This is a genomic window from Isoptericola halotolerans (assembly GCF_003003075.1).
GTDB lineage: Bacteria > Actinomycetota > Actinomycetes > Actinomycetales > Cellulomonadaceae > Isoptericola > Isoptericola halotolerans_A.
The window spans coordinates 110,711-166,309 of the sequence record NZ_PVTX01000001.1; the positions used below are offsets into that span (position 1 = coordinate 110,711).

The 55,599-nt window shown below is 74.0% G+C and carries 55 protein-coding genes (2 of these 55 only partly in view); 27 read left to right on the plus strand and 28 right to left on the minus strand.

Annotation, left to right across the window (positions count from 1 at the left end; all coding sequences use genetic code 11):
* The 4 genes from BCL65_RS00550 to BCL65_RS00565 form a co-directional block, all read right to left on the minus strand.
* Positions 1-267 carry the 5' end (the start) of a ribonuclease J gene (locus BCL65_RS00550; RefSeq protein WP_106265112.1) on the minus strand. The gene continues 1,419 nt to the left of window position 1, outside the view, so only the first 267 of its 1,686 coding nucleotides appear in the window; its start codon is at positions 265-267; the stop codon falls past the left edge of the window.
* A gap of 109 nt (positions 268-376) precedes the next feature.
* Entirely contained in the window at positions 377-1,963 is a 1,587-nt protein-coding gene (locus BCL65_RS00555) for a SulP family inorganic anion transporter (RefSeq protein WP_181340686.1), read from the minus strand.
* A gap of 164 nt (positions 1,964-2,127) precedes the next feature.
* A complete protein-coding gene (locus BCL65_RS00560; protein ID WP_106264216.1) occupies positions 2,128-3,726 on the minus strand; it encodes a peptide chain release factor 3 in 1,599 nt (532 codons plus the stop codon).
* On the minus strand, positions 3,726-4,136 hold the full coding sequence (locus BCL65_RS00565) for a MerR family transcriptional regulator (RefSeq protein ID WP_106264217.1): 411 nt from the start codon (positions 4,134-4,136) through the stop codon (positions 3,726-3,728). Before BCL65_RS00565 ends, BCL65_RS00560 begins: the two co-directional genes overlap by 1 nt.
* A gap of 145 nt (positions 4,137-4,281) precedes the next feature.
* On the opposite strand from BCL65_RS00565, the gene BCL65_RS00570 reads away from it, so the two are divergent.
* The 5 genes from BCL65_RS00570 (at position 4,282) to BCL65_RS00590 (ending at position 8,928) form a co-directional block, all read left to right on the plus strand.
* Entirely contained in the window at positions 4,282-4,914 is a 633-nt protein-coding gene (locus tag BCL65_RS00570) for a pentapeptide repeat-containing protein (protein WP_165800043.1), read from the plus strand.
* Positions 4,904-5,857 (plus strand): alpha/beta hydrolase, encoded by a 954-nt coding sequence (locus tag BCL65_RS00575; RefSeq protein ID WP_125206558.1) that lies wholly within the window; start codon positions 4,904-4,906, stop codon positions 5,855-5,857. Before BCL65_RS00570 ends, BCL65_RS00575 begins: the two co-directional genes overlap by 11 nt.
* A 77-nt stretch (positions 5,858-5,934) precedes the next feature.
* On the plus strand, positions 5,935-6,612 hold the full coding sequence (locus BCL65_RS00580) for a response regulator transcription factor (protein WP_106265116.1): 678 nt from the start codon (positions 5,935-5,937) through the stop codon (positions 6,610-6,612).
* A 1-nt stretch (position 6,613) separates the two neighbouring features.
* Positions 6,614-7,972 carry a HAMP domain-containing sensor histidine kinase gene (locus tag BCL65_RS00585; RefSeq protein WP_106264220.1) on the plus strand — a complete coding sequence of 453 codons (1,359 nt, stop codon included), beginning with the start codon at positions 6,614-6,616 and terminating at the stop codon, positions 7,970-7,972.
* A complete protein-coding gene (locus BCL65_RS00590) occupies positions 7,969-8,928 on the plus strand; it encodes a TAXI family TRAP transporter solute-binding subunit (protein ID WP_165800042.1) in 960 nt (319 codons plus the stop codon). Before BCL65_RS00585 ends, BCL65_RS00590 begins: the two co-directional genes overlap by 4 nt.
* Positions 8,929-8,987: 59 nt before the next feature.
* On the opposite strand, the gene galE is transcribed toward BCL65_RS00590, so the two are convergent.
* Positions 8,988-10,121, minus strand: coding sequence for a UDP-glucose 4-epimerase GalE (galE, locus tag BCL65_RS00595; RefSeq protein ID WP_106264224.1), 1,134 nt, complete (start codon positions 10,119-10,121; stop codon positions 8,988-8,990).
* Positions 10,122-10,251: 130 nt separating this feature from the next.
* Between galE and BCL65_RS00600 the strand changes: the two genes are divergently transcribed.
* Positions 10,252-10,671: a phage holin family protein gene (locus tag BCL65_RS00600; protein ID WP_106264226.1), complete on the plus strand. Its 420-nt coding sequence runs from the start codon at positions 10,252-10,254 to the stop codon at positions 10,669-10,671.
* A gap of 15 nt (positions 10,672-10,686) precedes the next feature.
* Here BCL65_RS00600 and BCL65_RS00605 read toward each other — a convergent pair whose 3' ends face one another.
* Together BCL65_RS00605 and BCL65_RS00610 are read right to left on the minus strand one after the other, a co-directional pair.
* The gene (locus tag BCL65_RS00605; protein ID WP_106264227.1) at positions 10,687-11,382 is read right to left on the minus strand and encodes a GPR1/FUN34/YaaH family transporter; all 696 of its coding nucleotides are present in this window, start codon (positions 11,380-11,382) and stop codon (positions 10,687-10,689) included.
* 56 nt (positions 11,383-11,438) lie between these two features.
* Entirely contained in the window at positions 11,439-12,458 is a 1,020-nt protein-coding gene (locus BCL65_RS00610) for a LacI family DNA-binding transcriptional regulator (protein WP_308221148.1), read from the minus strand.
* A 159-nt stretch (positions 12,459-12,617) separates the two neighbouring features.
* On the opposite strand from BCL65_RS00610, the gene BCL65_RS00615 reads away from it, so the two are divergent.
* From BCL65_RS00615 to BCL65_RS00650, 8 genes are all read left to right on the plus strand, one after another.
* The gene (locus BCL65_RS00615; protein WP_106264231.1) at positions 12,618-13,541 is read left to right on the plus strand and encodes a carbohydrate ABC transporter permease; all 924 of its coding nucleotides are present in this window, start codon (positions 12,618-12,620) and stop codon (positions 13,539-13,541) included.
* 1 nt (position 13,542) lies between these two features.
* The gene (locus BCL65_RS00620) at positions 13,543-14,469 is read left to right on the plus strand and encodes a carbohydrate ABC transporter permease (RefSeq protein WP_106264233.1); all 927 of its coding nucleotides are present in this window, start codon (positions 13,543-13,545) and stop codon (positions 14,467-14,469) included.
* Between the two features lie 84 nt (positions 14,470-14,553).
* On the plus strand, positions 14,554-15,894 hold the full coding sequence (locus BCL65_RS00625) for an ABC transporter substrate-binding protein (protein WP_106264235.1): 1,341 nt from the start codon (positions 14,554-14,556) through the stop codon (positions 15,892-15,894).
* A 107-nt stretch (positions 15,895-16,001) separates the two neighbouring features.
* Positions 16,002-18,092 (plus strand): beta-galactosidase, encoded by a 2,091-nt coding sequence (locus BCL65_RS00630; protein WP_106264236.1) that lies wholly within the window; start codon positions 16,002-16,004, stop codon positions 18,090-18,092.
* Between the two features lie 74 nt (positions 18,093-18,166).
* Positions 18,167-21,493 (plus strand): RICIN domain-containing protein, encoded by a 3,327-nt coding sequence (locus BCL65_RS00635; protein WP_106286534.1) that lies wholly within the window; start codon positions 18,167-18,169, stop codon positions 21,491-21,493.
* A 139-nt stretch (positions 21,494-21,632) separates the two neighbouring features.
* Complete coding sequence (gene lhgO, locus BCL65_RS00640; RefSeq protein ID WP_106264238.1) at positions 21,633-22,829, plus strand: L-2-hydroxyglutarate oxidase; 1,197 nt, start codon at positions 21,633-21,635, stop codon at positions 22,827-22,829.
* Between the two features lie 72 nt (positions 22,830-22,901).
* Positions 22,902-23,930: an FUSC family protein gene (locus BCL65_RS00645; RefSeq protein ID WP_106264240.1), complete on the plus strand. Its 1,029-nt coding sequence runs from the start codon at positions 22,902-22,904 to the stop codon at positions 23,928-23,930.
* A gap of 32 nt (positions 23,931-23,962) precedes the next feature.
* Complete coding sequence (locus BCL65_RS00650) at positions 23,963-24,970, plus strand: LacI family DNA-binding transcriptional regulator (protein WP_106264241.1); 1,008 nt, start codon at positions 23,963-23,965, stop codon at positions 24,968-24,970.
* 58 nt (positions 24,971-25,028) lie between these two features.
* Here the strand turns inward: BCL65_RS00650 and BCL65_RS00655 are convergent, their stop codons facing one another.
* The 8 genes from BCL65_RS00655 to BCL65_RS00690 all read right to left on the minus strand — a co-directional run bounded on the left by BCL65_RS00655 (position 25,029) and on the right by BCL65_RS00690 (position 30,896).
* Entirely contained in the window at positions 25,029-25,943 is a 915-nt protein-coding gene (locus BCL65_RS00655) for a cation diffusion facilitator family transporter (RefSeq protein WP_106264243.1), read from the minus strand.
* Positions 25,943-26,629 carry a cation diffusion facilitator family transporter gene (locus BCL65_RS00660; RefSeq protein WP_106264244.1) on the minus strand — a complete coding sequence of 229 codons (687 nt, stop codon included), beginning with the start codon at positions 26,627-26,629 and terminating at the stop codon, positions 25,943-25,945. The genes BCL65_RS00655 and BCL65_RS00660 overlap by 1 nt, the downstream gene beginning before the upstream one ends.
* A complete protein-coding gene (locus BCL65_RS00665) occupies positions 26,626-26,994 on the minus strand; it encodes an ArsR/SmtB family transcription factor (RefSeq protein ID WP_106264246.1) in 369 nt (122 codons plus the stop codon). Before BCL65_RS00665 ends, BCL65_RS00660 begins: the two co-directional genes overlap by 4 nt.
* A 51-nt stretch (positions 26,995-27,045) precedes the next feature.
* Positions 27,046-27,939, minus strand: coding sequence for an alpha/beta hydrolase (locus BCL65_RS00670; RefSeq protein WP_106264248.1), 894 nt, complete (start codon positions 27,937-27,939; stop codon positions 27,046-27,048).
* A complete protein-coding gene (locus tag BCL65_RS00675; protein ID WP_106264250.1) occupies positions 27,936-28,502 on the minus strand; it encodes an RNA polymerase sigma factor in 567 nt (188 codons plus the stop codon). Before BCL65_RS00675 ends, BCL65_RS00670 begins: the two co-directional genes overlap by 4 nt.
* A gap of 130 nt (positions 28,503-28,632) precedes the next feature.
* Complete coding sequence (locus BCL65_RS00680) at positions 28,633-29,223, minus strand: ScbR family autoregulator-binding transcription factor (protein WP_165800041.1); 591 nt, start codon at positions 29,221-29,223, stop codon at positions 28,633-28,635.
* 193 nt (positions 29,224-29,416) lie between these two features.
* Entirely contained in the window at positions 29,417-30,223 is an 807-nt protein-coding gene (locus tag BCL65_RS00685) for a hypothetical protein (RefSeq protein WP_106264254.1), read from the minus strand.
* A 97-nt stretch (positions 30,224-30,320) separates the two neighbouring features.
* Positions 30,321-30,896, minus strand: a complete 576-nt coding sequence (locus tag BCL65_RS00690; protein WP_106264256.1) for a TetR/AcrR family transcriptional regulator — start codon at positions 30,894-30,896, stop codon at positions 30,321-30,323.
* 111 nt (positions 30,897-31,007) lie between these two features.
* Between BCL65_RS00690 and BCL65_RS00695 the strand changes: the two genes are divergently transcribed.
* On the plus strand, positions 31,008-31,850 hold the full coding sequence (locus BCL65_RS00695; RefSeq protein ID WP_106264258.1) for an alpha/beta fold hydrolase: 843 nt from the start codon (positions 31,008-31,010) through the stop codon (positions 31,848-31,850).
* Positions 31,851-31,873: 23 nt separating this feature from the next.
* Here BCL65_RS00695 and BCL65_RS00700 read toward each other — a convergent pair whose 3' ends face one another.
* Complete coding sequence (locus tag BCL65_RS00700; protein ID WP_181340687.1) at positions 31,874-32,530, minus strand: response regulator; 657 nt, start codon at positions 32,528-32,530, stop codon at positions 31,874-31,876.
* 97 nt (positions 32,531-32,627) lie between these two features.
* Here BCL65_RS00700 and BCL65_RS00705 point away from each other — a divergent pair, with 97 nt between their 5' ends.
* A complete protein-coding gene (locus BCL65_RS00705; RefSeq protein WP_106264262.1) occupies positions 32,628-33,359 on the plus strand; it encodes a CPBP family intramembrane glutamic endopeptidase in 732 nt (243 codons plus the stop codon).
* Between the two features lie 49 nt (positions 33,360-33,408).
* Here the strand turns inward: BCL65_RS00705 and BCL65_RS00710 are convergent, their stop codons facing one another.
* Positions 33,409-34,695 carry a sensor histidine kinase gene (locus BCL65_RS00710; RefSeq protein ID WP_243401094.1) on the minus strand — a complete coding sequence of 429 codons (1,287 nt, stop codon included), beginning with the start codon at positions 34,693-34,695 and terminating at the stop codon, positions 33,409-33,411.
* 225 nt (positions 34,696-34,920) lie between these two features.
* Between BCL65_RS00710 and BCL65_RS00715 the strand changes: the two genes are divergently transcribed.
* Both BCL65_RS00715 and BCL65_RS00720 read left to right on the plus strand, forming a co-directional pair.
* Positions 34,921-35,274, plus strand: a complete 354-nt coding sequence (locus BCL65_RS00715) for a hypothetical protein (protein WP_106264264.1) — start codon at positions 34,921-34,923, stop codon at positions 35,272-35,274.
* 83 nt (positions 35,275-35,357) lie between these two features.
* Positions 35,358-36,866: a multicopper oxidase family protein gene (locus tag BCL65_RS00720; protein ID WP_243401093.1), complete on the plus strand. Its 1,509-nt coding sequence runs from the start codon at positions 35,358-35,360 to the stop codon at positions 36,864-36,866.
* A 97-nt stretch (positions 36,867-36,963) separates the two neighbouring features.
* Here BCL65_RS00720 and BCL65_RS00725 read toward each other — a convergent pair whose 3' ends face one another.
* Positions 36,964-38,022: a 3-keto-disaccharide hydrolase gene (locus BCL65_RS00725; RefSeq protein ID WP_106264266.1), complete on the minus strand. Its 1,059-nt coding sequence runs from the start codon at positions 38,020-38,022 to the stop codon at positions 36,964-36,966.
* A gap of 180 nt (positions 38,023-38,202) precedes the next feature.
* Between BCL65_RS00725 and BCL65_RS00730 the strand changes: the two genes are divergently transcribed.
* Positions 38,203-39,285 carry a DNA polymerase IV gene (locus BCL65_RS00730; protein WP_106264267.1) on the plus strand — a complete coding sequence of 361 codons (1,083 nt, stop codon included), beginning with the start codon at positions 38,203-38,205 and terminating at the stop codon, positions 39,283-39,285.
* Here BCL65_RS00730 and BCL65_RS00735 read toward each other — a convergent pair.
* The 4 genes from BCL65_RS00735 to BCL65_RS00750 all read right to left on the minus strand — a co-directional run bounded on the left by BCL65_RS00735 (position 39,230) and on the right by BCL65_RS00750 (position 43,490).
* Positions 39,230-40,207, minus strand: coding sequence for a hypothetical protein (locus tag BCL65_RS00735; RefSeq protein WP_106264269.1), 978 nt, complete (start codon positions 40,205-40,207; stop codon positions 39,230-39,232). The genes BCL65_RS00730 and BCL65_RS00735 overlap by 56 nt on opposite strands.
* On the minus strand, positions 40,204-42,330 hold the full coding sequence (locus BCL65_RS00740; protein ID WP_106264271.1) for a hypothetical protein: 2,127 nt from the start codon (positions 42,328-42,330) through the stop codon (positions 40,204-40,206). The genes BCL65_RS00735 and BCL65_RS00740 overlap by 4 nt, the downstream gene beginning before the upstream one ends.
* A complete protein-coding gene (locus BCL65_RS00745) occupies positions 42,330-42,692 on the minus strand; it encodes a hypothetical protein (protein ID WP_106264273.1) in 363 nt (120 codons plus the stop codon). Before BCL65_RS00745 ends, BCL65_RS00740 begins: the two co-directional genes overlap by 1 nt.
* A gap of 84 nt (positions 42,693-42,776) precedes the next feature.
* Positions 42,777-43,490, minus strand: coding sequence for a hypothetical protein (locus BCL65_RS00750; protein WP_125206556.1), 714 nt, complete (start codon positions 43,488-43,490; stop codon positions 42,777-42,779).
* Positions 43,491-43,669: 179 nt separating this feature from the next.
* Between BCL65_RS00750 and BCL65_RS00755 the strand changes: the two genes are divergently transcribed.
* Together BCL65_RS00755 and BCL65_RS00760 are read left to right on the plus strand one after the other, a co-directional pair.
* On the plus strand, positions 43,670-44,158 hold the full coding sequence (locus tag BCL65_RS00755) for a hypothetical protein (protein ID WP_106264277.1): 489 nt from the start codon (positions 43,670-43,672) through the stop codon (positions 44,156-44,158).
* 35 nt (positions 44,159-44,193) lie between these two features.
* A complete protein-coding gene (locus tag BCL65_RS00760; protein ID WP_106264279.1) occupies positions 44,194-45,072 on the plus strand; it encodes an alpha/beta fold hydrolase in 879 nt (292 codons plus the stop codon).
* A 61-nt stretch (positions 45,073-45,133) separates the two neighbouring features.
* Here BCL65_RS00760 and BCL65_RS00765 read toward each other — a convergent pair whose 3' ends face one another.
* On the minus strand, positions 45,134-46,888 hold the full coding sequence (locus BCL65_RS00765) for a carbohydrate-binding module family 20 domain-containing protein (protein WP_106264280.1): 1,755 nt from the start codon (positions 46,886-46,888) through the stop codon (positions 45,134-45,136).
* A gap of 161 nt (positions 46,889-47,049) precedes the next feature.
* On the opposite strand from BCL65_RS00765, the gene BCL65_RS00770 reads away from it, so the two are divergent.
* Positions 47,050-47,958, plus strand: a complete 909-nt coding sequence (locus BCL65_RS00770; protein ID WP_106264282.1) for a ribokinase — start codon at positions 47,050-47,052, stop codon at positions 47,956-47,958.
* A gap of 3 nt (positions 47,959-47,961) precedes the next feature.
* Here the strand turns inward: BCL65_RS00770 and BCL65_RS00775 are convergent, their stop codons facing one another.
* Complete coding sequence (locus BCL65_RS00775) at positions 47,962-48,624, minus strand: PepSY domain-containing protein (protein ID WP_106264284.1); 663 nt, start codon at positions 48,622-48,624, stop codon at positions 47,962-47,964.
* 76 nt (positions 48,625-48,700) lie between these two features.
* Here BCL65_RS00775 and BCL65_RS00780 point away from each other — a divergent pair, with 76 nt between their 5' ends.
* The 3 genes from BCL65_RS00780 to BCL65_RS00790 all read left to right on the plus strand — a co-directional run bounded on the left by BCL65_RS00780 (position 48,701) and on the right by BCL65_RS00790 (position 51,379).
* Positions 48,701-49,585 carry an oxygenase MpaB family protein gene (locus tag BCL65_RS00780; protein ID WP_106264286.1) on the plus strand — a complete coding sequence of 295 codons (885 nt, stop codon included), beginning with the start codon at positions 48,701-48,703 and terminating at the stop codon, positions 49,583-49,585.
* A 160-nt stretch (positions 49,586-49,745) separates the two neighbouring features.
* The gene (locus BCL65_RS00785; RefSeq protein ID WP_125206555.1) at positions 49,746-50,219 is read left to right on the plus strand and encodes a DUF402 domain-containing protein; all 474 of its coding nucleotides are present in this window, start codon (positions 49,746-49,748) and stop codon (positions 50,217-50,219) included.
* A gap of 56 nt (positions 50,220-50,275) precedes the next feature.
* A complete protein-coding gene (locus tag BCL65_RS00790) occupies positions 50,276-51,379 on the plus strand; it encodes an AI-2E family transporter (RefSeq protein ID WP_106264290.1) in 1,104 nt (367 codons plus the stop codon).
* Between the two features lie 48 nt (positions 51,380-51,427).
* On the opposite strand, the gene BCL65_RS00795 is transcribed toward BCL65_RS00790, so the two are convergent.
* The gene (locus BCL65_RS00795) at positions 51,428-52,021 is read right to left on the minus strand and encodes a PepSY domain-containing protein (RefSeq protein ID WP_106264292.1); all 594 of its coding nucleotides are present in this window, start codon (positions 52,019-52,021) and stop codon (positions 51,428-51,430) included.
* 78 nt (positions 52,022-52,099) lie between these two features.
* Between BCL65_RS00795 and BCL65_RS00800 the strand changes: the two genes are divergently transcribed.
* Positions 52,100-52,858 carry a MerR family transcriptional regulator gene (locus tag BCL65_RS00800; RefSeq protein ID WP_106264294.1) on the plus strand — a complete coding sequence of 253 codons (759 nt, stop codon included), beginning with the start codon at positions 52,100-52,102 and terminating at the stop codon, positions 52,856-52,858.
* 27 nt (positions 52,859-52,885) lie between these two features.
* On the opposite strand, the gene BCL65_RS00805 is transcribed toward BCL65_RS00800, so the two are convergent.
* Positions 52,886-53,566: a hypothetical protein gene (locus BCL65_RS00805; protein ID WP_125206554.1), complete on the minus strand. Its 681-nt coding sequence runs from the start codon at positions 53,564-53,566 to the stop codon at positions 52,886-52,888.
* Positions 53,567-53,680: 114 nt separating this feature from the next.
* On the opposite strand from BCL65_RS00805, the gene BCL65_RS00810 reads away from it, so the two are divergent.
* Positions 53,681-54,106, plus strand: coding sequence for a hypothetical protein (locus BCL65_RS00810; RefSeq protein WP_106264298.1), 426 nt, complete (start codon positions 53,681-53,683; stop codon positions 54,104-54,106).
* A 114-nt stretch (positions 54,107-54,220) separates the two neighbouring features.
* On the opposite strand, the gene BCL65_RS00815 is transcribed toward BCL65_RS00810, so the two are convergent.
* Together BCL65_RS00815 and BCL65_RS00820 are read right to left on the minus strand one after the other, a co-directional pair.
* Entirely contained in the window at positions 54,221-55,150 is a 930-nt protein-coding gene (locus BCL65_RS00815; protein ID WP_106264300.1) for a hypothetical protein, read from the minus strand.
* Positions 55,147-55,599: the final stretch of an FAD-dependent oxidoreductase gene (locus BCL65_RS00820; RefSeq protein ID WP_243401092.1), read on the minus strand. It continues 543 nt past the right edge of the window; 453 of the gene's 996 nt are visible here — the last part of the coding sequence; the start codon falls outside the window, past its right edge — the gene reads right to left on this strand; its stop codon occupies positions 55,147-55,149. The genes BCL65_RS00815 and BCL65_RS00820 overlap by 4 nt, the downstream gene beginning before the upstream one ends.

The following is a 55,599-nucleotide window of genomic DNA, read 5'->3' on the forward strand; positions in this document are numbered from 1 at the left end:
GTGGTCCTCGTGCCCGTGGGTGAGGACGATCGCCTCGATGTCGTCGAGCCGGTCGAGGATGCTCGCGAAGTCCGGGAGGATGACGTCCACGCCGGGCTGGTGGTCCTCGGGGAAGAGGACGCCGCAGTCGACGACGAGCAGGCGGCCTGCCTGCTCGAAGACCGTCATGTTGCGGCCGATCTCCCCGATGCCGCCCAGCGGCGTGATGCGCAGGGCACCGCGCGGGAGTCGTGGTGGGCGTCCGAGGTCGCGGGGCGCAGTGTGCATGTCGTCCTTCCGCACGGTCATCCGTGTCGATGGTCCGGTCCTCCGCGTCGCGGCGTGCGCGCTGCGGCCGACCGGTGAGGTGCGGGCCCCTCGTGAGGGGCCCCTGAGATCAGTGTGCCCCGCCGAGCCGTCCGGCGAGCAGGTCCAGCCGCGCGGTGGTGTCCGCGTTGGCGCCGACGATCGTCACGCGCTTGCCCTTGGCCTCGTACTTGGTGCGTACGGCGTCGAGGCTGGCGACGGTGGAGGCGTCCCACACGTGTGCCTTGGTCATGTCGATGACGATCTCGTCCGGGTCGCCCGAGTAGTCGAACTGGTAGACCAGGTCGTTCGAGGAGGCGAAGAACAGCTCGCCCTCCACAGCGTAGGTGCGGACGGCGTCGTCGTCGCCTCCGGGTCCAGCGCTGTCGTCGAGGCGGGTCACGGTGGTGAAGTGTGCCACGCGGCGGGCGAAGAGCACCATCGCGACGACCACACCGACCAGGACGCCGTACGCCAGGTTGTGGGTCCAGACCGTGACGACCACCGTGGACAGCATGACGGCGGTCTCGGACCGGGGCATGCGACGCAGCGTGTCGGGCCGGACCGAGTGCCAGTCGAAGGTGCCGACGGCCACCATGATCATGACGGCGACCAGCGCGGCCATGGGGATGATCGCGACGACGTCGCCCAGGCCGACGACGAGGATCAGCAGGAACACGCCGGCCAGGAACGTGGAGATGCGGGTGCGGGCGCCCGAGGCCTTGACGTTGATCATGGTCTGGCCGATCATCGCGCAGCCGCCCATGCCGCCGAAGAACCCGGTGATGACGTTCGCCGCGCCCTGGCCCCAGGCCTCGCGGGTCTTGTTGGAGTGGGTGTCCGTGACGTCGTCGACCAGCTTGGCGGTCAGCAGCGACTCGAGGATGCCCACGAGCGCCATGGCCAGCGCGAACGGCGCGATGATCTGGAGCGTCTCGAGGTTGAGCGGCACGTCCGGGATCAGCAGGGACGGCAGGGACTCGGGCAGGTCGCCCTCGTCGCCGACGGTCGGGACGTTGATGACGGCGAGGACCGTCGCGGCGGTGAGCAGGACGATCGCCACGAGAGGCGCCGGGACGATCTTGGTCCACCGGGGCATCAGCACCATGACGACCAGGCCGACGACGACCAGCCCGTAGATCCACCAGCGGTTGTCGGCGTTCACCTTGTCGCCGAACAGGTGGGGGAGCTGGGAGGTGAAGATGAGGATCGCCAGCGCGTTGACGAAGCCGACCATCACCGAGCGCGGGATGAACCGCATGAGCTTGGCCACGCCGAGCACGCCGAGAGCCACCTGGAGGACGCCGGCCAGGATGACGGTGGCGATCAGGTAGTCGATGCCGTGGTCCCGCGCGACCGGGGCGATGACCAGGGCGACCGCACCCGTGGCGGCGGAGATCATGGCCGGCCGGCCGCCGAGGAACGCGATGGAGACGGCCATCGTGAAGGACGCGAACAGCCCGAGCCGCGGGTCGACGCCCGCGATGATCGAGAACGCGATCGCCTCGGGGATGAGTGCGAGGGCCACGACCAGGCCTGCGAGCACCTCGGTCTTGAGGATGCGGGGCGACCTCAGGGCCTTCAGCACGGAGTAGGTCTCGCCGGCCTCGGGCGCGCCGCTGACCGGCTGCGGCACGGGAGCGGGATCAGGCAGGGAGGGGCGGGCGTCGTTCGGCACGCAGCTTCCTTCGGGCTCGGTGGGCGCGCGCGCCCGCGGACCAGGTCGCGAGACCCGGTCGGGATGGACAAGACGGAGGCACGCGACGCTGCGTACGGAGAGTGTGGGGTGCTCGGCCCGCAGGGTCGGGGACGCGCGGGAGCCGGGCCGGGTCTGACTCTACCCTAACGTGAAGGCAGGTTTGGTGTCAGCGGGTCCAGGGCGATGTCCGGGTGCCCGCGCTCGAACGCACGGGCGTGCCACACGTCCCGCAGGAGGGCCAGCGTCGCGCCGTCCCGGCGGCGGGCGACCTCGGCGCCGGGGTAGGCCGCGACGGCGGCCGCGTGCGCGGGGTCGACGTAGCGGGCCACCGAGAGCGAGAGCGTCTCGAGGACCATCGGCGCCGAGAACTCGTGCTCCATGCGGAACGCGGCGACCTCGAACTGCAGGGGGCCCACGGCCGCCAGGACGGGGCTCGCGTCGCCGCGCAGGTCGGAGACGAGCACCTGGACGACGCCCTCCTGCTCGAGCTGCGACATGCCCTTGCGGAACTGCTTGGAACGGCCCGGGTCGGAGGACCGCGCGACGGCGAAGTGCTCCGGCTCGAACGCCGGCATCGGGGGGAACCGGACGGGCGGCCCGGACGGCTCGTGGACCGTGTCCCCGACGGCCAGCGCGCCGGCGTTGACCAGCCCGACGACGTCCCCGGGGTAGGCGTCCTCCACGGTCGACCGCTCCCGGCCGAACACCGACAGGGCGTACTTCGTCGCGAACGGCCGCCCGGAGGGCTCGTGCGTGACGTTCATGCCGCGCTCGAACCGTCCCGAGCACACCCGGATGTAGGCGACGTGGTCGCGGTGCTTCGGGTCCATGCCGGCCTGCATCTTGAAGACGAACCCGCTGAACGGCGCCTCGACGGGGCGGTCGCCGCCGTCGGCGGTCGGGCGGGCGCCGGGCGCCGGGGCCAGGTCGACCACGGCGTCGAGGAGCTGCCGCACGCCGATGTTGGCCAGCGCCGCCCCGAACAGCAGCGGCGTCGTCTCGCCGCTGCGGAACGTCGCGACGTCGACCGCGTCGAGGAGCTGTGCCCCCTCGACGGCCTCGGTGTAGTCGTCGTCGAGCTCGTCGGCCGCCCGCGACGCGTCGAGGGTCTCCTCCTCCGCGAGCGAGGCGCCACCCGGGGTCCGGCGGTACCTCGTCACGTGCCCGTCCTGCCGGTCGAGCAGGCCGAGGAACCGGCCCGCCTCGCCGACGGGCCACGTCACCGGGGTGGGCCGCAGGCCGATCCGTTCCTCGAGCTCGTCGCAGAGGTCGAGGACCTCGCGGCCGGGGCGGTCCCACTTGTTGACGAACGTGATGACCGGCACGCCGCGACGCCGGCAGACCTCGAAGAGCTTGAGGGTCTGCGGCTCCAGGCCCTTCGCGGAGTCCAGCAGCATGACGGCGGCGTCCACCGCGGTGAGCACGCGGTACGTGTCCTCGGAGAAGTCCGCGTGCCCCGGGGTGTCGAGCAGGTTGATCACCACGTCGCGGTAGACGAACTGCAGCGCGGCGGAGGTGATGGAGATGCCGCGCTTCTGCTCCATCTCGAGCCAGTCGGAGACGACGCCGGAACGGTTGCCCTTGCCGTGCACCGCGCCCGCCTCGTCGATGGCGCGGGCGTGCAGGGCGAGGGCCTCGGTGAGGGTCGACTTGCCGGCGTCGGGGTGCGAGATGACGGCGATGCTGCGGCGTCGGGCGGCCTCGGCCGCGACCGACGGGTTCTCGGTGGTGAGCGTGGTCATCACGACTCGGTCACCGCCCCGCGCCGGCTCAGCTCGCGGCGCAGGTCGCCGGCGAACTCCTCGGCGCTCTCGAGCTGGGCGCGCAGGCTCCGGCAGCGCTCCTCGGCCGCCGACTCGAACGCGGTGAGGCGCTCGAGCGTCGCCTCGCGGTTCGCCGCGTCGACGTCGTCGCGCTCCAGGTTGTCGAGGGTGGTCAGCAGGTCTCGCATCTCCTCGAGCGTGAAGTCGAGCGGCTTCATGCGCTTGACGACCATGAGCCGCGCGATGTCCGACTCGGTGTACAGCCGGAAGCCGCCGTGCGAGCGCGCGGACGGGATGACGAGGCCGACCTCCTCGTAGTAGCGGATCGTGCGCAGGGAGAGGCCGGTGCGTTCCGACACCTCGCCGATCTGCTTGTGGTCCTGACCCATGACTCTCCGTTCGACGTCCGTACCCTACCGTCGCGGGAGGGACGGACCGGCGCCCGTGCCTGTGATGCGTGCCGCTCCAGCGCGTCCGAGGGCACCACGTAGCCTGGGTGCCGTGCCGCCCCGTCCGAACCAACCCTCCCGGCCCGTGATCGACCCCGTCGTGCTCGCCGACCTGGTGGCGGGGAGCGCCGACGACCTCGCCCCGGCGGCGGACCTCGACGGCGTCCGGCTCACCGACGTCGATCTCGACCGGGTCGAGCTGCGCGGGGCCCGCGCCGACGGATCGCGTCTCGACGGGCTGCGCGCCCGGGAGGCCGACCTGCGCCACCTGACGCTCACCGAGGTCGTCCTGGCGCGCGTCGACGTCCCGGTCGTACAGGGCGTGCGGAGCCGGTGGCGGGACGTCGAGGTGCGGGACGCGCGCATCGGTTCGGCCGAGCTGTACGAGTCCACCTGGCAGTCCGTGCACCTCGTGGGCTGCAAGCTGGGCTTCGTCAACCTGCGCGGGGCCACCCTGCAGGACGTCCTCTTCACCGACTGCACCGTCGACGAGCTGGACCTGGTCCAGGCCCGGGCCACCCGGGTCGCGTTCGAGGGCACGCGGGTGCGCCGGCTGGACGTCCAGGCCTCCACCCTGCAGGACGTGGACCTGCGCGGTGCCGAGCTCACCGAGCTGGTCGGCACGGACGCCCTGCGCGGCACCACGATCAACGCGGCCCAGCTCGGCGAGCTCGCTCCGCTCCTGGCCGCCAACCTGGGGATCTCGGTTGTCGACTGACGCCGGCCGCCCCGGCCGTCACCCGTGGGTGGTCCGGGCCGTCGCCGCCGCCGGGCTCCTCGTGGTCGCCTGGGTCTGCGTGACGGCCTGGGGCGCCGTCGTGCACGGCCACCCCGCCTACGCGGTGCTCCTGGCGCTGACCGCGATGGTGAGCGTCGCCGTCGGCTGGCGCTCGTTCCGCCCCGCTGCGCCGCGGCGGGGATGGCGCCGGGTCGCGGGGGTGGTCCTGCTCGTCGCCGCGGCCGGGTGGATCGCCGTCGTCGGCTGGCTGCGACCGTTCGGCGCGGTGGAACCGGCGCTGGACGCGATGCGGTCCGACGGCGCGGTCACCGTCGCCGAGACGTCCACGCAGATCGTGCTGGCACCGACGGACGGCACGAGCGGGACGGGTGTGTTCTTCCAGCCCGGGGCGCGCGTCGACCCGCGCGCCTATGCCGCCGTGCTGCACCCGCTCGCGGAGGCCGGGCACACCGTCGTCGTGGCGAAGCAGCCGCTGGGCATCGCCTTCCTGGCCGTCGGGGCGCTCGACGACGCCCGGTCCGGGCACCCGCAGGTCGACAGGTGGGTGGTGGGCGGGCACTCGCTCGGCGGCACGGTCGCCGCGATGGAGGCGGACGAGGCCGACGACGACGCGAGCGCACCCGCCGTCGGGCTGCTGCTGTACGCCTCCTACCCGGCGGGCGACGTCAGGGGTTCCCTCACGGCCGCCGTCGAGTCCGTCTCCGGCACCCGGGACGGGCTCGCCACCCCGCCGAAGATCGAGGCGTCGCGCGCCGACCTGCCGCCCGACGCCGGGTTCACCGTCGTGGACGGCGCCTCCCACGCCCAGTTCGGCGACTACGGTCCGCAGCCCGGCGACGGCGTGCCGACCCTCTCCGACGACGCGGCGCGGGAGCGGATCGCGGCGGCGAGCGTGCGGTTCGTCGCAGGCCTGGCCGGCTGACGATCTCACCCGGCCCCGGGGCGCCCGCGTCCTGGCGTCATCTATCCGTCGCGCCCGTGCTCGGCTACGGTCGGACCGTGCAGCTGCTGGTCGTGGAGGACAACGAGCATGTCGCCGGTGCGCTCGTCTCCGTCCTGGGCAAGCACGGGTACGAGGCGATCCGGGCGGCCGACGGCGCGAGCGCGCTCGCGGCGCTGAGCCCGCGGACCGACCTCGTGCTGCTCGACCTGGCCCTGCCGGACATGGACGGGTTCGAGGTCTGCCGCCGGATCCGCAAGGTCTCCGACACCCCGATCATCATGGTGACCGCGCGCACCCAGCTCGAGTCGCGGGTGCGCGGCCTGGAGCTCGGCGCCGACGACTACGTGACCAAGCCGTACGACATCCGCGAGGTCCTCGCCCGCATCGACGCGGTGCTGCGCCGTGGCCGGTCCCGCGAGTGGGACGGCCGGGCCCACGTCGCCCAGATCGACGTCGGCGAGGTCCAGGTCGACCTCGCCGCCCGCGTGGTGCGCCGCACCGGCGGCGCCGTCGTCTCCCTGACCCGCAAGGAGTACGACCTCCTGGCGCTGCTGGTCCGGCACCGCGGCACGGCGCTCGCCCGCGAGCGCATCCTGCGCGAGGTGTGGGGTTCCAGCTGGAAGGGGCTCGGCCGCACCCTCGAGGTCCACGTCGCCTCCCTGCGCCGCAAGCTCGGCGAGCCCTCGGTGGTGGAGACGGTGCGCGGCGTGGGGTACCGGGTCGGGCAGCAGTGACGTGCGGAGCAGACTCGCCGCCGTCGTCTACGTGCCGCTCGCCCTGGTCATCCTGCTGCTCGGCATGCTCTACGCGTCGAGCGTGACGCGCGCCCACCAGCAGGAGGTCTTCCTGGACCGGTTGCGCGACACGAGCTACCTCGTCCTGCCGGCCCGCCAGGCGATCCTCGCCGACGACCCCTCCCTCGTCGCGGGCGACCTGGAGCGGTACCGGCAGGTGTACGGCATCGGGGCCGCCGTCGTCGACCAGGCCGGGGCCACGGTCGCGGCGGAAGGGATCGAGGTCCAGGACTACGCCGAGCGGCACGCCGCGCTCGCGGGCCGCCGGGCGGAGATGCGCGAGACGTTCTGGCCCTGGGACGCCCAGCGCACCGTGGTGGCCGAGCCCATCTTCGACGGCGGCGACCTGGTCGGCGCGCTCGTGACGTCGTCGGACGGCGGGAAGGTCCAGCGCGCCATCTGGAACAGCTGGGCGCTGCTCGCCGCGGCGGGCGCCGTGATCGCGCTGCTCGCGCTCGTCCTGGCCGACCGGACCGCGGGCTGGCTGCTGCGCCCGGTCCGCGCCGTCGACCAGGCGATGGAGAAGATGGGCGACGGGCGGCTCGACGAGCGCATCCCGCCGTCGACGGGGCCTCCCGAGCTCCGTCAGGTGGTGAGCCGCTTCAACGAGATGGCGGAGCGCGTCGAGCACCTGATGCGCCGTCAGCAGGAGTTCGTGGCCAACGCCTCGCACGAGCTCCGCAACCCGCTCAGCGCCCTGATGCTCCGCGTCGAGTCGCTCGCGCTGAGCGTCCCGCCCGAGGGTGCCGACGACGTCGCGCACGTGCGGGCGGAGGCCGAACGGATGGCGCAGATCCTCGACGCCCTCCTCCTGCTGGCCGACGGCTCGAGCATGTCGGCCGCGCAGCCCGTCGACGTCGCCGACCTGGTGGCGCGGCGCGTGGAGGGGCGCAGGATCCTCGACCCGGACCGCGAGCTCCGGCTGACCACCCCCGGGGGTGAGGTCCTCGGGACCGTCGACCCCACCGCGCTCGAGAGCGCGTTCGACACCGTGGTCGAGAACGCGATCAAGTTCGCGCCGGAGTCCGAGCCGATCGACGTCTCCGTGGTCCGCGCGGCCGGCTCGATCGAGGTCGTGGTGCGCGACCACGGCCCGGGCGTGCCGGCCGACCAGCTCGAGCGCCTCACGGAGCGCTTCTGGCGGAGCCCGGGCCACAGCTCGGTGCGCGGTTCCGGCCTGGGCCTCGCGATCGCCTCGGAGCTCCTCGCCGAGCTCGGCGGCGGGCTGCGGCTCGAGCTGCCCGACGACGGCGGCCTGCGGGTGTGCCTGCAGGTCCCGGCCTGGGAGGAGGGGACGTGAGGAGGATCGTCGCGGCCGTGTCGTCGCTGCTCGTGGCGGGCGCTCTCCTGGCCGCGTGCGCCCCGGACAGCGACCCGTGGGAAGGCCGGCAGCCCGAGCGGCTCACCATCGCGACCGGCGGGACCAGCGGCATCTACCACGGCTACGGCCAGGCGTTCGCGTCGCAGCTCGCGGACGAGTACGGGATCGAGGTGGAGGTCCTGAGCACCGGCGGGTCCGTCGACAACCTGCAGCTGCTCGCCGACGGGACGGCGGACCTGGCCTTCAGCGCGGCGGACGCCGTGGCGGACGCCGTCGACGGCGAGGGAGGCTTCGCCGAGCCGGTGGAGGTCCGGGCGCTCGCCCGCGTGTACGACGACTTCGCCCACCTGGTGGTGCCCGCGGACTCGGAGGTCGAGGAGATCGCGGACCTGCGAGGGCTACGGGTGTCCGTCGGCGCGCCACGGTCCGGGACGTCGCTCATCGCGGGTCGCGTGCTCGAGGCGGCGGACGTGCCGATCGCCGACCTCCGGGTCGCCGAGCTGGGGATCACCGAGTCGATCGACGCGCTGGAGGACGGGCGCCTCGACGCGGTCTTCTGGTCCGGCGGGCTGCGCACGCCCGGCATCGTCGGCCTGGCCGAGGAGCTGCCCGTCCGGCTGATCCCGCTGGTGGACGTGGTCGACGAGCTCCGCGCGGAGTACGGGCACGGGTACCGGCACGGTGTGGTGCCCGAGGGCGTGTACGGCATGACCGAGGACGTCGAGACGCTTGCGGTCCCCAACGTCCTGGTGGTGAGCCCCGACATGCCCGAGGGCGTCGCGCACGGGCTGGTGCAGACGCTCTTCGACACACGCAGCGAGATCTCCGTGCTCGTCCCCTCGGCTGCGTTGCTCGACCGGTCGCGGGCGATCTACACCGAGCCCGCCGAGCTGCAGGCCGGCGCGCTGCGGTACTACCAGGACGTCAAGCCCTGAGGTCTGTCCGGGCGGGCCGCGGAGACCTGGCCCACGGAGGAGGAGTTCGCCGGGTCCACCTAGCGGCTGACCGCCGTGGACAGCGGCGGCACCAGCCGCAACCGGTGGCCGACGCCGCCGCGCCACGGCGTCTCCGGGACGAGCGTCGACGGGTAGCCCCGGGGGTGCTCCCGCTGCCACCGCCAGTGGTCGCGGCAGATCTCGGCGAGGTCCCGGCGGGCCGTCCAGCCCAGGTCGGCCGCCGACCGCGTGACGTCCGCGACCGACGACGCGATCGTGCCGGCCGGTGCCGGCAGCACGCGGGAGGACACCTCCCGGCCGGTGACCTGCTCGAACGTGCGCAGGACCTCGCGCACGCTGCTCCCGTGCCCGGTCCCGAGGTTCCACGTCCGCACGGCGTCCTCGCCCGGCCGGTCCAGAGCCGCCAGCGCGGCGACGTGGCCCGCGGCGACGTCGGACACGTGGACGTAGTCGCGCAGGGCCGTGCCGTCGGGGGTGGGGTGGTCGCCGCCGTGCACCTCGACGTGGCCGCGCAGGCCCAGGGCCACCTCGCCGAGCCGGGTCAGCAGGCTGGAGGGCGCGCCGTTGCGGTCCTCGCCGATGCGTCCCGACGGGTCGGCGCCCACGGTGTTGAAGCAGCGCAGCACGGCGACGCGCAGCGCGGCACCGGCCCGGGTGACGTCCTGCAGGAGCTGCTCGTTGGTGACCATGGTGCGGCCCAGGGGCGAGGCGGGCGCGAGCGGGGCGTCCTCGGCGAACCGCGTGCCGCCGTCGGGCGAGCCCGCCGTGCCGTGGGCCGTCGCGTCGCCGTAGACCGCGGCGGAGGAGGACAGCACGAGCCGGTCGACCCCGTACCAGGTCATGCACCGCAGCAGCGTGAAGGTGGTGGTCAGGTTGGTCTCGTAGGCGTCCAGGGGGCGGTCGACGCACTCCGACGCGGACCGCAGCCCGGCGAGGTGGACGACGGCGTCGACGGCCGCGCCCGCGAAGATCCGCTCCATGGAGTCGATGTCGGCGACGTCCGCGGCGTGCGTGCGCACCCGGCGCCGGGAGAGCGCCTCACCACGGGCCAGCGACGCCGGGGTGCCGCGGGAGAAGTCGTCCACGACGTCGACCTGGTGGCCCGCCTGCACCAGTGCCAGCACCACGTGGGACCCGAGATAGCCGGCGCCGCCGGTGACCAGGACCCGCATCTGACACACCTCGCACCACGTTTGCTGACGTGGGGCCATGATGGTGGCGCCGTGAGGGGCGGCAACAGGGGAGTTGAGGTAGTCAAGAGCATCTCAGGCGGATTCGTGTGACGTGTGCCACGCTGCTGCCATGCTGAGACTTCTGGCCCGCACCGCGGTCCTGCTGCTCGCCGTCGCCGTCGGCCTGCTCCTGACCGACTGGGTGTTCGCCGCCCTCGACTGGCAGACGTTCGACATCGACTGGAGCAACCCGCTGGCGTTCGTGGTCGCCGTCGTCGTGTTCGCGGTGGCCCAAGCCGTGCTCACGCCGTTCTTCGTCAAGCTGGCCCGCAACAACGCGCCGGCGATGCTCAGCGCCGTCGGCCTCATCACCACCTACGTGGCGCTCCTCATCGCCGTCCTGGTCGCGCCCGACGGGCTGGACATCTCCGGGTGGCTGGGCTGGCTCGTCGGCCCGATCATCGTGTGGATCGTGACCCTGCTCGCGAACTTCCTGCTGCCGGCGCTGCTGCTCAAGAACGCCGTGGAGAAGCGTCGCGACGGGGAGTGACCCTGCGCGGACGGCTCAGAGCTGCTGGCGGACGCCGGCGGCCCGGGCGATGCCCTCGACCTGCTCCTCCAGGTCGTCGCGCAGCGGCTTGATCCCGTCGCCGCGGCGCAGCACGGGGAGCTGGACCGGGTGGTCGACCTCCTCGAGCACGAAGCCCAGGGCGGCGTAGAGCGCCGCGAGGGCCAGCACCAGCCCGAGCACGCCCGCGGCGGCGTCCCACCCGGCGGATCCGGTGAGCTCGGCGACCCCGGTCAGGGCGAACCGTGCCGCGGACCCGACCATGATCCCGGCGGCGAGCAGCTTGCCGTGCGCCGCGGCCGCCGGGAGGAGCAGGGCGACGGCGGCCGTCAGCAGGAGCACGCCCACGGCGGGGCTCGCCGTGCCGGGCGGCGAGGTGAGCGTCGCGACCGCGAGCATGGCCCACACCCCGGCGACCATGGCCATCCCGGTCCCGGCGATCGGGTCACGGGCGCCGAACCCCACCACGGCGGCGAGCGACTGCAGCGGCACGGTGAGCACCAGCACCGCCAGCGCCACGGTGTTCTCCTCCGTGGTGGGGAGCACGCCGAGCTGCAGGCAGCTGAAGCCGACCGTGCCCAGGGCCAGCGCCATGAAGCCCAGGGGGAGGGGGTTGCCGCTCGGGCGCAGCACGATGCGCGTCATCTGCAGCTGTTCGCTCTGCCTGCCCCGCGGCTCGGAAGGTTCGCTCATCGCATCACACAACACGATCTCGTGGTGTGTCACAACGCAGGGGGCGCCGGGCCAGGTCAGGGCGCCGCGGTGCTCGCCCGCTCGACCAGGCGCGTCGGCACGAGCGTGCGTCCGTGCGGGATGGTGCGGTCGGCCATCTGACGCAGCACCCCGGCGACGCAGCGCCGTCCGACCTCCGCGAAGTCCTGGTGCACCGTGGTCAGCGGCGGGAGGTAGGCGACGGCGTCGGGGAGGTCGTCGAACCCGACCACGCTGACGTCCTGCGGCACCTTGCGCCCGGCCTCGGCCAGGGCGCGCAGCAGCCCGAGCGCCATCTGGTCGTTGGCCGCGAAGACGGCGGTCGCGTCGGTGCGGGCGATCTCCTGCCCGGCCGCGTACCCGGAGGCCGCGGACCAGTCCCCGCGGTACACCGGGGGGACGTCCCGGCCGGCCTCGTGCAGCGTCCGGCGCCAGGCGTCCTCGCGTCGCTGGGCGGAGAAGGACTCGGACGGTCCGGCCAGGTGCACCACGGTCCGGTGCCCGAGACCGAGCAGGTGCTCCACCGCGGTGCGCGACCCGGCGGCCTGGTCGGTGTCCACCACGGGGTAGCGGTCCCCGGCGTCGGAGTCGGCGACGACGACCGGCACGTCGGTGGGCAGGGAGATGCTGGCGGCGTCGAGCAGGTGGACCTCCATCAGGAGGATCACGGCGTCGACGGCGAGCTCGCCCATGCGGGTGAAGGCGCCGTTGACCCCGTCCTGCGTGGGGGCCTCGACGGGGATCACGGTGATGGCGTAGCCCTCGGCCGCGGCCGACGTCGCGATCGCGTCCAGGGTGCGGACGTTGCCGGTGGTGGACAGCGAGAACAGGATGACCCCGATGGTGCGGAACCGGCCGGAGCGCAGGGCGCGGGCCGCGCTGTTGGGCCGGTAGCCGAGCTCACGCATGGCCGCCAGCACCTGCTCGCGCGTGCGGTCGACCACGCCGGGGTGGCCGTTCGAGACGCGCGAGACGGTCTGCGACGAGACGCCGGCGCGCCGCGCGACGTCGGCCATCGAGACGCGCTGAGGTCGCCCGGTCGGGCTCGGGTCGGGCAAGGGTCCTCCGCTCGGTCACAGTTCGGTCTCGCCGACCGCCGGGGTTGACGTACCGCGTCCGGCGATGCACGATCACCTTAGTCCATGTTTACGTAAACATCCGTCCTCGTGGCGCTTGATGTTGACGTGAACATCCCCGTGACCCCGAGGAAGACCCGCATGACGACGACGTCCCCACCGGTGGCGGCCGCACCGCCCGCGCCGGCCACCCGGCGACCCAGCCGACGGCGATGGACCGGCTGGATGTTCGTCGGCCCCTTCATGCTCGTGTTCGCGCTGGTGTTCCTGGCGCCCATCGTCTACTCGCTGTACCTGTCGGTGTTCCGCACCCAGATGGTCGGCGGCACCACGTTCGTGGGCCTCGACAACTACGCCCGCGCCATGCAGGACCCCCAGTTCTGGGAGGGCCTGGCCCGCGTGAGCCTGTTCCTCGTGGTGCAGGTGCCGATCATGCTCGGCATCGCCCTGCTCGTGGCGCTGGCCATCGACTCCGGCCGGCTCTACGGCAAGAGCTTCTTCCGCATCTCGATCTTCATGCCGTACGCGGTCCCCGCCGTCGTCGCCTCGCTCATGTGGGGCTTCATGTACGGCACCCGGTTCGGGCTCGTCGGCAACCTCAACGACGCGCTCGGCGTCTCCCTGCCCGACCCGCTGTCTCCCGACCTCGTGCTGGCGTCGATCGGCAACATCGTCACCTGGGAGTTCGTGGGCTACAACATGCTGATCTTCTACGCGGCGCTGCGCGTCGTCCCGCACTCGCTCTACGAGGCCGCGGAGATCGACGGGGCGACGCAGTGGCAGGTGGTCCGGTCGATCAAGATCCCCGCGATCCGCGGTGCCCTGGTGATCGCGACGATCTTCTCGATCATCGGCAGCTTCCAGCTCTTCAACGAGCCGAGCATCCTGCAGTCGCTGGCGCCCAACGCCATCACCACGTCCTACACCCCGAACCTGTACGCCTACTCGCTGTCCTTCTCCGGCCAGCAGTACAACTATTCCGCGACCGTCGCCATCATCATGGGGCTGATCACCATGGTGATCGCCTACGTGGTGCAGCTGCGCGGCATGCGCAAGGAGGCGTGACGTGACCACCGCCCTCACCGCGACCGCCCCGTCCTCCCGGGGGCCGCGCCTGCGGACCCGGACCGTCAACAAGCACAGCGTCGACCGGCCCCGCCGCAGCCCGCTGCTCACGGTGCTCACCGCCGTCGTGCTCGTGTACTCGCTCGTGCCGCTCGTGTGGCTGCTCGTCAACTCCACCAAGACCCAGGGAGACCTGTTCTCCTCGTTCGGGCTCTGGTTCGGCGACTCGTTCGCCCTCTGGGACAACGTCGTCGCCACGCTCACCTACGACGACGGCGTGTTCGTCCGGTGGCTCGGCAACACCGTGCTCTACGTCGTGCTGGGCGCCGGCGGGGCCACGTTCCTCGCCATCCTGGGCGGGTACGCCCTGGCCAAGTTCGACTTCCCCGGCAAGCGCGGCGTGTTCGCCGTCGTCATCGGGGCCGTGGCGGTGCCCGGCACCGCCCTCGCCGTGCCGACGTTCCTCATGTTCAGCCAGATGGGGCTGACCAACACGCCCTGGGCCGTGATCATCCCGTCCCTGATCTCTCCGTTCGGCCTCTACCTCATGTGGACGTTCGCGGCCGAGGCGATCCCCACCGAGCTGCTCGAGGCCGCCCGGATCGACGGGGCGGGGGAGTTCCGCACCTTCTTCCGGGTCAGCCTGCCGCTGCTCGCGCCGGGGATCGTCACCGTGCTGCTGTTCACCATGGTGGCCACCTGGAACAACTACTTCCTGCCGCTGATCATGCTGCGCGACAGCGACTGGTACCCGCTGACCCTCGGCCTGAACGCGTGGAACGCGCAGGCCGCCACCGCCGGCGGCGAGGCGATCTTCCACCTCGTCATCACCGGCTCCCTCCTGACGATCCTGCCGCTCGTCGCGGCGTTCCTGGTGCTGCAGCGCTACTGGCAGTCCGGGCTCGCCGCCGGGAGCGTCAAGGAATGACCTGACCGACGCCGGGCCGGCGGCGCCACCGATGGAGCCGCCGACCGCCCGACCGACTGTTCCGACAACGAAGTGAGGACCGACATGACTGCACGAACGACCACCCGGACCACCCGGTGGCTGCGCGGCACCGCCGTCGCCGGCGTCCTGGCCCTGGGCCTGACGGCCTGCGCGAGCGGCGAGACCGACTCCGGCGAGGCCACCCAGGACGCCGACTCGGCGCTGGAGGAGGGCGGCGAGATCACCGTCTGGGCCTGGGACCCCACGCTCGAGTCGGTGGCCGCCGACTTCGAGGCGGAGCACCCGAACGTCACCGTGAACCTGGAGAACGTCGGGACCGGCAACGACCAGTACACGGCGCTGCAGAACGCGATCGCCGCCGGTGACGGCGTGCCCGACGTCGCGCAGATCGAGTTCTACGCGCTGCCGCAGTTCGCGCTCTCCGAGGCCCTCGCGGACCTCACGGCCTACGGGGCCGACGAGCTCGACGGCACCTTCACGCCCGGCCCGTGGGGTGCGGTGCAGCAGGAGGGCGGCGTCTACGCCCTGCCCACCGACTCCGGGCCGATGGCGCTGTTCTACAACAAGCGCGTCTTCGACGAGCACGGCATCGAGGTCCCCACCACGTGGGAGGAGTACGTCGAGGCGGCCCGCACCCTGCACGAGGCCGACCCGGACGCCTACCTCACCAACGACGTCGGCGACGCCGGCTTCACCACCTCGATGATCTGGCAGGCCGGGGGGCGCCCCTACCAGGTCGAGGGCACCGACGTCACGATCGACTTCACCGACGAGGGCACCCAGCAGTTCACCTCCACGTGGCAGAGCATGCTCGACGAGGAGCTCGTGGCCCCGGTCGGCTCCTGGAGCGACGAGTGGTACCAGGGCCTGTCCGACGGCTCCATCGCCTCGCTCGTCATCGGCGCCTGGATGCGCGGCAACCTGGAGTCCTCGGTGCCGGACGCGTCCGGCGACTGGGCCGTCGCACCGATGCCGCAGTGGGAGAGCGGCGAGGAGGTCACCTCGGAGAACGGCGGCAGCTCGCTGGCGATCCCGGCCGCGAGCGAGAACGCCGACCTCGCCTGGGCGTTCCTCGAGTACGCGACCGTCGGGGACGGCATCGCCACGCGCGTCGACGAGGGCGCCTTCCCGGCGACCGTCGCCGAGCTGGAGGACCCCGCGTTCCGCGAGCAGGAGTTCGAGTACTTCGGCGGCCAGCAGGTCAACGAGGTCCTGGCCGACTCGTCGGCGAACGTCGCCGAGGGCTGGCAGTACCTGCCGTTCCAGGTGTACGCCAACTCGATCTTCAACGACACGGTGGGCCAGGCGTACGTCTCCGACACCACCCTGACCGACGGCCTGACCACCTGGCAGGAGCAGTCGACCACCTACGGCAACGACCAGGGCTTCACCGTCAACCAGTGACGGCCCGCCCGTGAGCGCCGGTGGGGACGGCGAGCCGCCGTCCCCACCGGCGCCGCCACGGCGCCCTCCCCGCAGACCCCGCACACCCCGCACGTCCAGGAGCCTCCATGACCGACGTCCCCCGCCTGCTCGCGGGCCCCGAGACGACCCGCCCCGCACGCCTCGGGTACGGCGCCGACTACAACCCGGACCAGTGGCCCCGCGAGGTGTGGGCCGAGGACGCCCGGCTGATGCAGGCCGCTGGCGTCACCGTCGTCTCCGTCGCGATCTTCTCCTGGGCCCGGATCCAGCCGGCACCCGACCGCTGGGACTTCGGCTGGCTCGACGAGGTCATGGACCTCATGCACGCGCACGGCATCTCCGTGGACCTCGCCACCGCCACCGCGTCCCCGCCGCCGTGGCTCACCACCGCGCACCCGGAGATCCTGCCGGTGACCCGCACGGGGGAGACCCTGTGGCCCGGCGGTCGCCAGCAGTGGCGGCCCACCTCGCCCGTCTTCCGCGAGCACGCGCTCGCCCTGGTCGAGAAGATGGCCGAGCGGTACGCCGCGCACCCGGCGCTCGCGGCCTGGCACGTCAGCAACGAGCTCGGCTGCCACAACGTCGAGGACTACTCCGACGACGCCGCCCGCGCGTTCCGTACCTGGCTCACGGCGCGCTACGGCACGCTCGACCGGCTCAACGAGGCGTGGGGCACGGCGTTCTGGTCGCAGCGCTACACCGACTGGGAGCAGATCCTGCCGCCGCGGCTGGCGGCGTCGTACCCGAACCCGACGCAGCAGCTCGACTTCAAGCGGTTCTCCTCGGACGCCCTGGTGGAGCACCTGCGCGCCGAGCGGGACGTGCTGCGCCGCATCACGCCGGACGTCCCGGTCACCACGAACTTCATGGTCATGGGTGAGACCAAGGGCATGGACTACGCCGCCTGGGCTCCCGAGATCGACTTCGTCTCGAACGACCACTACCTGCAGCCCGGTCCGCAGGGCCGCGAGGAGATGTCGTTCTCCGCGAACCTGACCAGCGGCGTCGCGGGCGGCCGCCCCTGGTTCCTCATGGAGCACTCCACCAGCGCCGTGAACTGGCAGCCGGTCAACGTGCCGAAGCGGCCGGGCGAGCTCGCCCGGGACTCGCTGACGCACGTGGCCCACGGCGCCGACGCCGTCTGCTTCTTCCAGTGGCGCCAGTCCGCGGCGGGCGCGGAGAAGTACCACTCGGCGATGGTGCCCCACGCCGGGGAGGACTCGGCGCTGTTCCGCGACGTCGTCGCGCTCGGACGCACGCTCGCCGACCTCGCCCCCGTTGTGGGTGCGGAGCGGGCGCCGGCCCGGGCCGCGATCCTGTTCGACTGGGACTCCTGGTGGGCGTCCGAGCTGGACTCGCACCCCACCGAAGCGCTGCGCTACCGCGCCGAGGCGCTGGACTGGTACCACGCGTTCCTCGACGCGGGCGTGCGCGCCGATGTCGTCCCCGTGGCCGGCCTCGACGACGGCCGCACGGACCTCGCCGACTACGACGTCGTCGTCGCGCCGGTGCTGCACGTCGTCCCGGCGGCGCTCGCGGACCGGCTGACCCGTTGGGTGGAGGCCGGCGGCCACCTCGTCACCACGTACTTCTCCGGCATCGTCGACGCCGACGACCACGTGTGGCTCGGCGGCTACCCGGGCGCCCTGCGCGACCTGCTCGGGCTCCGCATCGAGGAGCTCAACCCGTTGCGCGACGGCGAGCGCGTGCGGCTCGACGACGGCTCGACGGGCACGCTGTGGACGGACCGCATCGACGTGCTGCCGGGCACGGACGTGCTGGCGACCTACCTCGACGGGCAGCAGGCCGGGCGCCCGGCCGTCACCCGGCGGGCGGTGGAACGCGGGTCGGCCGCCTACGTGTCGACCCGGCTCGGTGCCGCGGGCCTCCGCCCGCTGCTCGAGCGGCTCCTCGACGCCGCCGGCGTGCGCTCCGAGCTGCCCGAGCCGCTGCGCGGCCGGGTGGAGCTGACCGTGCGCCGCACCGCCGACGAGGAGTTCTGGTTCCTCGTGAACCGGACCGACGAGGCGCTGGGCCTCGCCGGCCTCGACGGCAAGGCCCTCGTCAGCACCACGCCGCACGACGGCGAGGTCGCGGACGCTCGTCCGTCCGGCGAGGTCCCGGCCGACACGCTGGCGCCCCGCGGCGTCGTGGTGCTGCGCCGTCCCCGCGCCTGACAACCACCCGTCCACCCGACCGCACGACCGCAGGATCTCGGACCATCGCACCGACGCGAGAGGAAGGCTCACCGATGAGCACCTGGCAGGACACGACACCACCGCTGCGAGCGGTCCGCACCCGGCGCGCGGTCGCGTCGCTGACCGGCGGCCTCCTGGTCGCCGGTCTGGCGACGGCGCCCGCGACGGCCGCTCCCGGCACGGCCCCGGCCGCACCGGGCACGGCCGCGACGACGGCGGTCCCGAGCGTGACGACGGCGGCTCCGGCCGCCGACGTCACCGTCCGTCCGGACCCGTCGTACGCGGGCCAACCGTTCGAGGGCTGGGGGACCAGCCTCGTCTGGTTCGCGAACGCCACCGGTGACTACCCGGACGAGATCCGGGACCGGCTCGCGGACATGGTGTTCGGCGACGAGGGGCTGAACCTCAACATCGCCCGCTACAACGTGGGCGGCGGGAACGCCCCGGACGTGCCGGACTACCTGCGGGCGGGCGGCGCCGTCGACGGCTGGTGGAACGCCCCCGAGGGCACCACCCGCGACGACGTCGACTGGTGGGATCCCGAGGACCCCGCCGACTGGGACCTCGACGCCGACGCCACGCAGCGCTGGTGGGTGGACCGCATCAAGGACGACGTGACGCACTGGGAGACGTTCTCCAACTCCCCACCGTGGTTCATGACGGAGTCCGGCTACGTCTCGGGCAACTTCGACGCGGACGAGGACCAGCTCAAGCCGGAGAGCATCGACGACTTCGCGCAGTACCTGGTGGGCGTCACCGAGCGGCTCGAAGACGCGCACGGCATCGACGTGGACACGATCGACCCGTTCAACGAACCCAACACCGACTACTGGGGCACCCAGCTCGGCGCGGACGGCAACCCCACCGGCGGCCGGCAGGAGGGCGCCCACATGGGCCCCGCGCTGCAGCAGCAGGTGCTCCCGGCGCTGGCCTCCGCGCTGCAAGGGTCCGGGACGGACGCCGTGATCTCGGCGATGGACGAGACCAACCCCGGCCGGTTCGCGAGCAACTGGAACGCCTACGCGCCCGAGGTCCGGGACCTGGTGGACCAGCTCAACGTCCACACGTACGGCACCGGTCAGCGCACCACCGTGCGCGACATCGCCAAGGGCGAGGACAAGCCCCTGTGGATGAGCGAGGTCGGCGGGTCGTGGAGCAGCACGGGCCAGGACTTCGAGTCCATGGAGTCCGGCCTGGGCAGCGCCCAGCACATCGTCGACGACCTGCGTGAGCTCGAGCCGTCCGCCTGGGTGTTCTGGCAGCCGGTCGAGGACTACGACAACATGGCGCCCGGCGGCGAGAGCCCGGAGGGCGGCAACTGGGGCGAGATCCAGATCCCGTTCTCCTGCACGGCCGAGGACACGCTGGAGACCTGCCCGATCTACACCAACACGAAGTACTGGGTCACCCAGAACTTCACGCACTTCATCGCGCCCGGCGACCGCCTGGTCGGGGTGGACGACCCGAGCAGCACCGCCGCCGTCTCCGCCTCCGGCGACCAGGCCGTCGTCGTGCACGTCAACGACGAGACGTCCGCGCGCACGGTCGCTCTGGACCTCTCCGGCTTCGGTGAGGTGGCCGACGGCGCCACCGTCACGCCGGTGGTCACCGACTCCGGCGGCTACCTCGTCGAGGGCGACCCCGTCCCGGTCGAGACCGACGGCGCGGCGCGCGCCACGCTCACCGTGCCGGCCGAGTCCGTGACGACGTTCGTCGTCGACGGCGTCTCCGGCGTGGCCGACGACGCCCCGCTGGCTCAGGACGGGCACGTCTACCGGATCGACGGCGTGCAGTCCGACCGCTCGCTGGCCCCGGCCGGCGACGGCGTGCAGATCGCCACCGACGACCCCGCCGCGGCCGACCAGCTGTGGACGCTCACGGACCTGGGCGCCCCGGAGGGCTCGGGCTCGCACCGCACGCGGTACGCCGTGACGAACGCGGCCACCGGCGAGCAGCTCGCCGTCGACGCCGACACCTCCGCCGTGCTGGTCGAGGCGCCGGCGGGCCCGGCCGACACACCGGAGGCCGCGCGCTGGATCCTGTCGACCACGGGCGACGGCACGTACACGCTGGTCAACGCGTCGTCGGGCACGCTGCTCGAGGTGGGTGGCCAGGCCACCGCCGACGGCTCGCCGGTGGGCACCTACCTGGCGAACTCCGGCGCGAACCAGCGCTGGGCGATCGTCGACGAGACGCTGCTCGGGACCGAGCCCGTCGACGTCTTCACCACGCCGGGCACGGCTCCGGAGCTGCCGGAGTCGGTGACGCCGGTGTACCCGGGCGGCGCGGGCGACGCCCTGCCCGTTACGTGGGACGTCCCGGAGGACTCCGCGTGGGCCGAGCCGGGCACGGTGGAGGTCACCGGCACGGTGACGAACCCGGCCGGTGGAACGGTCGCCGCGACGGCGACGGTCACCGTCGACGTGCTCGCCTCCACCCGCACGGCCTCGGCGTCCACGTACGCCGGTGGCGTGCCGGAGCTGCCCGCCACGGTGACGGCCGTGACGGCCGGCGGTGTCGACGTGGAGCGCGCGGTCACCTGGGAGCAGGCGGCCGACGGCGTGTACGACGAGATCGGCGTCGTGCAGCTCTCCGGGACCGCCGACGCCGGGGCGGGCGACACCCTGCCCGCCACGGTGCGCGTGCTGGTCACCGAGCCCGGCGAGGCCAACGCCGCGACGGCGGACGGCACCACGGTCGAGGCGACGTACACCGAGCCGGGCTACCCGGCCGAGCGCGTGGTGAACGGCGACGTGGACGACAAGGGCTGGTCCAACTGGCGCTCGGGCGACAAGAACCCGACCGACACCCTGACGGTGACCCTGCCCGAGCCGCGCGACGTCACCGGCGTGGACGTGCACTTCTACGTCGACGGCTCGCACCGGAGCTGGGCACGGACCGTCCAGGTCGAGGCCCGTGTCGACGGCGCGTGGCAGGCCGTCGGGGACCCGGCCGAACCGGCGTCCGGCGCGGAGCCGGTGGCGGTCGACGCCGACGTGCGCACCGATGCCGTGCGGGTGGTCATGACGGCTCACGAGGCCACGCACCTGGTGGTCAGCGAGATCGAGGTGCTGGCCAAGGTGCCCGGGGACCCGTCACCCGTGTGGGACGGCGACGCGACCTACACCGCCGGCGACGCGGTGTTCCACGACGGCTCGTACCACGCGGCGCAGTGGTGGACCCGCGACGAGCCGGGCAGCAGCGTCTGGGGCTCGTGGCAGGAGACGGTCCGCGCCGCCTCGGGCGAGGCCCTGTGGACGCCGTCGCGCGTCTTCACCGCCGGTGACGTCGTCGTGCACGACGGCGAGACGTACGTCGCGCAGTGGTGGACCCGCGACCAGGAGCCCGGCGACGCGCACGGCCCCTGGGCGCCGAGGTAGTGCCGAACCCGCCGAGGTCGTGCCGAACGCGCCGAGGTAGCACTACCTCGGCGCGTTCGGCACGACCCCGCGCCCGGCGCGGCGCTAGCGTGGGCTGCACGTTCCCGCGGGGCGGGACGACGGCGGCCGGAGGGTAGCGATGAGCGCGGACGAGACCGTCGGGGTCGTGGGTGGCGGCATCGTGGGTCTCGCCGTCGCCCGGGAGCTCCTGCGGCGGCGGCCCGGCACCCGGGTGGTCGTCCTGGAGGCCGAGGACCGCCTGGGCGCGCACCAGACGGGCCACAACTCCGGTGTCGTGCACGCCGGGATCTACTACCGGCCGGGCAGCCTCAAGGCGCGCCTGTGCACGCGCGGTCGTGACCTGTTGCGGGAGTACTGCGCCGAGCACGGCCTGCCGTACGACGAGGTCGGCAAGCTCGTCGTGGCGGTCGACGCCGCGGAGCGCGGCCGGTTCGACGCCCTGGAGCGGACCGCCCGGGAGAACGGGGTGCCCGGTCTGCGCCGGCTCGAGGCGGCGGAGATCGCCGACGTCGAGCCGCACGCCGTCGGCGTTTCGGCCCTGCACTCGCCCCGGACCGCGATCACGGACTTCGGGGCCGTGTGCGCCCGGCTCGCCCGGGACGTGGAGGCGGCCGGCGGGCAGGTGCTGCTCGGTGCGCGGGTGACCGGCGTCCGGCGCGAGGGGGCCCGCGTCGTCGTCTCCTGCGGGGACGCCCGGCACCCGGTGGACCGCCTCGTGGTGTGCGGCGGCCTGCAGTCCGACCGCCTGGCCGGGCTGGTCGGCGGCGCGCGGGGCCCGGTGATCGTCCCGTTCCGCGGCGAGTACATGACGGTCCGCCCGGCCAAGCGCGACCTGGTGCGCGGCATGGTCTACCCGGTGCCCGACCCGCGCTACCCGTTCCTGGGCGTGCACTTCACCCGCACCGTGGCCGGCGAGCTGGAGGTCGGTCCCAACGCCGTCCTCGCCCTGGACCGGGGCGCCTACCGACGGCTCGCGATGAGCCCGCGGGACACGGCAGCCGTGCTGGGGTGGCCCGGCTTCTGGCGGATGGCGGCCCGGCACTGGCGCACGGGCGTGCGGGAGATGTACGGCTCCGCCGTGACGTCCGCCTACCTGCGGACCGCGCAGCGGTACGTCCCCGCGATCGGCAGCGCCGACGTCGTGCGGGGGCGCACCGGCCTGCGCGCCCAGGCCGTCGAGCGCGACGGTTTCCTCGTGGACGACTTCGTCATCGAGACGTCCGACGGCGTCACGAGCGTGCGCAACGCGCCGTCGCCCGCCGCGACCTCGAGCCTGGCGATCGCGGAGCACGTGGTCGATCGCATGTATCTTTGACCGGAGGCTCGAGCCTGGCTCCCGCCGACCCGTCGCCGTGCGGATCCGCCCCCGACACGGCAGGGTGGCGCCATGTCACGGGCTGTGGACGACCCCGCGCCGGGTCCTGCCGTGGACGGGGCCGGTGCGTCGCGCACGAGTCCGGCACGTCGTCGTCTCGTCGTCGCGGCGCTCGTCGGGGTCGCGCCGGTCGTGGTCCTGGCGATCGTCGCCCCGACCACGGTGATGCCCTGGTTCCTGGGGATGCTGCCGGCCCTCGTGGCGGGCATCGCCTCCCTGCGGCGTGCCGCGGTGGTCGCCACCCTCACGGGGACGCTCGCGCTGGTGGCGCCGCTGGCCGGGTCGCAGGTGTGGTCGGCGACGGTCCTCATGTCCGTGGTCGCCGCGGGCCTCGGGCTGGCGGCGGGTCGGGGATGGTCGTCCGGTGGGGCGCCGGCAGCCGCGACGCTGGCCGCGCTGACCGTCGCGCCCCCCGCCCTCACGACGGCAGACCCTCGCACCCTGGAGGGCGCGCTGCCGATCGCCGCGCTGGTCCTCGCCGGCGGGCTGTGGACGGTGGCGACGGCCACGGTCCTGACCCGCTCCGTGGAGCGGCGTCCGCGGGCGCCGATGAGCGGGCCGGAGACCGCCTGGTACACCGCCGCGCTCGTGGGCTTCACCGCCGTGGGGACCTGGTGGGCCATGACGTACTTCCCCGGCACCCACTCCTGGTGGCTGCTGCTGACCTTCTACATGGTGATGGTGCCGCGCACGGCAGACATCACGGCGCGCGCTCTCGCCCGCGCCGCGGGCACGGTGCTCGGCGGGCTGGTGATCGTGACGCTGGTCGCCCTGGACGCGTCCGGCGGGGTGCTGACGGTCGCCGTCGTCGCCGGTGCCGTCGGGGGCGTCGTGGCCTATCTGGTGGCGCCGTACTGGGTCTACACCGCCTTTCTCACGCTCACCGTGGTCGGCCTCTCGGCCGGCGGGGCGCCGGTGGCGGGGGCGGAGGCGCGGGTGGGACTCACCCTCGTCGGTGCGGGGTCGGCCGCGGGCATCCTGCTGCTCGTCCGCGCCGTCGGGTCCCGGGCACGGCGCACGGGAGACGGGTCCCCGGGCTGACCGGCGCTGATAATCTCCGGGTGTGATGAGCCATGCGTGAGTCGACGGTGACGATCCACGACGTCGCACGGCACGCGGGCGTCTCGGCCGCGACGGTCTCGAACTTCTTCAACTGGCCGGACAAGCTGTCGGAGCGGATGAAGGCCCGCGTCGACGACGCCGTCACCCAGCTCGGGTTCGTGCCCAACATGCCTGCGCGCCAGCTGCGCCGGCAGCGCAGCGGGATCGTCGGCCTGAGCGTCGTCAACGCCTCCAACCCCTTCTTCGCGGGGATCGCGACGGCGGTGGAGCAGGTCGCGGAGGAGGCCGGCCTCTCCGTGGTGGTGGGCTCCTCCCACGAGTCGGCGGACCGCCAGGAGAAGTTCCTGACCCTGTTCGAGCAGCTCCGGTTCGACGGCGTGGTGGTGGCGCCGTCGGACGACGAGCTGGAACCGCTGCGACAGCGCCGCGACCGCGGCACCCCGGTGGTGCTGGTGGACCACGAGGACCCGGACGGACGGTTGTCCTCGGTGTCCCTGGACCACCGAGAGGGCGGGCGGATCGCCGCCGAGCACCTGGTCACGGCCGGGCGCACGCGGCTGCTGTTCGCGGGCGGGCCGGAGGGCGTGCGCCAGGTCGCCCGCCGCCTCGAGGGCTGCCGCGAGGTGGTCACCGGCATCGCGGGCACACATCTCGAGGTCGCCCGGTCGGCGGACCTCGACCTCACCGACGGTGAGGAGATGGGCCGGTGGATCGCAGGGCTCGAGCCGGCGGAGCGCCCGGACGCGGTGTTCGCCGGCAACGACCTGCACGCCATCGGCCTGGTGAATGCCCTGGTCGGCGGCGGGGTGCGCGTGCCGGACGACGTCGCGGTGGTCGGCTACGACGACATCCCGTTCGCTGCGCGCGCGGCCGTCCCGCTGACGACGGTGCGCCAGCCGATCGCCGCGATGGGCCGGGCCGCGGCGCGGTTGCTGCTCGACGAGATCGCCGAGCCCGGTCGCGAGCCCCGCGACGTCGTCTTCCCGCCGGAGCTGGTGGTCCGCGGCTCGGCGCCCTGAGTCTGCGGCACCGCTGCGGCCCCACCCTTCGCTGCGCCTCCGCCCCGCGGGTGTCTTCTCACGCGTGGGTGGGGTGCTCGTGGTCCGGGTGCGTGTCCGGCTCCACCTGGAACGTCGTGTGCTCCACGCCGAAGTGGTCGCGGACGCAGTCCTGCAGCTCGTCGAGGATGCGCCCGGCGTGCCCGTCGCGGAAGCACCCCGTGTCCACCACTACGTGCGCCGAGAGCTGGGGCAGCCCCGTCGCGATGAGGGAGGCGTGCACGTCGTGGATCTCGCGGACGTGGTCGACCCGCAGCAGGTGGGTCCGCACCTCGTCGAGGTCGAGCCCCGCCGGGGTGGACTCCAGCAGCACGGCCCCGGTCTCGCGCAGCAGGCGCACGGCGCGCGGCACGATGAGCGCACCGATCACGAGCGCCGCCACGGTGTCGGCGTACAGCCAGCCGGTCGTGGTGATGACGACGGCGGCGACGATGACCGCCAGCGAGCCGAGGGCGTCGTTGAGCACCTCCAGGAACGCCGCCCGCAGGTTGAGGTTGGCGCTGCGGCGCGAGGCCAGCACGGCGAGCGCCGCCACGTTGCCGACCAGCCCGATCACACCGAAGACCACGAGCTCGTCGCCGGGGATCTCGGGCGGGTCCTGCAGTCGCTGCACCGCCTCGACGAGCACGAAGACGCCGACGGCGAGCAGCACCGCCGCCTGCGCGAGGGCCGCCAGCGCCTCCGCACGCCGGTAGCCCCAGGTGCGCTGCGGCGTCGGCGGGCGCAGGGCGACGTGCGCGGCGAAGAGCGCGATGCCCAGCCCGCCCGCGTCGACGAGCAGGTGCGCCGTGTCGACGAGCAGCGCCAGGCTGCCGGTCAGGACGGCGCCGACGACCTGGGCGACGACGATCGCGGCGGTGATGCCGAACGCGACGGCGAGCCGGCCGCGGTGGCCGCCCTCGGGTGGCGCGTGGCTGTGACCGGCGTGCCCCATCAGTCGTGGTCCTCGACGAGCTCGCCCTCCCAGGCCTCCCGGCCCTCGTGCACCGCGAACGCGGCCACGACGAACCCGGCGAGCGGGTCGAACCAGGCCTGACCCGTCCACCAGAACGCGAGCAGGCCGGCGAGCGTCGCCACCGACAGCCAGACGCAGACGCGGGTCTCGGCGGCGTCCGCGAGCACGAGCGGATCGCCGAGCGCCCGGCCGACGCGGTACTTGGCGGCGGCCAGCACCGGCATGATCACGAGCGAGGCGACGAGCACGCCGAGCGCGAGCGGCGAGGTCTCCGGCACGGCCCCGGTGACGAGCGCGCGGATGCCCTCGGCGGTGACCCAGGCCGCGAGCAGGAAGAACGTGGCGGCGACGGCGCGCAGCGTGCGGTGCTCGCGGCGGAGCTCGGCCGGGTCGGGCTCGCTCGGGTCGGGCTCGTCGGCCCCGGCGGAGCCCCGCCCGGCAGCGCGGCGCCGGAGCCGCGCGGCCAGCCGCATCGCGACCAGCACGGCGGCGGCGGTCTCGATCCCGGAGTCGATGCCGAACCCGATGACGGAGACCAGACCGGCCGCGACGCCGGCGCCGATCGCGACGACGCCCTCGACCACGTTGTAGGCGATGGTCAGACGCGCCAGGCGCAGGCCGCGCCGGGTGAGGGCCGTCGTCGTCGGCGTGGCGGTGGCGCTCATGCCGCGGTCTCGCGCTCCTCGTGCGACGGCGCCCCGGACGCGCAGGTGCAGTCGGGCCCGCAGCAGTCGGGGTCGACGGCGAGGGTGAGGCGCAGGAGGTCGCCGAGCGCGTGGGCGAGGGCGGGGTCGCACAGCCGGTACTCGGTCCGGCGGCCGTCGCGCCGGGTGGTGACGAGCCCGCAGCCGCGCAGGCAGGCGAGCTGGTTGGACATCACCTGACGCGACACGCCGAGCCCGTCGGCGAGGTCGGCGGGGTAGGCCGGACCGTCACGCAGCGCGAGCATGATGCGCGTCCGGGTCGGGTCGCCGAGCGCGTGCCCGAGGCGGGCGAGCGCAGCGGTGTGGGTCAGCGTCACGGTCTCCATGAGGACGACAGTACAGCCACTCATGTATTCAGGGAAGCGTGTACCGCACAGCTATCGAGGGAGCACCTCGGCCAGCCAGTCGATCGTGGGCGCCAGGAGCTCGGCGTCGAACCGCGGGTCGGAGTGCTCCGCGCCCTCCAGCCACGTCACCCAGGGCTCGACCCCGCGGGCGCGCAGCGCATCGACGAGCAGGTGCGACTGCCCGGGCGCGACGGTGCAGTCGGCCGTGCCGTGGGCGATCGCCACCGCAGGCAGCGGCGGGGCGCCGTCGTCACCTCCGGCACCGCCGTCGCCGTCGCCGACGCCGTCCGCGGCGAGGTGCGGCAGCGGGCCGGCGAGCGCGGCGAGGTCGGGCGCGGTGCGCACGGGCGAGCCCACGTAGCGCGACTCGGGCGAGTCGTCGGCGGAGTGCGACGACGGGGCGCAGCCGATCTGGGCCGCATGGTCGTCCATCGCCAGGAAGTCGGTCGGACCGAACCAGTCGACCACCGCGGCGATCGGCGCCGTCGGCCCGGGCGCGTCCGGAGCGGCCGGGTCGTCCCAGGGTGCGAGGCGTCCGGAGAGCGCCCCGACGACGCAGGCGATGTTCGCCCCGGCGGACTCGCCCCAGAGCACGATCCGGTCTGGGTCGATCCGCGCCTCGGCGGCGTGCCGCCGCAGGTGGCCGACGGCGGCACGGGTGTCGTCGACGGCGGCCGGGAACGGGGCCTCGCCCGACATCCGGTAGTCGATGCTCGCGACGGCGAACCCGGCGGCGAGCAGCGCCGCGACCTTGGGGGCCACCATCTCGCGCGAGCCGTAGTACCAGCCACCACCGTGCACGAACACGACCACCGGTGCGGGCCCGGTGGGCGCGTCGGGCAGCCACAGGTCGAGCCGCTGGCTGGGGGAGTCGGCGGCGTAGGCGACGTCGGCGACGGTGGGCGGTGGAGCGTCGATGGTCACGGCCCGACGCTACCGTGACGCTGCAGGTGGTGGCGCAGCTCCCGGCGGGCGCGGTGCAGGCGCGACTTGACGGTGCCGACGGGGACCCGCAGCGCCGCGGCGACCTCGGCCTCGGGCAGGTCGTCGACCAGGGCGAGGCGCGCCACCTGGCTCTCGACAGGGCCGAGGCGGGCCAGCGCGTCGACGAGCGCCAGCCGGTCCGCGACCCCTGGTGCGTGGTCGGGCACCACGTGCACGTCAGCCGTGGCGGCGGACGCGGCGTGCACGACCAGGCGGTCCTGGCGCAGGCAGCGGCGCCGCTCGTTGGCGCAGAGCCGGCTCGCGACTCCCCGGAGCCAGGGCCACGCGGTGGTCTCGACGCGCACGCTCGCGCGCCGTCGCCACAGGATGGCGAAGACGTCGGCGGCGACCCCGGCGGGGTCCGCCCGCGCGACCCCCCGCAGACCGGCGGCCACGGTGCGCAGGACCCGCTCGTGGTAACGGCGGAAGAGCAGCGAGAAGGCGTGCTGGTCGTCGGTGCGCACCCGTGCCCAGAGCTCGGGGTCCGTCGCGTCGGGACGCATGGCGGGCCTCCTGCGGGGATGTCGCGGCGGCCGCCCGGTGCGGCGCGCACACCCAGCGTGCAGGGCGCGGCGCCGGACCGCAAGGGTTTCGCTGACCTTCTGGTAGGTCAGTCAGCCCGACGCGGCCGACTCACCGCGCCCGGACGCCGTCGAGCAGGGTGCGCCAGAGGTCGTCGAGCCGGTCGACCGGGTCGACCGGGTCGGCCACGCGCCGCGCGAGCTCCTGCATGCCCAGGAACGTGGCGACGAGCTGCCAGGCGAGGGCGTCGACGTCGATCCCGGCGCGGACCTCGCCCGCCCCGACCGCACGGTCGAGGCAGCGGCGGACCACGGCGATCCAGCTCGTGAAGGGGTCCGGGAGCTCGGTCTCCGGGCCCTGGCGGGTCAGCCGGACGGCCGCCCGCAGCACGACGTCGTCGCGGAACCGGCCCACCACCTCCACGGAGAGCTGCTGCAGGGCGTCCAGGCCGGTCAAGCCGTCCTCGTCGAGCGACCGCAGGATGGGCTCCCAGACGTCGGCGCCTGCACGTGCCACCTCGGCGGCCAGCTCCGCCTTCGACGCGAAGTGGAAGTAGACCGATCCCTTGGTGAGCCGCAAGCGGTCGGCAATGCGCGCGACAGAGGTCGCGGAATAGCCGTGGGCGTCGAACTCCTCCGCGGCGGTCTGCAAGATCGCCGCGCGGGTCGCTGCCTTCTGTCGTTGTCGTGATGTTGCGGCCACCGATGTTTCCTTCGCTGCCGGCCGGTGCGGGGACGCCTGGAATGGCGGCGTTCCTCCCCGGACCGTAGCGCGATCGGAATGGTCGCTCCTCGTGGCGCGCGGGACGATTTCGCGGAACGCCCGGCCGCCGGTCCCGCATTGTCGGACCTACCGGGGTGAATGGGCAGAATTCACTGACCCAACAGAAGGTCAGTCAATCACCGAGGTGGATCTCGCCGCGGGCCGCGACCAGGCGGTCCTGCAGGACGGAGACCTCGACGGTGTCGCCGTCGGCCGTGGCATAGACCTCCGGACGCGGTGTGTACTCGACGAACCGGTCGATCGCCATCGAGGCCCCGACCGCCGTCCGCCCCGGGCGCAGCAGCGCGGCCGCCCGCAGCGCCGCCGCGACCAGCGTGTGGCCCGACACCCGGTCCAGGGTGGGGTCCACCTGCGCCGGGTCGTCCGAGTCCCAGCCGATCCGGCCGAGCAGGCGGTCCCCGCGCTGCTGCAGCACGTCGAGCGGCGACGCGTCGTGGCGGACCGGCGCGGATCCCGGCGCGGGGGCCTCGCCCCGCACCACGGGGTAGGTCTCGGGGTCGATGCACTGCACGGCACCGCTGCCGTGGGCGATCTCCCGGGAGCCCACGCGCAGCGTGAGGGAGGCCTCGAAGGCGCCGGTCGCGCCGCGTCGCCGACGCCGGGCGTGCACCTGGGCGAACGCGGTGGCCGCGAGCGCCCCGGTGTCCGGGAGCCGCGGTGGCCGGCCGCTCCACCGGAACGCGACCCGGCGCATGCTCAGGTGGTGGTCCGGCGGCACCTCGAGGCCCTGCCGCGCCAGGACCACGCCGACCTGCCGCACCACCTCGAGGCCCGTGAGGAACGGGGCGGTGACGCCGGGCGGCGGTCCCGGTCTCGCCAGGATCCGCACCGGCAGGTGCCACCTGTCCGTGCCGGCCGCCGTCGGGCCCCCCACCTGGATGCCGCCGGCCGCCGTCGCGCCACCCTCCGGCGCGCTCACGGTCCGACCTCTCGCCAGTTCCCCATGCTCACGGATGTCCGGCCGGCGCGGATCGGTTCGCGCCGGCCGGCCGCCGGGCCGTGCGCCGGCCGGACGCTCAGGCCGAGACGGTCGTGCGCGTCGCGGCGTCCAGCAGGGTCTCGGCCGCCGCCCGCGCGTGCCGGGCCGCGTCCGCGTCGCCCGAGACGGCGGCGACCGTCTGCGCGCCCTCGGCGAGGAGGACGATCTGCGGTGCCAGCCAGGCCGGGGCGCCGGCGTCGGCCACCAGGCGGGCGACGTGCTCGCCGAACGCCGTCTTCTGCTCGCGGACGACGGCGGACGCCGCGGCCGAGCCGGGGCCCATCTCGCCGTAGGTGTTGATGAAGGCGCAGCCGCGGAAGGTGGGCTCGCGGAACCAGTCGTCGAGGAAGTCGAAGATCGCGAGGAGCTGCTCGCGGGCCGTGGCCGCCGGGTCGGTCACGGAGGCGATGCCCGCGTCCCACGTCGTGCGGCGCTGCTCGAGGACGGCGACGAGCAGGTCCTCCTTGGAGGCGAACATCGCGTAGATGCGCTTGAGCGGGACCCCCGCCGCCGCGCGCACGGCGTCCATGCCCACGGCCCGCACCCCACGGGCGTAGAACAGCTCGTCCGCCGCGGTCACCACGCGCTCGCGCGCCGTTCGCTCGTCGGTCATGTCAACGCCTCCCACAGTTCGCTCCGCACCACTTGCGCGGAGAACGATCGTTCTCTACTGTAGCGGACACAGGGAGAACGATCGTTCTCCCACCGTCGAAAGGTTCGGACCATGGGCTACGTCAACGTCGGCCGCGAGAACACCACCGACATCGAGATCTACTACGAGGACCACGGCAGCGGGCAGCCCGTCGTCCTGATCCACGGCTACCCGCTCGACGGCAACAGCTGGGAGCTGCAGGCCCGTGAGCTCCTCGACGCGGGGTACCGCGTCATCACCTACGACCGCCGCGGCTTCGGCAGGTCCAGCAAGGTCGGCACCGGCTACGACTACGACACCTTCGCCGCGGACCTGGACGCCGTCCTCGAGACCCTCGACCTGCGTGACGTCATCCTCGTCGGCTTCTCCATGGGCACCGGCGAGCTGGCCCGCTACGTGCGCAACCACGGGCACGAGCGCGTCGCCAAGCTCGCGTTCCTCGCCTCGCTCGAGCCGTTCCTCGTCGCGGCCGACGACAACCCCGACGGTGTCCCGCAGTCCGTGTTCGACGGCATCGCCGCAGCCGCCCGCGAGGACCGGTACGCCTGGTTCACGCAGTTCTACCAGGACTTCTACAACCTCGACGAGACGCTCGGGTCGCGCATCAGCCAGGAGGTCGTCACGGCCAGCTGGAACACCGCGACGGGCAGCGCGCCCGTCGCCGCCTACGCCGTCGTCCCGGCGTGGATCGAGGACTTCCGCGAGGACGTGCGGTCGGTCCGCGCCGCGGGCAAGCCGTCGCTGATCCTGCACGGGACGGCCGACAAGATCCTGCCGATCGACGCGACGGGACGGCCGTTCCACGAGGCCTTCCCGGAGGCCGAGTACGTCGAGGTCGACGGTGCGCCCCACGGGCTGCTGTGGACCCACGCCGCCGAGGTGAACGAGGCGCTGCTCCGGTTCGTCCGGGCCTGAGGCACCGGTGCGCCCCGGGACGCTCAGGTCCCGGGGCGCACCAGCCCCGTCTCGTACGCGAGCACCACCAGCGCGGCCCGGTCGCGGGCGTCGAGCTTGGTGAGCAACCGGCTCACGTAGGTCCGCGCCGTGGCCGGCGACAGGAACAGCTCCGCGGCGATCTCGGCGTTCGTCAGCCCCCGCCCGACGGCGCCGAGCACCTCGCGCTCGCGCCCCGTCAGGGCGTCGAGCGCTCCGCCGTCCGACGGCGGTGCCCCGACCGCGACCGCCCGCAGGACGCTCGCCGTCACCGCCGGGGAGAGCAGCGAGTCACCGGAGTGCACCGTCCGCACCGCGGCACGCAGGTCCGACGGCGTCACGTCCTTGAGCAGGTAGCCGGCGGCCCCGGCGCGGATCGCCGCGAACACGTGGTCGTCCTCGTCGAAGGTGGTCAGGACGAGGACCCGCACGTCTCGCAGCAGCGGGTCGGCGACGATCGCGCGGGTGGCCTCGATGCCGTCCACGTGCGGCATGCGGACGTCCATGAGGACCACGTCCGGGCGCTCCCGGCGCACGAGGGCGAGACCGGCGCGACCGTCCGCCGCCTCGCCGACCACCTCGATGTCGCCGTCGCGCTCCGCGAGCGGGCGCAGCCCGGCGCGCACGAGCTCCTGGTCGTCGACGAGCACGATGCGGATCACCCGTCCAGTGTGGCGGACGCCTCCTTGAGCCTGTGGCAGGAACACCGTGTCCACTGGTCGGGCAGCGCCGACCCACCAGTTCAGGGAGTCCCCTCGCATGTCGATCGATCACGACGACCGCTCGAAGCCGACCTCGACCGGTCTCGCGTCACCTGCTCGACCAGGCTGGCCCGAGATCGTCGTCGGCACGCTCGCCGCGGTCGTCGCCCTGCTCGCGATCCGGCTGTTCGGCCTCCTCGGCGTCGACGAGGACCCGGTGGTCCACGGACTGGTCCTGACCGCGTGGTCGGGAGTCGCCGGCCTGGTCGGCTTCACGGTCGCGGCCCTCGTCCGGATCCGGTCCTGGGGTGCCTTCAGCGTGCGTCGCACCAGCGGGCGCTGGGTGCTGCTCGGCGTGGCGGCCGGCGTCGCCGCGCTCGTGCTCAAGGGCCTGGTCAACACCGGGATCATCGCGGTGACCGGGTTCAGCGCCGACCCGCAGGGCGACTACTACGACGCGGCCGGCGGCGGTGTGCTGCCCCTGATCCTGACCTTCGTCTTCCTGTCCGTGCTCACCCCCGTCGGCGAGGAGTTCTTCTTCCGCGGCGTCGTGACCAACGCACTGCTGCGCTACGGGCCGGTCGTCGGCGTCCTGTCCAGCTCGGTCTTCTTCGCCCTCGTCCACGGCATCAACATCGCGCTGCCCTCGGCGTTCGTGGTGGGCGTCATCGCCGCCGAGGTCATGCGCCGTAGCGGGTCCATCTGGCCCGCGGTGATCGTCCACGCGGTCAACAACGCCGCACTGCCCCTGCTCGTGCTGCTCACCGGGACCTCCGGCCCCGCCGTGTGAGGCCGTCAGGACGGTGGACCTACCGCGACGCAGCTGGACGGGCAGCGGCCTAGCCCTCCAGGCGGGCGGGGAGCTCTGCCAGCACCCGGAACCCGCCCGTCGGCGTGTCACCGGCGCTGAAGGTACCGCCGAGGAGCGCCGCCCGCTCGGCCATCCCGGCGATCCCGGCGCCGGTGCCCCGACCGGCCCCGGCCGCCGCGCCCGAGCCCGTGCCGTCGTCGGACACCGTGATCCGCAGGCGCCCGTCGGTGACGACGAGCCGCACGTGCGCCGACCGCGCCCCGGAGTGCCGCAGCACGTTCGTCAGCGCCTCCTGCACGATCCGGTAGGCGGCGGCGTCCACGGTGGCGTCGATCGAACCGGCGGGGACCTCGACGCGCGTCGACACGGCCAGGCCGCTGGCCCGCGCCGGCTCCACGAGCGCGGCCAGCCCCGCCGGCCCGGTCGCCGCGGGCAGGACGTCCCGGTGGTGGGTACCCGGCCGTTCGTCGCGCTCGCCGCCGGGCCCACCGCCCGGCCGCAGCGGTCGCCGCAGCACCTTCACCGTGGCGCGCAGCTCGTGCAGGGTGCCCGACGTCGCCTCGCGGACGTGGCGCAACGCCGTCCGGGCGGCGTCGTCGTCGCGACCGACGGCCTCGGTTGCGACGCTGGTGTGCAGGGCGACGACGGACAGGTTGTGGCCGACGACGTCGTGCAGGTCGCGGGCGATGCGCATGCGCTCGGCCTGGAGCCGTTGGTCGGCGGCGCGGGCCTGCTCGGCCGCCGTCAGGGCGCGCACCACCTCGGTGTGCCCGCGTGCCACCCGCGCCAGCCGCACCGCCACCCCGAGCGCGACCGCCGCGGCGACCAGCGCGATGTTGGTGACCAGGTCGTAGACCGTCAGGTCGGCGGACGGGTCGGCCTCGTCCGTCACACGGAAGAACGTGGCCACCACGATGAGGACGGCCCCGGCCCCCACGGCCCAACGCGTGCGGTCGCGCTCCGCCGCGGAGTAGAGGGCGGCCACGGCGGGCAGCGCCATCCCGATCGGGGCGAAGCCGAGCGCGTAGTACGCGAAGATCGCCAGCACCGTCGCCACGAGCATCACCACGGGTGCACGACGGCGCAGCAGCACCAGCGCCCCGAACCCGGCGGCGAAGAGGTACGCGCCCGGCCCGTGGGGGTCGAGCCCACCGACGGCCGTCCCGGAGCCTTCCGTCCCGGCGGCGTCGGCCGCCACCACGACCGCGAGGACGAGGGCCATCGCGAGCGCGAGGACGACGTCGGTCACCCAGGGCGACGGCGTCGCGGCGTGGGCACCGGCGTCGTCGTCGACGGCAGGGGCGGTCCTGGGCACGAGCCCCAGCGTAGGGCTGCGTCGTGCGCCTCGCCCTTCCCGCCGGGGGTCTCTCGGGGTCGGTCAGGGTGAGATGTCGCCCCGGGGCGACACCAGGTGACGCTCCGGGGCCGATGTGGCCGGCCTGGGGCACCGGGGAGCGTGGGAGCCATGACAGCACAGCATCCTTCTCAGCACTCTCCTCGGCCGGCGTCGCACCAGTCGGCGGGCGTCCGATGGCCCCTCGTGGCCGGCCTCGCCGCGATGGCGCTCCTGTGGCCGCTGACCGGGCTCACCGGCGTCGGCGGCGGCGGTCCCGGCCGGGCGTTCGCGATCATCGGCATCACCGCCGTCGTGTGGGTCGGCGTGGTCGGGTTCGGCCGCGTCCCCCGCCCGGTGCTGACGCTGACCCTCACCGGGGTGGCCTTCGGCATCGTCGCGACCGTGACGTCGATGTTCCTCGGCGGCCCCGGCCTGCTCGGCGACGGCGCCGCGCCGTGGATGGTGGTCCCCGCGCTCGCGATGGACGCCTTCTGGGGGTTCGTCGCCGGCCTGCTGGCGCTCGCTGTCCAGCGCGGGCTGGCCGGGACGGGCCGATGACCGCCCGTCGCTGTGGGTGTACGACACGCCGTGACGTCGCCCGGGTCCACGGCGCGTCGTGCACCCACAGCGTCGGGGCGGGGGTGCGGCGCCGCGCCGTCGTCGCCGGCGTCGCGACCGTGGTGCTGCTCACCGCGGCGTGCGGGGCGCTGCCCGGCTCGGTGACGTCCGTGGACGCCGTCACGTTCGACCAGGAGCTGGCGATCCCGCCGCTCGCGGAGTCCGAGGTGGTCGACGGCGTGCGCACCTTCTCGCTGACGGCGCAGGAGGGCACGACGTCGTTCGCGCCGGCCACGGAGCGCGGCACCCAGACCGAGACGTGGGGGTTCGACGGGGCCTACCTCGGCCCGACGCTCCGCGCCGAGCGTGGCGAGCGCGTCGCCGTCGACGTGGCCAACGAGCTGGACGAGACCACCAGCGTGCACTGGCACGGCATGCACCTGCCGCCCGCGATGGACGGCGGGCCGCACCAGGAGATCGAGCCCGGCGGCACCTGGCGCCCGACGTGGGAGGTCGACCAGCCCGGCGCCACGCTCTGGTACCACCCGCACCCGCACGGTGAGACCGAGGAGCACGTCTACCGCGGGCTGGCCGGGATGTTCATCCTCGACGACGACGCGACCCGCGCCGCCGACCTGCCGTCCGGGTACGGCGTCGACGACGTCCCGGTGATCGTCCAGGACAAGGTGTTCGACGACGCGGGGCAGCTCGACCTGACCGACGACGGCGGGGAGCCCGGGACGCTCGGTGGCGTGGTCATGGCGAACGGCACCGTGGGCGCCTACCACGAGGTGACCACCGAGCGCGTGCGCCTGCGCCTGCTCAACGGGTCGACGGCGCGGACCTACACCTTCGGGTTCCCCGACCGGTCGTTCGACCTCGTGGCGAGCGACGGTGGCCTGCTCGAGGCGCCGCTGGAGCGCGACCAGGTGCGGCTCGCACCCGGCGAGCGGGCCGAGATCGTCGTGACCATGGCGGCGGGGGAGACGACGCGCCTGGCCTCCACCGAGACGGACCTCGGGAGCGTGGCCGTGCCGTTCGCGATGGGTGGCAACGACGCGTTCGACGTCCTCGAGCTCCGGGCGGCCGACGAGCTGACGCCGTCGCCGGAGCCCGCGTGGGAGCCGTCGCAGCACGCGGACGGCGACGCCCTCGACGCGGCCGACGCGACGGTGACCCGCACCTTCGAGCTCGACGAGCGCCGGATCAACGGTGAGCGGATGGACCCCGGACGCATCGACGAGGTCGCGACCGTCGGCGACACCGAGATCTGGGAGGTCCGCAGCACCGTCCCGATGCCGCACAGCTTCCACGTTCACGACGTGCAGTTCCGCGTGCTGTCGATCGACGGCGGGCCGCCGCCGGAGGAGCTGGTCGGCCGGAAGGACACCGTCTACCTGGAGCCGCGGCGTACGTACCGGCTTCTCATGCGGTTCGAGGACTACTCCGACGACGCGGTGCCGTACATGTACCACTGCCACATGCTGCGGCACGAGGACGAGGGGATGATGGGCCAGTTCGTGGTGGTCGAACCGGGCTCCGACGCCACGCCCGGGCCGCTCCAGGGCGCCGCCGGCCACGCCACCCACTGACCCTTCCCACCACGCCTCTCGCTGTGGGTGCACGACACGCCGCTGCCCCGAGCGTCGGGGCGGCGTGTCGTGCACCCACAGCGGGGGGTGGGGGGTGTCAGGGGAGCGGGCGGATCCGCACGTCGCGGAAGGACACGACGTCGGGCGCCGAGCCGTGCGCCTGCAGGCCGACGTACCCGGTCAGGCCGCGGCTGCTCGAGTCGGGGTCGTTCGGCCGTCCGGGGAAGGGCAGGCCGGGCAGGTTCTCGAACTCGTTGATCACCACCCCGTTGCGGATCACCGTGTAGTGCTGGCCGACGACCCGGATCTCGAGGTCGTTCCAGGTGCCCTTCGGCGTCGGCATGGCCTGAGCGAGGTTCAGGTCGGCGAAGCCGTAGATCGACCCGGTCTTGCGGGGGTCGTTGGACCCTGTCTCGGGCGAGTCGTTGATCTGGATCTCGTGACCGCAGTTGACCGCGATCCACGACAGGTTGCCGGTCTCGCTGCCGTTGAACGTCGTCGGGCACCCGTCGACCGGACCCCACAGCTCGGGGAACCGCACCTGCACGCCGCTGTTCCCGCGCAGGTCGCCCGGGGCGTCGTCACGGAACTTCAGCCGCAACGAGAAGTCTGCGTACTCCACGTGCGGGTACCAGAGGGTGCCGAACCCGCCGTCGGCGCCCACCCGGCTGCGGATCGAGCCGTCGTCGACGTAGTCGAACCCGCCGTCGCCGGCGTAGGCCCAGGCCTCGAACGACTCCTCGGTCCCGTCGAAGAGCGGCTCGTACCCCGCGACCGTGCCGACGTCGGACTGCGCGGCGGCCACCGTGAGCCTGCGCGCGTCGCTGCGCGAGAGCTCGTCGTCGGCGACGAGGTCCTTGCTCACGTGCGTCACGTGCGCCACGAACCGTCCGTGGTTCGCCCACGCCCGCTCGTCGTCGAGCACGTCGTTGAGGGTGCAACCACCGGCGAGCGTCGTGTTCTCGACGCCGGTGTCGGCGTCGAGGAAGACCACCGTCGGCCGGGCGTCAGGTGCAGCGCACGTGGGGGCGGCGTCGTCGTGCGAGGTCGGTGGCGCCCCGCAGGCGGGGGCGGCGAGCCCGAAGGTGACGAGGACGGCGGCGGCCGTGACGGACAGCCGTGCGGCCGGGGACCGGGCGGGAAGAGCGAACGACATCTTTGTCTCCTTGGATGGACTGCGGTGCTTTGCACACTAGGCGCTCAACTTCTGACCTGCACGGCACAGAAGTGACGGAGACGGACACGGTGCGGCGAACGGCGGCGGTCAGACGTAGCGTCGAACCATGCTCGAGGACGGACGGCCCGCCGCGCGGGCCGGCTGAGCCCGGCGGTCACCATGGCACCGCGCGCCTACCCCTGGGTGCTCCACGTCGACCTCGACCAGTTCCTGGCGGCGGTCGAGGTCCTGCGCCGCCCGGAGCTCGCCGGCCGGCCGGTGATCGTGGGTGGACGCGGCGACCCGACCGAGCGCGCGGTGGTCTCGACCGCCTCCTACGAGGCGCGCGAGCACGGCGTCCGCTCCGGCATGCCGCTGCGGATCGCGGCGCGCAAGGTCCCGGACGCCGTCCTCCTGCCCGTGGACCACGAGGCCTACACGGAGGTCTCGACGCAGGTCATGGACACGCTCCGTGGCCTCGGCATGCCGGCCGAGGTGCTCGGGTGGGACGAGGCGTTCCTGGGCTACGACGGCGACGACCCGGTGACCGCTGCCCGCCGCGCGCAGGAGGCGGTGCTCGCCGCGACCCGGCTGCACTGCTCCGTCGGCATCGGGGACAACAAGATCCGCGCCAAGACCGCCACCGGGTTCGGCAAGCCTGCCGGCGTCTTCCGGCTCACCGCCGACACGTGGTTCGACGTGATGGGGGAGCGGCCCTGCATCGACCTCTGGGGCGTCGGGTCCAAGGTGTCCCGGCGTCTCGCCACCCACGGCATCACGACGGTCGCCGAGCTCGCCGCGACCGACCCCGGCCTGCTCGTCGGCGAGTTCGGGCCCCGTATGGGTCCCTGGTACGGGGACCTGGGGCACGGTCGGGGCTCCGCGGTCGTCGACGACACCCCGTGGGTGGCGCGCGGGCACAGCCGGGAGACGACCTACCAGCACAACCTCACCACCGCCGAGGAGGTGGCGGCGGCACTGCAGGAGCTCGTCACGCAGGTGCACACCGACACCGAGGCGGAGGGCCGACCGGTCCTCCGGGTCAGCCTCAAGGTCCGCTACGCGCCGTTCTTCACCCAGACCCGCTCCACGAAGCTCCCCGGCCCCACCCGATCCCGCGAGGAGATCGCCGGGGCGATCCTGGCGCTCGCGGCGGGCATGGAGCCAGGCAGAGAGGTCCGCCTGCTGGGTGTGCGCGCCGAGATGGTCATGCCCGGCGACGGTGGCTCCGCCGAGCGCACCCCCGTGCGCGGACGGATCTGAGCGGTCGCGGGTCATCACGATGCCGTGGCTCGGGCAGCGCCACGGAGTGCGGACCCTCGGACTGCGGGGGGTCGGCGCGCAGCTTGGCGGCCATCCGGTCGAGCAGCGCGGGGATCTCCAGCCCGGGTGGGGCCTCCGCCTCGACCGGGACGGAGGTGCCGACCAGGACGAGTGCGCCGTCGACGACGGTCATCGCGGCCGTGATGCGCCGCGCGTCCGCACCGCCGGGGCCGGGCTCGACGGCGGTGAACCCGGCATAGCCGTGGACGCCGGCGGCGGGGTCGCGGTCGCCGTACCCGTCCCACGGAAGCGTCAGCCCGTCCTCGACGGCGCCCGGGTCGTCCCCGACGGCGCGGAGCCGGTCGACCTCGTGCGGCTCAGGCAGAAAAGGGCCCCGGGGGCCGGACTCGGCCAGGAGCCTGGACCGGTAGATGTCGGTGACCGTCTCCACGCCCCGGGGTGTCCGGCCAGCTGTCACCACGCTGGTGAAGACCTGTGCCCGTCCCGCAGCGACCCCGGACGTCCTGAGCTCGCCGTGTGCCATGCCGGACCGCACCGCGGACTGGAAACCGACGGACGTGAGAAGCCGGAGCGCCGGCATGCGTGGCGGCAGCGGCACGACGTCGTCGGGCAGCCGTTCCTCGTCCCTCGGCTCGAGGCTCCACGACCCGACCCATGCGCGCTCGACCGGCACCTCCCTCGTCGTACCCTCCGGGAAGTCCTCCACCGTGAGGGCCCAGGGCCCCGGGTCCCACACGAGCAGCTTCGCCTCCCGGTGCCGCTGCCAGGCCGCGCTGACGACCGGTCCCACCTGCAGGGTGGCGATGAGTGCCAGCACGACGAGAACGGCGGTCGCCGGTACGGCCCAGACGGCGTTCCTCGGGCTCCACGCCGCTGCCCAGAGCTTCGTCACGGTCTTCACGGGGATTCTCCTAGTCGTCGTCCGGCCAGCGACGTGGTGCCGAAGTGGCCGGCGAACGTGTCGCGCATGGTCGTGGAGTCGGGATCGATACGTACCGTCGCGTCGGCGATCTCCTGGGCGGAGGCGCCCTGCTCGACGAGCTCGTCGGCCATCGAGTCCCGGAGCCTCCCGACCGTCCGCTCGCGCAGCTCGTGCTCCGCGGCCAGGACCTCCTCGCGCGCCGGACCGACGTGGTCGGTGAGCAGCGACGGCAGGAGCACCCCGCCGCCGGCGGCGGCTGCCGACACCGCGGGACGGGCGCCGATCGTCCCGACGCTCGCCGCCGTGGAGAAGGCACCGATCGTCGCCAGATCCCTGGCCTCCCGGCGCCGGGCGACGGTGATGACGTCGGACGTGGTGGCTCCGGCGACGACCGACACGTCTTTGACCGCGGAGGCCGCGACGGCGTCGGGGTCGCCGTCACCGACCCCCTGCCGCGTCGCCTCGACGGCCATCTGGTCGAGGTACGGGTCCGTCGAGCCCAGCCAGTAGCCGGCGGTGGTGTCGCTCCGCGAGGTCACCCCGATCACCGTGCACAGCGCGACCGGGTCCAGGCGTGGTTGGAGCGTGTCGGACCACGTCGTGGCCGCCGTCGTCGTGTCGGCCAGCGGCACCCGGCCGAGGACCCCGGGGTCCGACGGGCCTGCGTCGGTGCGCACGTTGTCGTCGAACGACACGAAGTAGGGCTCGTATGCCTGTGCGAGATGGCGGCTCGCCTCGTCGGACACCGTCGTCGGCACGGTGAGCAGGCCACGCCCGGTGACCAACGCCGTCGTCACGTGCGACGCCAGGAGGGCGGCCTGCCGCTGGTGCCCGACCGTGGAGGCGTCGCGGGTCCCACCCGCGACGGCCGCCGCGAAGAGCCCCGTGATCGCGGTGCCGCCGTCGTGCCACCCGTCGAGCGGCGACTGACCGAACCAGGCGTCCACCCGCCGGGCGAGCTCGTCCTCGCCGCCCCGGGCGAAGTACTCCAGAGCCGCCTCAGGACGGCCCGACAGACCGTCAGCGATCGCCTCGCTCAGCGGTGCCGCGTCCGCGATCTCGACGTCCGTGGCGCCCAGCCGTCCGCGCCGGTCGGACCACGCGTCCGCCGCGCCGATGAACGTGGCGGGCGGCATCGCGGGGGCCAGCAGGAGCGCCGCGAGCCGCGACCGCTCGTCGAGCCCGAGCACGCTCTCGTCGAGGTCGTCGACGACGGCGCGTCCGAAGGCGTGGAGCTCCGGCTCGGTGGCGCTCGCGGCCCACGCGGCGGTACCGGTCCGCAGGGCCGACGCCAGCTCGTCGTCGTCCACGGTCCCGCCGAGGGCGAGGTAGAGCTCGCCGGGCGTCGCCGTCCGCCAGAACGCCGCCCACAGCCCCGGGTCGTCGCCGGCCGCGACCAGGGCGTCCACCAGGTCCTGGCGGGCTGCGGCCCGGGCGTCCCGGCCGGTGGTCGTCGACACCGTGGACAGCAATCCCGCGAGCGCGGTGCCCTGCGGCCACGACGCGCCGAACGTGGCGAGGTCGGCTCCTGCGGCGGCAGCGAGCCGCACGACCTCGACCCGGGCGAGGCCCACGAGCGCCACCGCGGCCCGGTGGGAGTCGGCTTCCTTGCCGTCCCGGGCGACACGCCACGCGTGCTCGGCGGCGGTGATCTCGCTCCTGGCCTGGGACGCCCGCTGCCTGGCGTCCCAGGCCATGCGGACCGCGTCCGCCTGCTGGGGGTGTGTCGGGTCCGCGCCGGTGCGCCAGGCGGCGGCCTCGTCGAGCTCGGCGGCCACCAGCTCACGGTGGGCCACGTCGCGGCGGAGGATGGCCCGGAGCGCGGCCTCCTGGTGGTCCGCCAGGTCGCCGGCATGGGCCCGGAGCGCCGAGGCGGCGGCGGACAGCACGTCGCGGGCCAGCTCGGCCTCCGACCGCACGGCGGTGATCGCGGATCGCGCCTCGTCCACCGCGCCGGAGCGCTGACCGGCCAGCGCTCCGGCGACGCGCCCCATCCCGGTACAGGTGTCGGACAGTGCCGAACCTGCCCGGGCGAGGGTGCCGGCCAGGTCCTCCAACCGCGCCGGCGACCCGGTCAGCGCGGTGAGCTCGACGTCGCGCATCACACCTCCCGATCCGCGAGCGGGCCCGCGGCGGGCCCTCGCGCCGGCTCGCCGCGGGCCGAGGACAGCACCATCCGGGCGAGAACGTCCGCCGTGCCGGCGTCGGCGGACTCGTAGACCGCGGCGGCCTGGCGCAGGCCCTCCGCGAGCCCTTCGAGCGCTGACACCAGGCTGCGGTGCACCGGGGCCCACGCGGCGAGGAGATCCTCGATCGCGGCCGCGAGCACCGGCTCACCGGCGGCCTCGGCCGCGCCGTGCGCCGTCACGCGTTCCGTGGTGAGCCCGGCGAGCAGAGCCGCGGTGTCACCGGCACGTCCGCCGGCCGCGGCGAGCTCCGCCGTGTCGATGTCGATGTGCGCCATGTCACGGGACCGTAGCGACGCGGGGGCGACTCGTCCGCACGCCGTCCACAGCCCTGTGGACAACTAGCGCTGCCGGGCCGCCCGTCAGTCCCACCACAGGCGGTACCAGTGGTCGGGTCCGGCACCCGGGCCGTCGTCCTCGCGCAGCCCCCATCCCCACCACGGCGTGACCTCGTGCGGCGGGACGGCGGCGTCGTCCACACCCAGCCCCACCACGAATCGGTAGAGCTCGTCGCACTGGCACCCGGGCCAGTGGTGCTCGCCCACCGCGAACTCGTGGTCGCAGCACACCAGCACACCCTCGACGGTGAGGCGCTCGTCGCACCGGCCGGGCCCGACGACGTACCCGTGCGCGCGCAGCCGGTCCGGGTGCGCCACCACCGCGCGCAGCACCGTCCCGATGGTCGGACCGTCGTTCTGCCGTTCGGTGGCGAGGTAGTCGGCCGGGAGGCGTTCCAGCAGGTCAGCAGCCACCGCGGCGTCCAGGTCCACGAACCGGTAGAACGACGACGCACCCAGGGAGTCGGGCAGCAGCACCGGTTCGAGCGTCCGCTCGAGGCCCGCCCGGAGCATCCAGCCGTGCCGGTCGTCGCACCAGAAGTGGGTGGTGGTGGGGGACTGCGCCGTCTGCTCCTCGAGCTGCCAGGCGGTGGTCAGGTCGACGAGCTCGGGTGACGTGAACCGCCGACGGGGCAGCTCCGGCCGCCCGGACGGGCCGGCACCGGGCGGGGCACCGCGCACGGCACCGGGCGCGGCGGGGTCGGCGGGCTGGTCGGACGGGACGGCGGGTGCGGGCACGGGATCCTCCACGGGTCGGTCGAGCGACGGACGACCGACACCCTGCCGCCCAGCCGCGCACCGCCGTCGTGCGGGGACCGGAGCCTGTGGAAACCTGGGAAGGGTGGTCACCCGTGATGCGTTGCGCCACGGGAGAACGACCGTGACAACGAGCCCAGGAAGGCGCATCCTCGACACTGATGAGCGACACCACCATGCGGCCAGAGCCGCGCACCTACCCGCAGACCCCGACCGCCGAGCCGGTCAGCGACGAGCTCCTGGTGGTCCACCTCAAGCGTGACGGCGGGGTCCGGCACGAGTACTTCCGGCCTCCGGAGCTGGTGCGGCACGAGGTGGCCGACGGCGTCCTCGCGGTCACCCTCGCCGCGGACGGCGACACCCCCCAGCGCACCCGGCACTTCCCGCTGGCGGAGATCGCCGAGTACGTCCTGGAGGCCCCCAGCGCCGCCTACGAGGAGGCGTTCGACGCCTGGACGCAGAGCACGTTCGGCGTCGACGCCGACACCTACCGTTCGATGCGCGACACGTCCAAGGGCGTGACGATGGCCGAGAACATGCGCCGGCAGATCGCCGAAGGCCTGGGCGTGGACCCCGACGCGGTGCACTTCGGCGGCTCCTTCACCATCGACGACGACGAGGACTGGGAAGGCTCGCCCGACGACGAGTAGCGATGAGTTCGTGGCCGCCCACCCGTCTACCGGCCATGACCACCGAGACCCGCACCCTGGACGTGCCAGGCGCCGTCCTGACCTTCGACATCCACACCCCGGAGCGTGACGGCGGGTGCCCGCCGCTGTTCGTCCTCGGCAACCCGATGGAGGCGGACGGCTTCTCCCAGCTCGTCGCCGAGATCGGCGACCGGACGGTCCTGACGTACGACCCGCGGGGCACCGCCCGATCCGTCCTCGAGCCGGACGGCGGCACGCGCGTCGAGGACCACGCGGCCGACCTGCACGCCGTGGTGCAGGCGGTCGGCGTCGGCCCGCTCGACGCCCTCGGGTCGTCCGGGGGCGGTGTCACCGGTCTCGCCTGGGCGGCCGCGTACCCCGAGGACGTGCGCTGCCTCGTGGCCCACGAGCCGCCGCTGACCTCGTTGCTCGAGGACCGGGACGTCGCCGTGCAGGCCCAGGCGGACATCGTCCGGACCTACGAGGAGTCGGGGTTCGGCCCGGCGATGGCCAAGTTCCTCCGGCTGGTCTTCGCCACGGAGCCGTTCACCGAGGCCTTCCTCGACCAGCCCGACCCGGACCCGGCCGAGTACGGGATGCCCCCGGGGGACGACGGCCGCCGCGACGACCTCATGCTGGGCAAGATGCTGACCGTGATGCCGCTGTGGGAGCCGCCGCTCGACGAGGTGCGCGCCCTCGTCCGCGACGGCCGCCTGCGGGTGCTGCCCGCCGTCGGTGCGGCCTCCCCGCCCGGCGCGCTCGCCTCCCGCGGTGCCACCGCGCTCGCCACGGCGCTGGGCTCGCGGCCGGTGGTCTTCCCGGGCGACCACGGCGGGTTCGCGAAGAACGAGTGGTCCCCGGACAACGACCCGGGGGCGTTCTGGGTGCGCCTGCGCGAGGTCCTCGCCTGCTGATCGGGCCGGCCCGGCCGGCCCGATCAGCAGCCGGCCCGGCCGGCCCGATCAGCAGGCGTGCTCAGCTCCGCCAGGTGTCGTCGAGCGCGAGCGACCCGTCGGCGCCGACGGTCGCGGTCCGGTTGCCGCCGGACTCCCAGACGACGTCCCCGCCGTCGACCTTGACGTACTTGTACTCGAACGAGGCGCCGGCGGGCAGGTCGACCGTGCCGGTCCACACCGGGTAGCCGTCGGCGGAGAGCACGACGCCGGAGGCCGGGTCCCAGGAGCCGAGCTCGGGCCGGCTGCCCACGATGCGCACGTCCTGGCCCCACGTCGTGGTCGCCTCGACCGCGACGTCGACGTCGCCCTGGGGGGTGACGCTGCCCGGGCCGGACGTCGCGCCGACGTGCAGCGCCACCGCACCGTAGGCCGGCACCGTCGCGGTGAACGTGCCGTCGCCCGCCACCGTGCGGGTCACCGAGCAGTCGGCGGCGGCGACGACGTCGCAGTACTCCCCGGCCGGCAGGTCGGTGGCGTACGTGCGGGTCACGTCCCAGGAGTTGTTGTTGATCGTCACGTACCCGGCCGAGCCGCGGCCGTACGCGACGTGGTTGCCGCCGTCGTCCCACCACCGCGTCACGCCCGCCGAGCCGACGGTGTTGTGGAAGCCGACCATGCCCTGGACCTCCGTCCAGCGCTGCTCGCAGGTCCACGCCCCGGAGGAGCACTCGGCGTCGGGCACGCTGTCGGAGGTGGCGCCGGGTGCGCCGGCGTCGTAGTCGGAGAACGTGTACCCGGAGTAGACGGTGGGCGACCCGTACGGCCACGAGAGCAGGAAGACGTTGGCGAGCGTGTACTTCGCGCCCCACTGGTAGCTCATGGACTCGCCGTTGCGCTCGGTGTCGTGGTTGGAGACGAAGACGCCGGCGCGGTCGGACGGCAGCTTGCCGTCTCCGACGTACCGCAGGCTCGCGATGTTCGCGTCGAAGGCGTGCTTGAGCTCGCGGGCGTAGTCGAACTCGTGGGAGTCGCCGCTGCCGAGGTACTCGGACGGCTGGACGGGTTCGCCGGCGGCGCCGATGACCTCGTGCACCCAGTAGACGTCGGAGTGGTCCATGGCGGCCTTGATGGCCTCGAGGTCCGCCGCGGGGACGTGCTTGGCGGCGTCGATGCGGAAGCCGGCCACGCCGAGGGAGACGAGGTCGTCGAGGTAGGCCGCGATCGTCTCCCGGACGTACGTGGACGAGGTGCGCAGGTCCTGCAGCGCCACGAGGCGGCAGTGCTGGACCTCCCAGCGGTCCTGGTAGTTGCTGATGTCGGAGCGGCAGTCGTTGAAGTCCCACCCCGAGTACATCGGGAAGCTGTCCTCGGCGTAGGGCGACCCGGCGACGCCGTACCCGGCGGAGTCCGCGCCGGCCATGTGGTTGACGACGGCGTCTGCGATGACCTCGACGCCGGCGTCGTGGCAGGTCGAGACCATCGCCGCGAACTCGGCGCGGGTGCCGAGCTTCGACTCGATCTGGTAGCTGACCGGCTGGTAGGAGGTCCACCAGGCGTCGCCGGGGACGTGCTCGGCGGGCGGGGAGACCTGCACGTAGCCGAACCCGGCCGGGCCGATCTCGGACGTGCACTCGGCGGCGACGGCGTCCCACGTCCACTGGAAGAGGTTGAGGATGACGTCCTTGCCGTCGTTCGGCGGGGTCTGGGCCTGCGCGCCGGGTGGCGCGACGCCGAGCACGAGTGCGAGTGCTGCGGCCACGGTGGTGGCGAGCGTGGCGAGCGGTGCTCTGCCGTGGCGCTTGCCGGGGTGGACGTCCTGGTGGGCGGTGCGCATCGTTGCGGCTCCCTCGGTCGACCGCGCGCCAGTGCGCGGTTGCGGGCGTTTGCTGCAACCTTACAGAAACGTGCAGATGGACGCCAGAGCGCGCCGCGGGACCGATGCGGGATCATGGCGCACGGAACCTGGCCGAACCCAAGTGGAAGGTGGCCCCGAGCATGACCTCGATCGTGGTCGTCGGCTCCGTCAACGCCGACCTCGTCGCCCGCGTCCCCACCCACCCCGCGCCGGGCGAGACGGTGCTCGCCGACAGCATGACCGTGCTGCCCGGTGGCAAGGGCGCCAACCAGGCGGTGGTCGCGGCACGCCTCGGCGGCGACGTGGCGCTGGTGGGCGCGGTCGGCACCGACGCCTTCGCCGCCGCAGCGCTCCCCGGGCTGCGGCGCGCCGGGGTGGACCTCACCGCCGTCGCGACGGTCCCCGGACCCACCGGCGTCGCCCTGGTCTCGGTGGACGACGACGGCGAGAACGTCATCGTCGTCGTCCCCGGTGCGAACGGCTCGGTCGACGCGGCCGCGGTGCAGCGGCACGCCCGGCTCGTGGCGGGCGCCGCCGTCGTCGTCGTCCAGGGCGAGATCCCCACCGCGGGGACCGAGGCCGCAGCCCGCGCCGCCACGGGGCGCGTGCTGCTCAACCTCGCGCCGGTGGTCCCCGTGGTCCGTGAGGTGCTGGCGCTCGCCGACCCGCTCGTCGTCAACGCCGGCGAGGCCTGGCGGCTGCTCACCGAGGCGGGGCGGGCCGTGCCCGAGGGCGAACCCTTCGGCGTCGTCGAGCGCCTGCGCGAGCTCGGGCCACGGTCCGTGGTGCTCACCCTCGGCGGTGCGGGCGCGGTCGCCCTCGACGGGGACGACGACGCCGGCCCGGTCGTCGTGCCGGCGCCCACGGTCGACGTCGTGGACACCACGGGCGCCGGCGACGCGTTCGTCGGGGCGCTGGCCTGGCGGCTCGCCCAGGGCGACGGCCTCGCGGACGCGGTGCGCACCGCCGTGCGGGTCGGAGCGTTCTCCGTCACGACCCACGGGGCGCAGCCGTCGTTCCCGACGGCCGACGACGAGCTGCCGGTGTGACCCTCAGCCGCCCTGCGTGACGCTGCCGTCGGCCAGGTCCACCAGGTGGTCCTCCTCGACGTCGTCCCGGGTCAGGATCGAGACGCTCCAGCGTGCCTGGCTGCCGTCGGCGTCGAGGTCGGCGTCCTCCAGGGTGCCGCCCGACTGCCCGACGACGCGCTGGATCGCCTCGGCCAGGCCCACCGTCGCGCCGTCCAGGGCGTCGCGGTCCTCGGAGTCCAGGTCGTCCTCCGCGGTGGCGAGCACCTCCGTGCCGGCGCCGTCCACCGTGACCTCGACCGTGCCGCCGTCCACCGCCACGTCGACCTCCCAGGACGTGGCCGCGTCGTCGTCGTCGATCGCGAAGGCGGTCCCGCCGGCCTCGGACTCCGCGGTCGCCAGGGCCGCGAGCGCCGTCGTGGTCCGGTCGCCGATCCCCTCGGCCGCAGCTTCGTCCCCGGAGCCGGAGCCTTCGGACGCGTCCGCGGCGCCGTCGCCTTCGGCGGCGTCGTCGCTCTCGTCGGCCGGTGCGTCGGTGGCCGGTGCGTCGTCCGTGGGTGCGGCGGGGGCGGTGCTGCCGTCGGTGGAGGCGTCGTCGGGCGCGTCGTCCGAGCAGGCGGCGAGCGTCAGGCCGAGCGTCAGGGCGATGGCGGCGAGCCCGGCGGTGCGGGCGGTGCGGTGCGTCATGGGTCCATCCTGACGGTCCGGTGCGGGTGAGTGGGAGAGCGGCGTGCTCGTCGGGGATGTCGGTGATACTGGAGGCATGGCGTCCGCCACGAAGTCGTTGGAGCAGCTGCGCGCCCGGGTCGGCGATGCCCTCTTCCTGAAGGTCGCCGGCCCTGACGGTCATGCCGCGCGCGACCGTATCCACCTCACGCCCGGTCCTCGCTGGTTCGCGGCCGGGAGCCCCGTCCGGCGGGTCCACGCGGACGCCGCGACGTTCGTGGGCGGGCTGCGCGCGCTGCTCCTGCAGTCCCTGCACCCGCTGGCCATGGCGGGCGTCGCGGGGCACTCCGGGTTCCGCGGCGACCCGTGGGGGCGGCTCGCCCGCACCTCGACGTTCCTGGCCACGACGACGTTCGCGACGGCCGACGACGCCCAGGAGATGGTCGACCGGGTGCGCGCGGTGCACGAGCGGGTGCGGGGCAAGGCGCCCGACGGGCGCCCGTACCGCGCGAGCGACCCGCACCTGCTCTCGTGGGTGCACGCCGCCGAGGCGGACTCGTTCCTGACCGCCCACCAGCGCTACGGCGAGCGGCGGCTGACGCCGGCCGAGGCCGACGAGTACGTGGCCCAGTCGGGACGCGTGGCCCGGGCGCTGGGGGCCCAGGACGTGCCGCAGACCGTGGCAGAGCTCGCAGCGGTCCTCGAGGGCTACCGGCCCGAGCTCGAGGCGACGCCCGCGGCGCTCGACACCGCGCACTTCCTCCTGCGGGAGCCGCCGCTGCCCCGCGCGGTCCGCCCGCCCTACCGGTTGCTCGCGGCGGGGGCCGTGTCCCTGCTGCCCGCCTGGGCGCGCGACGAGCTGCAGGTCGACACCTGGTTCGCCCGCACCTGCGGGGGCCCGGCCGGGGCGCTCGCCGTCCGGGGCATCCGCTGGGGTCTCGGCCCTGCCGAGAGCAGGGACCGCCACGGCGAACCGGTGTGATCTCCGGCGTCCGGACGCCACCGGTGCGCACCGTCCACCTGCTGTTCACCCCGGCGCCGCCGGACCGCCATCCGGGCGACGCCTCGATGCCACGGTGCGGCGCGATGATCGGTGATCCCCGGGCCGCCGGGCCCGGGACGACGACGTCGTGAGGATGGCCATGGGCACCGTCTGGATCGAGAAGCGCAAGCCCTGCGGCCGCGTGCGCCGCACCTGGTCGGCCGAGGTCCTCGGTGCGGACGTGTGGGGCGACTGGTTCTCGGTGCCCGACGAGGGCGGGGTGCTCCTGCTCCCGCTCGCCGACCCGTGGGTCGCCTGGTTCGGCGCTGACGGCGGTGTCCGCGTCGACGTCGCCACCACCGTCGTGGCCGCCGCGCCCGTCAGCTCGTTCGTCGACCTCGACGTGGACGTCGAACGGCACGCCGACGGCTCCGTGCACATGCTCGACGCCGCGGACCTCCTGCACCGGGCGCCGTCGTACCCCCGCCCCTGGGTGGAGTTGGCCTGGGAGGCGTGGCACGACGTCGCGCGCGACGTCGGCGACCGCGTCGAACCGTTCGGGACCGCGCCCGACCTCTGGCTGCGGCGTGCCGCCCGTGCGGCCCGACCGTCGGCGGGCGTCCTGTCCGCCTGACCGCCCGACCTCACGAACCGGGGGCGAGCGCGGCGGACGGGTGCGAGCCTGGCTCGATGAACAGTCCGCACCGCACCACGTCGGGCCTGTGGAGCGACCGGCTCGGCCGCCCCGCGACCCGTGCCGCCCAGGTGCTCCTCCTGCTCGCCCTGGCCTCGTGCGTCGTGTTCGCCCTGACGCGCCTGTCGTTGCTCGTGATCCCCGTGCTCATCGCGCTCATCCTCGCGGCGGCGCTCGCTCCGGTGGTCCGCTTCCTGCGGCGGCACGGGTGGCACCCGCTGCTCGCGACGTGGGCGACGCTCGTCGGCGGCCTGAGCCTCCTCGGGCTCGTGCTGTGGCTGGTCGGCCGGGAGTTCGGCGACGAGTGGTCCACCCTCGTGGGGGAGGCCGGGCGCGGCCTGGACGAGCTCGAGCGGTTCGTCACCGACGGCCCGCTGAACATCAGCCCGGAGCAGCTCGAGTCGCTGCGCCAGACGGCCACCGACGCGCTGACGAGCGACGCCGCGCAGTCCGGTGCGCTCCGCGGCGCGACGGCCGCCGTCGAGGCCGTCGCCGGCCTCTTCCTCGGGCTGGTGGTCCTGTTCTTCCTGCTCAAGGACGGCCGCCGCATCTACACGTTCCTGCTGACGCCGCTGCAGGAGCCGACGCGGGAGCGTGCCCTGCGGGTCGGCGAACGTTCGGTCGACGTCCTCGGCGGGTATCTCCGCGGCACGGCCATCGTCGCGACGGTCGACGCCGTCGCGATCGGCATCGGGCTGCTCATCATCGGCGTCCCGCTCGTCCTGCCGCTCGCCGCGACCGTGTTCCTCGGTGCTTTCATCCCGCTGATCGGGGCGGTGCTCGCCGGGGCGCTGGCCGCCCTGGTGACGCTCGTGACGAACGGTCCCTTGGCGGCGCTGATCGTGGTCGGGCTCGTGATCGCCGTGAACCAGCTCGAGGGCGACCTGCTCGCCCCGGTCGTCATGGGCCACGTGCTGTCGCTGCACCCGCTCGCAGTGCTCCTCGCGCTGACGGCGGGCACCATCCTCGCCGGACTCGTCGGCGCCCTGCTCGCGGTGCCGATCGCCGCCGTCGGCTGGGCGGCGCTCAAGGAGTGGAACGCGACGGCGCCGCCGGGCGAGAAGCTGGTGACGACCACGCCACCGGCCGACGACGCCTGAGCCGCGGCCCTCGGCGCCTCAGACCTCGGCGCCTCAGACCTCGGCGCCTCACTCGTCGCCGGTCAGCTCGCCGGTCTCGAGGTGGACGCGGTAGTCGACGTCGTCGCCCTGCTCGTCCACCGTCACGGACCAGTGGGGGTCGTCGAGCTCCGCCTCCTCGAGCGTGCCTCCGGAGAACGCCAGGACCCGGTCGATCGCGTCCGGGAGGGCGAACGCCGCGTCGTCGACCGCGCTCCGGTCGTCGACGTCCAGGTCGCCGTCGCCGGTGCTCAGGACGTCGCCGTCGGCGTTCACCTCGACCTGCACGGTCCTGTCGTCGACCGCCACGTCGACCTCCCAGACGGACGCGCCGGCGCCCTCGACCGCGTACGCCGTGCCGCCGGCGTCGTCCTCCGCGACGGCGATCGCGCGCAGCGCGGCGGCGTTCGGCTCGGCCGCCCCCGGGCTCCCGCTCGGGTCCTCGCTGGCGTCGGTGTCCGGGGAGCTCGTGGGGCCGGTGGTCTGCGACGGGCTGCCGGCCAGGAACTCCTCGTCACCGGGGGTGGCGGGGTTGCTGTCGCCGCCGCTGCAGGCGGCGAGGCCGAGCACGAGGGCCAGGGCGAGGCCGGGAGCCGCGGTGCGGCGGAAGCTGTGGATCGTCATACGTCGATCTTGCGGCGGTCCGGTTGCCGTCGCACGAGCACTTGCGCTTGACGCAGCGTCAACCTCTACCGTCGAGTCATGACCAGTTCGATCCAGGACGTCGCCCGGCTCGCCGGCGTCTCGAGCCGCACCCTGCGCCACTACGACCAGATCGGCCTCCTGCCGCCGTCGGGCACCGGGCACGGCGGGCTGCGCTACTACGACGACGGCGCGATCCGCCGTCTGCAGCGCATCCTGCTCCTGCGCGACCTCGGGCTGCCGCTCGACCAGATCGCCCAGGTGCTCGACGAGCAGACCGACGAGGCCGACGCCCTGCGCCGCCACCTCAACGTGCTGCGCCGCGAGCGCGGGCGGCTCGAGCGGCAGCTGGCGTCCGTGGAACGAACGTTGACCGCACTGACGGAAGGAAGGCCGATCATGGCCGAGGAGATGCTCGACGGATTCGACCACACCCAGTACAAGGACGAGGTGACCGAGCGCTGGGGCGCCGACGCCTACGCGACGTCCGACGCCTGGTGGCGCGGGCTCGGCGCGGAGGGACAGGCCGCCTGGAAGGCCCGGCTCGACGACCTCAGCGGCGCGTGGGCCGCCGCGGCCGAGCGGGGCGTCGACCCGACCTCCGACGACGGGCAGGCGCTCGCCGCCCGCCACGTCGCGTGGCTCGGGTCGGTCCCCGGCACGCCGGGATCCGACGTCGGCCGCCCGCCGAAGGAGTACGTCGTCGGCCTGGCCGAGATGTACGTGGCGGATGAGCGGTTCGCCGCGAACTACGGCGGCACCCAGGGCGCGAGCTTCGTGCGCGACGCGCTGGTCGCCTACGCGGAGCGGGAGCTGTAGGCGTCGCGGTCGCGGGTAGCTGCCGCGTCAGTACGAGCCGCGGACGTCCGGCGGGGTCGTGGCGAGCAGAGACTTCAGGGCATCGAGCCCTTCGCCCGCGAGAGTCTGCTCAAGGGTCGCATCGTCGGCGTGGGTCGGCCCGCGGCGTTCCTGCGCGGGTGAGACGAGCTCGCCCATCTCCTCGCCGTTGCCGATGATCCCGTCGTCGAACGGCACGACGGCATCGAGTCCGAGAGCGTTCCAGCGTGCCGGATAGGGTTCCGGCTCATCGGGGACTTCGGGCATCCAGAAGAGGGCGAAGACGTAGGAGTGGCCGACCTCGAGTCGGGGGGTGTCCTCGGCGACCATCGGGGACCTGTCTCCGTCGGTCAGGGTCCACCCCATGCCTGGCATCGAGAACTCGCCCTCGGGCGGCCCGTGCGCTGGGTCGTCCGCCGACCAGACGACCTCGTCCGCCTGCAGCGTGAGCGAGCGGCCGACCGAGCCCTCGCCCGTGTCCTCCTCGTGATCACCTCGGGGCATCTCGCGCTCGGAGGTCACGGTGGCCACGACCACGTGGTCCGCGTAGGTGACCCAGTCCGCGGCGCTGTCGTTCGGGTACGGTTCCGCGCCGTGAATCGCGGTGCCGGGGGACGTCGCTGCACAGCCGGTGACGAGGCCCATGACGAGCACGAGTGCGATGGTGGTCGACGATCTCTGCGTGTCCAAGGTCCTGCCCGCGTCCGTCGGCGTGGTGTTCTTTGCCCCGAACATGTCGCGTGCGTGCAGGTTCTTGCTGCTGCGAGCGGATGGCGGTCGTGGAGACCGTGTGAGACTGACCCGGTGAGCGAGAACTGGGCCCGGCAGCGCACCGAGGCCGCCCGGGAGCACGCTGCGCGGCTCGCCGCCCGGCAGGACGCCGAGCACGCCCGCGCCGAGCAGCTGCTCGCCGACTTCGTCGGCCGTGCCCGCGCCGCTGGCCTCGAGCCCGAGCCGTTGCAGGTCAAGGGGTACGGCGGGCGCGGCACCGCGCGGACGCCGCTGCACGGCTGGTACCTGCGCACGGACCGGACCGCCGCGGTGGCCGTGGACGGCAGCTTCTACGTCCTGACGGCGCCGCTGGGACTGCTCGACCGGGTCCGCGGTGTCCGTCCTGCGCCGAGCCGCCCGCCCCTGGTGCTCGGTGCAGGCGGCAAGGACGGCGACTCCATCGACCTCGTCGACGCCCTGGAGCGGCTGCTGCCCGGCTGGCAGGACGACTCGGCGTAGCTCTCGGTCACGCATCGCCCCCTGACGCGCGACGCCGCGCTACGTCGCGTCGAGCGCCGAGCGGAGTGCCCGGACCCAGTCGTCGAACGCGTCGAGGTGGGCGTCGTGCGAGGCTCAGGCACCGATCGTCGCGTCGATCAGCCCACCGACCGCCGCGGTGGCCAGGTAGCCCACCGCGCGCCCGTCCACCACGGCGGCCGCCGCGTGGTGGCCCGGTGCCGCGTTGTCCACCAGCAGGATCTCGACCTCCCGAGCCCCCGCGAGCGGGAACCTGACCGCGTCCAGGTCGTGCAGCGCGAGGAGGTCCGCGGGGTCCCGGACCGCGACCCACCGGTCCACGGGCTCGGGCCAGGTGAGGGGACCGGCCGTGCGCAGCGCGTCCCGCACCGCCCGGATCGCGAGCGGCGAGCCCAGGGTCAGCAGCAGCGGCACCTGCGCACCGGCCGCGGCCGCCGAGCGCAGCACCTCGTACGCGACCACGGACCCGAACGAGTGCGCGACCACGACGGCCGGCTCGTCACCGACGAGAGCGTCGGCCACGCCGTCGTCGATCGCCGCCCGCACCCGGGGATCGACCAGGTACCGGTGGACGTCCCGCGCGAACAGCAGCACGGCGGCGCCGCTCAGGCCGGGCACGAACCGGTCGATCGCCGCCAGCACCCGCGCCAGGGCCTCGGCGAGCGCGTCGGTGACCGCGCCCTCGGCGCGGACGTCAGCCCCGTCGTCGGGCCCGACGGCGGCACCCGCCTCGGGCGGCGCGCCCGCGGCAGCGAGCACCTCCCGGGCCACGTCCAGCACGAACCGCAGCTCACCGTCTTCCTGCCGGCCGAGCCCGTGGGTGGTGACGGGCGGCCCGGTCGGCCCGTCGACGAGCCCCGCGAGGGTGTCGCCGTAGTACACGAACGTCGCGTCGCCGTCCGCCACGCGCAGCGACGACCCGGCCGTCGCGAGACCGCGGTGGAGCGTCTCGAGCCAGACCGCCTCGAGGGCCTCCGGGTCGCGGCCGCCGGTGTCGCGGCCATGGAGCAGCACGAGCCGGGTCATGCGGCCACCAGCCGGGCGACTTCGTCGGCGCAACCCCAGCTCAGCGTGACGCCGGCGCCGCCGTGCCCGTAGCAGTGCACGACGTGCCCGTCCCGCTCGACCCGGACCGTCGGCCGGGCCGGGCGCAGCCCGACGGCGTGCCGCAGCACCCGCGCGCTCCGTACCTCGGGGACCAGCCGGGCCGCGCGCTCGAGGATGTCCGCGGCGGTGTCGGCGGACGGCGTGCGGTCCCAGGCGCCGACGCCGTCGGTACCGCCCACGACGACCTCGCGCCCGCGCGGCACCACGTAGGTGGGGCCGACGGCGTCCAGCCACCAGCGGTCCAGCCCCCACTGCTCCAGCACGACCGTCTGCCCACGCACCGGGTGCAGCGTCCCGTCCCCGACGAGGCCCCGCGCGCCGAGGCCGGTGCAGTGGACGACCGTCGCGCCGTCGTCCCCACCCGGTCC

Coding starts and splice junctions, on each gene's coding strand:
- BCL65_RS00560 (WP_106264216.1), bottom strand. CDS start 3,726: ATGACCACGCTCACCACCGAGAACCCGTCGGTCGCGGCCGAGGCCGCC.
- BCL65_RS00565 (WP_106264217.1), bottom strand. CDS start 4,136: ATGGGTCAGGACCACAAGCAGATCGGCGAGGTGTCGGAACGCACCGGC.
- galE (WP_106264224.1), bottom strand. CDS start 10,121: ATGCGGGTCCTGGTCACCGGCGGCGCCGGCTATCTCGGGTCCCACGTG.
- BCL65_RS00600 (WP_106264226.1), top strand. CDS start 10,252: ATGCTGAGACTTCTGGCCCGCACCGCGGTCCTGCTGCTCGCCGTCGCC.
- BCL65_RS00605 (WP_106264227.1), bottom strand. CDS start 11,382: ATGAGCGAACCTTCCGAGCCGCGGGGCAGGCAGAGCGAACAGCTGCAG.
- BCL65_RS00615 (WP_106264231.1), top strand. CDS start 12,618: ATGACGACGACGTCCCCACCGGTGGCGGCCGCACCGCCCGCGCCGGCC.
- BCL65_RS00625 (WP_106264235.1), top strand. CDS start 14,554: ATGACTGCACGAACGACCACCCGGACCACCCGGTGGCTGCGCGGCACC.
- BCL65_RS00630 (WP_106264236.1), top strand. CDS start 16,002: ATGACCGACGTCCCCCGCCTGCTCGCGGGCCCCGAGACGACCCGCCCC.
- BCL65_RS00635 (WP_106286534.1), top strand. CDS start 18,167: ATGAGCACCTGGCAGGACACGACACCACCGCTGCGAGCGGTCCGCACC.
- lhgO (WP_106264238.1), top strand. CDS start 21,633: ATGAGCGCGGACGAGACCGTCGGGGTCGTGGGTGGCGGCATCGTGGGT.
- BCL65_RS00645 (WP_106264240.1), top strand. CDS start 22,902: ATGTCACGGGCTGTGGACGACCCCGCGCCGGGTCCTGCCGTGGACGGG.
- BCL65_RS00650 (WP_106264241.1), top strand. CDS start 23,963: ATGCGTGAGTCGACGGTGACGATCCACGACGTCGCACGGCACGCGGGC.
- BCL65_RS00655 (WP_106264243.1), bottom strand. CDS start 25,943: ATGGGGCACGCCGGTCACAGCCACGCGCCACCCGAGGGCGGCCACCGC.
- BCL65_RS00660 (WP_106264244.1), bottom strand. CDS start 26,629: ATGAGCGCCACCGCCACGCCGACGACGACGGCCCTCACCCGGCGCGGC.
- BCL65_RS00665 (WP_106264246.1), bottom strand. CDS start 26,994: ATGGAGACCGTGACGCTGACCCACACCGCTGCGCTCGCCCGCCTCGGG.
- BCL65_RS00675 (WP_106264250.1), bottom strand. CDS start 28,502: ATGCGTCCCGACGCGACGGACCCCGAGCTCTGGGCACGGGTGCGCACC.
- BCL65_RS00690 (WP_106264256.1), bottom strand. CDS start 30,896: ATGACCGACGAGCGAACGGCGCGCGAGCGCGTGGTGACCGCGGCGGAC.
- BCL65_RS00695 (WP_106264258.1), top strand. CDS start 31,008: ATGGGCTACGTCAACGTCGGCCGCGAGAACACCACCGACATCGAGATC.
- BCL65_RS00705 (WP_106264262.1), top strand. CDS start 32,628: ATGTCGATCGATCACGACGACCGCTCGAAGCCGACCTCGACCGGTCTC.
- BCL65_RS00725 (WP_106264266.1), bottom strand. CDS start 38,022: ATGTCGTTCGCTCTTCCCGCCCGGTCCCCGGCCGCACGGCTGTCCGTC.
- BCL65_RS00730 (WP_106264267.1), top strand. CDS start 38,203: ATGGCACCGCGCGCCTACCCCTGGGTGCTCCACGTCGACCTCGACCAG.
- BCL65_RS00740 (WP_106264271.1), bottom strand. CDS start 42,330: ATGCGCGACGTCGAGCTCACCGCGCTGACCGGGTCGCCGGCGCGGTTG.
- BCL65_RS00745 (WP_106264273.1), bottom strand. CDS start 42,692: ATGGCGCACATCGACATCGACACGGCGGAGCTCGCCGCGGCCGGCGGA.
- BCL65_RS00755 (WP_106264277.1), top strand. CDS start 43,670: ATGAGCGACACCACCATGCGGCCAGAGCCGCGCACCTACCCGCAGACC.
- BCL65_RS00760 (WP_106264279.1), top strand. CDS start 44,194: ATGACCACCGAGACCCGCACCCTGGACGTGCCAGGCGCCGTCCTGACC.
- BCL65_RS00765 (WP_106264280.1), bottom strand. CDS start 46,888: ATGCGCACCGCCCACCAGGACGTCCACCCCGGCAAGCGCCACGGCAGA.
- BCL65_RS00770 (WP_106264282.1), top strand. CDS start 47,050: ATGACCTCGATCGTGGTCGTCGGCTCCGTCAACGCCGACCTCGTCGCC.
- BCL65_RS00775 (WP_106264284.1), bottom strand. CDS start 48,624: ATGACGCACCGCACCGCCCGCACCGCCGGGCTCGCCGCCATCGCCCTG.
- BCL65_RS00780 (WP_106264286.1), top strand. CDS start 48,701: ATGGCGTCCGCCACGAAGTCGTTGGAGCAGCTGCGCGCCCGGGTCGGC.
- BCL65_RS00785 (WP_125206555.1), top strand. CDS start 49,746: ATGGGCACCGTCTGGATCGAGAAGCGCAAGCCCTGCGGCCGCGTGCGC.
- BCL65_RS00790 (WP_106264290.1), top strand. CDS start 50,276: ATGAACAGTCCGCACCGCACCACGTCGGGCCTGTGGAGCGACCGGCTC.
- BCL65_RS00795 (WP_106264292.1), bottom strand. CDS start 52,021: ATGACGATCCACAGCTTCCGCCGCACCGCGGCTCCCGGCCTCGCCCTG.
- BCL65_RS00800 (WP_106264294.1), top strand. CDS start 52,100: ATGACCAGTTCGATCCAGGACGTCGCCCGGCTCGCCGGCGTCTCGAGC.
- BCL65_RS00815 (WP_106264300.1), bottom strand. CDS start 55,150: ATGACCCGGCTCGTGCTGCTCCATGGCCGCGACACCGGCGGCCGCGAC.